Raw genomic sequence first — 52147 nt, 5'->3', positions numbered from 1 at the left:
GCGATACCCGATTTTTGGCGGACGGAGGAGAATGGCGTACCTTTGCAATATGGAAATTTTCAATTTACCAACCATTGTCATGCTGAACTAACACTGTAGGGGCAGGGTTTGCCTGCCCGGATGCGCCCACAGATGCATACGCGGATGTATTCAGGGCGGGCAGACCCCGCCCCTACAGATTAACAATGAAACTTTACTGAACTATGAACAACAAAAAGAAAACAATTGTTCCGACATATTCTTTATTGACCCATTGGTTGTTGTCTATTTGTCATTTATTTCGTATCTTTGCGCCAAAATACGTACCGATTATGATTAAGCCAGACTATCCTTCCGTACTCCTTATCTATACCGGCGGAACAATCGGCATGATTGAGAATCCGGCAACGGGAGCGTTGGAAGCCTTCAATTTCGACCAACTTCAAGAGAACGTACCGGAACTGAAACGCTTCAATTACCGCATCTCTTCGTACCAGTTTACGCCGCCTATCGACTCTTCGGACATGGAGCCGGCATTATGGGCTAAGCTAGTGAAGATTATCCAATATAACTACGAAAACTTCGACGGATTCGTCATCCTGCACGGAACGGACACCATGGCTTATACGGCTTCTGCACTGAGTTTCATGCTGGAAAACCTGAGCAAGCCGGTCATCCTGACGGGAAGCCAGTTGCCTATCGGCGTATTGCGCACCGACGGGAAAGAAAACCTCATCACTTCCATCGAAATCGCCGCGGCAAAATACCCTGACGGACGTGCAGTGGTGCCCGAAGTATGCATCTTCTTCGAGAACCTGCTCCTGCGAGGGAACCGGACCACGAAAATCAACGCAGAGAACTTCAATGCCTTCCGTTCGTTCAACTATCCTCCACTCGCCACGGCAGGCATACACATCAAATACGAGTACGACCGCATCCGAAAAGCAAATCCCGACATCCCGATGCACCCGCACTTCGTGTTCGACACCAATGTAATTATCCTCACCATTTTCCCCGGCATTCAGGAAAATATCGTGAGCAACGTATTAAACACGCCGGGGCTGAAGGCGGTGGTGCTGAAGACCTACGGGTCGGGAAACGCGCCCCAGAAACCATGGTTCATCCGCTTGCTGAAGGAAGCTACAGAGCGGGGTATCGTCATCGTCAATATCTCGCAATGCCCTACGGGAATGGTGGAAATGGCACGCTACGAAACGGGACTTCACCTGCTGGACGCCGGTGTCATCAGCGGATACGACTCGACCGTAGAAAGCGTGCTGACCAAGCTGATGTTTCTGTTAGGGCACGGCCTTACCCCGCAACAGATACGCAACGAAATGCACCGTCCGATAGCAGGAGAATTTACAAGGGCTGAATTGTAATAATATTGTAACACCTATTTCACACTAAAGAAACACGAAAGGCGCATCTTTGCGTGCAGAAATATTCACCACAGATTACACAGATTAAAAACAATTATTAATTCATGAATCTGTGTAATCTGTGGTAAAAATAAACAGAAAAGCCATGAACGAATACCGAATCCTTGTAGTAGACGATGAAGACGACTTGTGCGAAATCCTGAAGTTCAACCTCGAAATGGAAGGATACAAAGTAGACACGGCAAACTCAGCCGAAGAAGCGTTGAAGCTAGACCTTACGCAATACAACCTGCTTTTGCTGGACGTGATGATGGGGGAAATCTCCGGATTCAAAATGGCGCGGATGCTGAAAGCCGATAAAGACACCATGAATATCCCCATTATCTTCATCACGGCAAAAGACACGGAAAACGATACCATTACGGGCTTCAACTTAGGAGCGGACGACTATATTTCGAAACCGTTTTCGCTACGCGAAGTCATTATGCGCGTGAAAGCCGTATTGCGCCGGACTGCCAATCTCCAGCGAAAAGAAAGCGACGAATTGCAATACAAGGGATTGACTATCAACATTTCCCAAAAGAAAGTATCTATCGACGGGGAAGAAATCCCGCTTACGAAAAAGGAATTTGAAATCCTCTTACTCTTGCTCCAAAATGCCGGACGGGTGTTCTCTCGCGAAGACATCCTTTCGAAGGTATGGAACGACGAGGTGTACGTGCTGGACCGCACGATAGACGTCAACATTACCCGCCTGCGCAAGAAAATAGGCGAATACGGGAAAAACATCGTCACCCGCCTGGGATACGGATATTGTTTCGAATGCGAATGAATCTTTTTTCACCTTTCACCACAGATTATGACCAAACTGATGTACCGTCTGCTTCCGTTCAGCAAGCGATTGTTCTTCTCTGTTGTCTTGTTGTTCATCTCTTTTGCAGTTTGCTTCCTGCTATTTCAGTATAAAAGAGAAAAAGAATACAAGAGCGACCTGCTCAACATGCAGCTACAAAACTATAACAACCGCATGTACGACTTCATTGCAGACGAAGGCGAACTTGATACCGACTCTTTGCACCATTATGTGACCACCCACATGATTCCAGACTTGCGCGTGACCCTCATCACTCCGCAAGGCAAGGTGGTGTATGACAATATCCAGCCCGACACGAACCGGTTTGAGAACCACCGCACACGCAAGGAAGTGCAAGACGCCCTGATGTACGGAAGCGGATACGACATCAGCCGCCATTCGGCAAGCATCAAAGGAGAAGCATACTTTTACTCCGCACGCTATTACCCTTCGCAACAACTCATCATCCGCTCGGCACTCCCGTATAACGTGAGCCTGAGCAAACACCTGAAAGCCGATTCGGAATATGTATGGTTCACGCTGGCTATCAGCCTGTTGCTAATCATTATGTTTTACCGGTACACCCAAAAATTAGGCACATCAATAACCCAACTTCAACAATTCGCGCTAAAAGCCGACCGGAACGAGGCAATAGACATCTCGGAAACATTCCCTAAAAACGAATTAGGGGAAATCTCCGAACACATCATCAAGATATACCAACGGCTTCACCGCACAAAGGAAGCGTTGTACATTGAGCGAGAAAAATTAATTTCACACCTACAGACCTCTCACGAAGGGCTGGGCGTATTCACACGCGAAAGGAAAGAGATATTGGTGAACAACCTGTTTACCCAATACGCCAACACCATTTCCGACCACAACCTGACTTCGACCGAAGAAGTGTTCGGAATCGCCGAGCTTCAGCCCATTACGGAATTCCTGAACAAGAACGAAGGAAATTTCAGCAAAGAAGAGAAAAGGCTCGCCCTGCATGTGGACAAGAACGGACGCTCGTTCTCAGTGGAATGCATCATCTTCCAAGACCTGTCGTTCGAGGTATCTATCATCGACATCACTCAAGAAGAACAACAAGCCCGCTTGAAACGCCAACTCACGCAAAACATCGCACACGAACTGAAAACACCGGTGAGCAGCATTCAGGGATATTTGGAGACTATCATCAATACACCTAATCTTCCGGCTGAGACCATGCATACCTTCTTAGAACGAAGTTATGCGCAAAGCAACCGCCTGACCGTATTGCTACGCGACATCTCGGTACTGACCCGCATGGACGAAGCGCCTAACCTGGTAGAGAGGGAAACCATCAACTTGAGCCTGATGATAAAAAACATGCTGAACGAAGTGGCATTGGCATTGGAAGAAAAGCATATTACGGTCATCAACCGTATGCCTCACGAACTGACCATAAACGGAAACAGCTCATTGCTCTACTCCATTTTCCGAAACCTGATGGACAATGCCATTGCATACGCAGGCACAGGGATAACCGTGAAAATCAATTGCTTCCGCGAAGACGAAAAGTTTTATTACTTCAGCTTCTCCGATACGGGCGTAGGCGTACCCGAAGAGCACCTGAACCGCATTTTCGAACGTTTTTACCGGATAGATAAAGGACGCTCGCGCAAATTAGGAGGCACCGGACTGGGGCTTGCTATCGTAAAGAACGCCGTACTCTTCCACGGAGGAACTATCTTTGCCAAGAACAACCCCAGCGGAGGACTGGAGTTCGTATTCACCTTAAGAAAGGAGAAAGAAGCGTAAACGCGCTATATAACACTCCACGTGCAGACAAAATCGGGATGAAGCATGTAATGAACCGGATAGCTTGCCGCTTGCGAAGTACGGCACTCGCATCCGGTAAAGCATCCTTCCGAACAAAGCCGGAAAGGCAAGATGCGAAGGTGGTTCCTGAAATCGACTTCCGCTTGATTCATGAGCTTAAACATCGTCTCTTTCGCCGACCAATGCAGGAGCATATAATATAAGGTGGAGCGTTCCGCACCTCCGGAATAAGTTTCCAACGCCTCTTTTTCCCCGTGCAACTCTTCCTTAGACATAAAGCGGTCGGCTACTTTTAATACCCTGCCCGAAACCTGCTCGATATCAATGCCCACTTCCCGCGTAAGATGAAGAGCAATAGCCACATATCCTTTAGTATGGGAAATGGACAAATGAAAACTCCCGTCCGCCAAGAAAGGCTTCCCCGAAGGCTCATGGCAAATCTCTTTTTCTTCACCACACACCTCAGCCAGCAATACCCTTACCGCCAGGTATTCGCTACGCCGGGATTCGGCTTTCATCCGGGAAATATCAGCATCATAAGGGAATGCCCCTTTCAATAAAGCCCTCAATTGCCCGTTCGATTCTTCCACTTTCCAAATAGCGAACACACCTTCCCCGCTCGTCCAAGATTTAAACAGAGGCATTTTTCTTTGTCACTTTTACTTTCACAATACGGTGTGCATCCATTTCGAGCACTTCAAACACAAAATCCTTATAACGGATAATCTCATGCAAGGCGGGAAACTCTCCCTTTAACTCCAATACGAGCCCTGCAAGCGTATCCGAATCTCCGGCAGCCTCCTCAAACTCGTCTGAATCGACATCTACAATCTTATAAAAATCGGCAAGCAAGGTTTTCCCCTCAAAGACATATACATTATCGGAAAGCTTCACATAATTATGCTCTTCTTCATCATATTCGTCATTGATTTCACCCACAATTTCCTCGATAATATCTTCCATCGTAACCAATCCCGATGTACCTCCAAACTCATCCACCACGATAGCGATATGAATCTTATTAGCCTGAAAATCACGAAGCAAATCATCAATCATCTTCGTTTCCGGAACGAAATAAGCCGGACGTATCAGGTTTTGCCATTTAAAATCCTCCCCTTTATCAATAAAAGGCAACAAGTCTTTTATATAGAGAATGCCCTTGATATTATCACGGGATTCCTCGTAAACCGGAATACGGGAATACGCATTGTCTACCACACACTTGATAACATCCGGGAACGGAGTATCAATCTCCAAATCCACCATATCCAGCCGGGAAGTCATGACCTCCTTTGCCGTCTCTTCCCCAAACCGGATAATGCCTTCCAACATATTACTCTCCTCTGATATTTCATCTTTATCAGTCAACTCAAGCGCTTGAGACAATTCATCTACAGACAAGTTCGCTTTTTTATTGTATTTCTGAGCTATCCGCCCCACCCCCAAAGCCGAGCGGACCAATACATTGGAAACAGGCTTAAATAGCCAATGCAAAAAACAAACAGGAGCAACAACAATCCGACAGAATTTTAAAGAGTTTTGTGCAGAATAAATGCGAGGCATTATTTCTCCAAATAGCAATAACAAGAAAGTCAAAAGAAGTGTAAGCAAAATAAATTCTACCACATAAGCCCCTTCCCATTGCACCACATCAGAAAAGAAATAGGCACACAAAAGAACGATAGCAACATTGACAACTTTATTAGAAACCCAAATAGCCGCAAGCAAATGTTCGGAATCATCCAATAACTTCCGAATCTTCCGGTCCGCAACCGATTTTTCTTCATTCACTTCATCCAAATCATCTTCGGTCAATGAAAAGAAAGCAATTTCTGAAGCCGAAATCAAACCGGACACCCACAATAACAATATAGCTAAAACTATGGCTACAACCGCCCCTACCGAAGGAGACACAAAGCAAAGTCCGTTAAACCAATCTTTTAAAAAAGATAAATACGAGTCAGAGTCCAAAATAATAGATTTTAGTTAAACATCAGATTCATATTACCCAGCGGTTATATACCTTTAAAAAGGCAAATCATCCGCGGCATTCGTTTGCTGGGCAGGTTGTGCCGAAACGGCAGGTTGCTGATTGGGAACCATCGGCTGGGGCTGCCCGCTCTGAACGGAGCGTGGAGTCAACATTTCCATATTGTCCCCAAAAATCTCCACCACATAGCGTTTGATTCCGTTCTGGTCGTCATACGAACGCGAACGGATTTTCCCTTCTATATACAGTTTGTCGCCTTTGTGCACATACTTTTCGGCTATTTCCGCCAGTCTATTCCACAACACAATGTTGTGCCATTCCGTGCGTTCGGGCACCTGCGTGCCGTTCGCCAAGGTATATCCTCTGTCAGTAGTGGCAAGCGTAAATGCCGCCACCGCCACTCCATTATCCAGATAGCGCACATCCGGGTCTTTTCCCACATTGCCTATCAACTGAACTTTATTTAATGACATAATCCTCCTTATTTACTTATTTTGGTCTCAAAAGTAACGAAAAAAAACGAGATATCAAGCGCGGAACCGCAAATTTGTGTAAATCATCCCTCAAAACCTTCTGAAATGCTCCCTTAGGCATTTCTTTTTCCGCTATCACCACTTCATAACAATCGGCATAAATCACCCGATGCGAAAGTACATGCTTCACTTGCTTAGCTACCATCCGGGTAGCCTGAATCTCACATCCCTCGAATAATTTCTTATACTCAGGAAGCCTGCAAACCTCTTCTTCCGCCATTTCCCTATCAGCCTCAACCAATGGGAACTCATACAAATTATGCCAAATATCACCCGACTCCCGCTTATGAAGAAATGTATATTCCCCCGCGCGTACATAGAAATAAATAAAGTATCGGTTTGTCACCTTAGTCTTATGTTGCTTCATCGGAAGCGCATCTACCAACCCTTTTTGTAAAGCTACGCAACTATCCGATAAAGGACAAAACAAACAAGAAGGAGAAGAAGGCACACACTGGATGGCACCGAAATCCATAATCGCCTGATTGTACAGAGCCGGCGCAGACCGTTCCAGCAGCTCGTCCGCCAGCGCCGCAAACAGCTTCTTGCCCCGCACCGTATCAATCGGTTCTTCAACCCCCATCCAGCGGGATAAAACCCGGTACACATTCCCATCTACCACCGCATAAGGCATATCGTAAGCAAAAGAGCAGATAGCCGCCGCCGTATAATCGCCCACCCCTTTCAGCTTCCGCACCTCCTCGTACGTATTTGGGAAAATTCCCCGACCGGCTATCGAACGGGCTGCCTCATGCAAATTCCGCGCACGGGAATAATACCCCAATCCCTGCCAGTATTTCATCACCTCATCTTCATCCGCCTCAGCCAAAGCAAACACATCGGGGAACCGCTTGATAAAGCGGCAATAGTAATCATATCCCTGCACGACACGGGTCTGCTGAAGGATAATTTCCGATATCCATATTTTGTAAGGGTCTTTCGTATTTCTCCAAGGCAAATCCCGCTTGTTTTCCTGATACCAACGTATTAATATTTCGCCAAACCGACTCATCTTTTCACTATCTTCAGATTAAAAAACACTTAAAGTCCTGCAAAAATACAGGTTTTGAAGATGCTAAAAACACTTTTTCTAAAATTTGTTCAAAAGAAATTTCGCCATGAGCGAGAAAAGCTATATATTTGCAATCCAAAAAATTAAGATAACGTATAACAATAATTATTAGGCGAAATGACTAAAGCAGATATTGTAAACGAAATTGCCAAAAACACTGGTATTGACAGACAAACCGTATTGACTACGTTGGAAGCATTTATGGAATCTGTAAAGGTTTCATTATCAAACGACGAGAATGTATACCTTCGGGGTTTCGGTAGTTTCATTGTGAAGAAAAGAGCGCAGAAGACTGCCCGTAACATTTCAAAAAATACGACGATTATTATCCCGGAACACAATATTCCGGCATTTAAACCGGCAAAAACGTTTACTCTTTCAGTAAAAAAATAAATTAACATTAGTATTAACCCTATAAAATTTTGAAGCTATGCCAAGCGGAAAGAAAAGAAAAAGACATAAAATGTCTACTCACAAGCGTAAAAAAAGACTAAGAAAGAACAGACATAAAAGCAAAAAATAATTGTTAGTCTGTCCGACTTCAATAAAGAACAAACTTGCAAAGCTCCTCAATAGTCTTTCAGGTTTGTTCTTTGTGTATGAAGAGTCTTTATAATTGGAATCATTAGTTATTAACCTCTAAACCAAGTAATCAAGTGACAAGCGAATTAGTAGTAGATGTACAGCCGAAAGAAATTTCAATCGCTCTGCTGGAAGACAAAAACCTGGTAGAGTTCCAGAAAGAAGAAAGAAACCTTTCTTTTTCGGTCGGCAACATGTACGTGGGCAAAGTAAGAAAACTGATGCCCGGACTGAACGCCTGCTTTATAGATGTCGGTTTCGAAAAAGACGCTTTCCTTCATTACTTAGACCTAGGTCCTCAATTTCTTTCTTTTCAGAAGTATCTGAAGCAAGTTATCAGCGACCGGAAGAAACTTTATCCCATGACGAAGGCTTCCATGCTGCCCGATATAGAGAAAGAGGGAAGCATCTCGAACGTCCTCCAACAAGGACAGGAAGTCATCGTGCAAATCGTAAAAGAGCCTATATCGACCAAGGGACCGCGCTTGACATGCGAGCTCTCGTTTGCCGGACGGTATTTGGTACTTATCCCTTTTAACGATAAAGTTTCGGTTTCGCAAAAAATCAAGTCAAGTGAAGAACGGGCACGCCTCAAACAGCTATTACAAAGCATCAAACCGAAAAACTTCGGGATTATCGTACGCACAGTAGCTGAAGGGAAGCGCGTAGCAGAATTGGATGCCGAACTGAAAGTCTTGCTGAAACATTGGGAAGAGACCATCACCAAAGTACAAAAGGCAACCAAATTGCCCACCTTAGTGTATGAAGAGACAAGCCGCACCGTAGCCATGTTGCGCGACTTGTTCAATCCTTCATACGAAAACATCTATGTAAACGATGAAACGGTTTACAATGAAGTAAAAAATTACGTAGCTTTGATTGCGCCCGACCGAACAGGCATTGTCAAGCTATACACAGGTCAACTTCCTATTTTTGATAACTTTGCTATCACCAAACAAATTAAGTCATCGTTCGGCAAAACCGTCTCTTATAAAAGTGGAGCCTATCTGATTATCGAACATACCGAAGCGCTCCACGTAGTAGACGTGAATAGCGGAAACCGCTCGAAAGCCGCTAACGGACAAGAAGCCAATGCCCTCGATGTCAATTTGGGCGCAGCCGATGAGTTGGCTCGCCAACTTCGGTTAAGGGATATGGGAGGCATCATCGTTGTCGACTTCATCGACATGAACCTTGCCGAGAACAGGCAGAAGCTCTATGAACGTATGTGCCAGAATATGCAGAAAGACCGTGCGAAACATAATATTCTGCCCCTTAGCAAATTCGGACTGATGCAAATCACACGCCAGCGGGTACGTCCGGCTATGGATGTCACGACAGACGAAGATTGCCCTACCTGTTTCGGAAAAGGGAAAATCAAGCCTTCTATCCTGTTTACGGATACATTGGAAAGTAAAATCGACTATCTGGTCAATAAGTTGAAGGTAAAAAAATTTACATTGCATATCCACCCTTACGTGGCGGCATACATCAATCAAGGGATTGTATCGCTGAAACGAAAATGGCAAATGAAATACGGGTTTGGAATCAAAATCATTCCCAACCAAAGCCTTGCCTTCCTGCAATATAAATTCTACGATGCTCACAATGAAGAGATTGACATGAAAGAAGAGTTCGAAATCAAATAAAAGAAAGGATGCGTGACTTGCGCATCCTTTCTTTTTTCAATCAACAAACAATAAATAATCTCATCCACATTTGTATATCTCACCCTATTCTATTATTTTTGGGATAATATTCATCAAAATGGAAACACATTATCGGCTTCAAAAAGAAAAAAATGAAACATATACTGAAACTAATTCTATTCTTGCTTGCAAGTATTTCATTCTGCCAATGCAACCAAGACATCTTTGTGGAAGAGCCATATGGCCAAGACACCCCTACGGAAGAGTTTGCCCCCGAAATAACCGAATATACATTAAACGGCGAAGGAGATTCAATCACTATACAATTCCTTTCGGAAAAATGGGAAATCTCAGGCTTTCATTTCAACGCTGATGAAAACATGTTCCGTGAAAAATGGGAATATATCCCTTACGATGAACAAGATACCATATATACCTGGGAACCTATTCTATGGACAGGCAGAGGCAAAGGAGTCTACAAAGACCCGTTTACCCAAGTGACCGTAGAAAGAGAACGGTACGATGAACTGAAAGTAAAGGTAGAAGGAAATAGCTATGCCGTTCCTTATCAGTTTTGCATAACGACATCAAACGCATCCGATTTAAAAACCATTTATATCAATATACTTCCGGGTACTCCCTATCAAATAGACCGGGTTGAATACAGTCTGGACGCTTTCTATACCAGCCAATCAGAAGAAAAAAGAGGCGGAGACTATATAACCAATCACACTTCCCAACCTACAAGCTGGCAGGTAGACGTATTCAAAAATGCATATAGCCTCATCGAGTTCGAACCAGATACCGATTATCCCTATCCACTTACGGAGCCTGAAACCAAACTCCCTATCCCTTATTTCAATCCGGAAACAAATAAGCTGGAAATAGGCAATGAAGAAGCCAACTACCCTCCGGGTACACAAATAATACCGGTTAAACTTCCAGATACCATTTACAACATAACCATCCCGGCTAATTCTAAAATGACTATACAAGTTTATTGGATATGGAACGAAATCATCACGCCCTACAAGATTTATTTTGTCCAACCCAAGACCGGAAAACGTTATGAAGCCGAAGGGATGTTCCGCAGACTTATGCCCATCGACCATCGTATAACCACTTCAATTATAGAATAACAAATCATGAATTTCAGATATATTTTTTTACTTTGCCTCTTGATAATATCCCTAAAAGGATATGCTACAAGCGATACGATTATCCGTAAACCGATACACCACCAAATAGGATTCGATATCCGTCCGGGGTACGTCATGCCTACCCATGGTTTCTTCGAAGGCACAAATGCACAAGGAAAACCCATACGTAATGTACTCTCCGCACACTTAAAATATGCTTTCCGGTTCAATCCGAATTCATCAATCGGACAACTTTACCCACATGCCTATCAAGGCATAGGTGTTTCGTACACTTCTTTTTTCAATGCTTCCGAACTAGGAAACCCTATCAGCGTCTATGTATTTCAAGGCTCACAAATAGCCCGTCTTTCTTCCCGACTGACTTTAGATTATGAATGGAACTTCGGCGCATCATTTGGCTGGAAGAAATACAATGAAATAACAAACCCCTATAATGATGTGATAGGCTCAAAAATCAACGCTTACCTGAACATAGGATTTCTCTTAAATTGGCAATTGGCTCCCGAATGGAAATTGACCGCAGGTATAGAAGCTACTCATTATTCGAATGGGAATAGCAATTATCCCAATGCGGGAGTAAACACAATAGGAGGACGTATCGGAGTAATACGGACATTCGATAGTGGAGAAAAAAGGTCTCAATCATTCAAACAAGAAAACGTTACACCCAAAGGTTCTCCATTTAGTTACGACCTTATTATATACGGAGCGACTCGGCGCAAAGGAATTATTTGGCCCAATGAAAAATATTTAATTCCGGGTTCGTTTGGCGTAGTAGGACTAAATTTCAACCCGCTCTACCGAATAAACAAATATTTCCGTGCCGGGCTTTCATTGGATGCCCAATACGATGAAAGTGCCAACTTAAAAGAACACGTTGCCGGAACTACTGACTATACACTGCAAAATGGAGATAAGAAATTTTATCGTCCTCCATTCCGCGAACAGTTCGCCGTAGGACTTTCCCTCCGTGCCGAACTGACCATGCCTATCTTCTGCATCAACTTCGGCATCGGGCGTAATCTTATTTATAAAGGAGAAGACACAAAAGGCTTTTATCAGATATTGGCACTGAAAACCTTTGTTACCCCGCGCCTTTTCTTGCATACAGGTTATCAGCTGAGCAAGTTTAGCGACCCGAATAACTTAATGTTAGGGTTGGGATACCGATTTTAATTTATCTTCATCCATTTTCCCCGCTCCAGCCGAATCAGAAAAATGATGCCGCGGAAACAGAGTTCGATGCACATCGCAAGCCATACGCCGTTCAATCCCATTGTCGGAGCTAGCCAGGCAGCCAACGTCAGGCGTACAGCCCAAATGCTGAAGAAATTCATCAGGCAAGGGATTATCGTATTTCCCGCACCTACGAAAACACCGTATGCCACAATCGCAGCCGCAAACATCGGCTCGGCAAAGGCTTCGATGCGCAACGCCTGGACGCCCAATTCCAATACCTCGGCATCAGGGGTCATCGTGCCGATAATCAACGGAGCGGCTACATACATAATGACACCCATAATGCCCATCACCGCCATGCCCATGCCTACCGTGATGCGGGCAAAACGCCGGGTCAACTCCTTCCTGCCTGCCCCCATGCTCTGACCAACCAACGTCGTAGCGGCATCGGCGATACCGTATCCGGGCATATAGCAAAGGCTCTCGGCTGTAATGGCAAACGAATTAGCTGCAATAGCGAATACCCCTAATGGAGCCACAATGACCGTAGTCAGAATCTGCGCCCCGCAAATCACGGCATGTTCTATCCCCATCGGTCCTCCGATATGAACGGCTTTCCGCAAAACAACCGAAGTAGGGCGGAAACGTCCTTTCTCGTGCACCAAACCCAATTCCTTGGAACGGGTAGCCAAATACCAAAGCATCAGTCCCGCTACCACTAATTCGGCTAATCCGGTACCTACGGCAGCTCCGGCAACACCCCATCCGGCACCGGGCATAAACACGTCCAACCCGAACAACGAGATCTGACGGGAAGGAAAAATAAGGAAATAATTGAAAACCACATCCAGCAGACACATCAAGACATTCAGCAGACTGGGCACACGCATATTCCCGCTACAGCGAAGCATGCCACCAGCCAAGAAACACAACTGCATCATCGGCAGGAACGCCGCATAAATCAGGAAATAAACCGAAGCCTCGTGATTGATGACCTCTGCCCCACCCAACCAGCGAGGCAACGCACCACTGATGCCCATGCCGACACCCGCCAACAGCAGGCTGAACAACAAAACCAACACAAGCGACTGGCGCAACACGGCACGGGCTTCATGAAACTTTCCTCCGCCGATGCAATGTGCCACCTGAACGGCAAACCCCGTGGAAGCTGCGCTACACAAACCGCTGAACAACCACGTGGTAGTGGATACCAAGCCAATGGACGCTGAAGCATTGGCACCCAAACTACCCACCATAGCCGCATCAATGTATTGCATCACAATAGAAGACAACTGTGCCACCATTGCCGGTATACTCAACTGAACGGTAAGCAAAAGCTGCTGACGGAAGGTCATCGCACGCCCTTCACGTATCAATACAAGCAAGTCATTTTTTCCAAAATTCATAGGATACAATTTATTCCAGATGCAAAGATACTGCAAAATAGTATACCACAGTTACCCGAATTACGGATAAAAGTAACCCCTCCTAATGAATTCATCTAAAAATGCGGACAAAACCAACCGGTATTTCGAAGATTAGCCTTCATTTTGAGACAGACTTGAAACCCATGCACTACTTACGGAAAGGAGGCTTCACGACTTGCGCCTTCAGCTTCCGTCCCCGATTGTCCAAATAGATTTCAGTACCCGGTTTCGAAAAGGCAGTCTGCACATAGCCTAACCCGATACCTATCTTACGGATAGGCGACATGGTGCCCGAAGTGACATGACCGATTTCTGTGCCTTCGGCATCAACCAACTTATAGCCGTGACGCGGGATGCCCCGGTCTTTCATCTCGAAGCCTACCAATTTGCGGCTGACTCCTTCGGCTTTCTGCTTCTCCAAAGCAGCACGATTGGTGAACTCCTTTCCTTCGACAAACTTCGTAATCCAGCCCAATCCAGCTTCGATAGGCGAAGTCGTATCGTCAATATCATTACCATACAAGCAGAAGCCCATTTCCAGCCTTAACGTATCGCGTGCGCCCAAACCAACCGGCTTAATACCAAACTCAGCGCCTGCTTCGAAAATTGCATTCCAAATACGGTCGGCATCTTCAGGATAAAAATAGAGTTCAAAACCTCCTGCACCGGTATAGCCAGTATTGGAAATAATGACTTGCGGCACTCCTGCAAAGTCACCTACACGAAAATGGTAATAAGGTATCTCCGACAAGTCCAGCGAAGTCAGTTTCTGAAGCGTGGGCAATGCTTTCGGACCTTGCACGGCAAGCTGCCCCATGCGGTCGGAAGCATTTTCCAGTTCAGCCCCTACCGTATTATGAGAGACACACCAGTTCCAATCTTTCTCTATATTGGCAGCATTGACCACCAACAAATATTTTTCCTGACCGTAATCATATACCAGCAAATCATCGACAATGCCTCCCGTCTCATTCGGGAAACAAGTATATTGCACCTTACCCGGCGTAAGCACAGCCGCATTGTTCGAAGTAACCCGTTGGATAAAATCGAGGGCATGAGGACCTTTCACCCAAAACTCGCCCATGTGAGAAACATCGAAGACACCGACACCCTGACATACAGTCAGATGTTCATCGATAATACCAGAATACTCAATCGGCATGTTATAGCCCGCAAATTCATGCATCTTGGCACCGAGAGCGATATGCTTCCCGGTAAATGGAGTTGTTTTCATTAGTTCTGTGTTTTAAGGTTTATAAATAATATCACCACAGATTACACAGATTAAATAAATAATTTAGCGGACATACATCATACATATTAATTTATTTAATCTGTGTAATCTGTGGTGAAAGAAAATCAGTATCGCTTCGCGGTGAGTTCGGCTATCTTTGCCACTACTTTCATCGCTTTCTCAATAGACTGTATGGGCACAAACTCATAACGACCGTGGAAATTCAAGCCTCCGGCAAAAATGTTCGGACACGGAAGTCCTTTAAAGGATAATTGCGCACCGTCTGTTCCTCCACGGATGGCTTTTACTTTCGGTTCTACGCCGGCTTCTTTCATTGCCGCAAAAGCAAGGTCGATGATGTGCATCAACGGTTCTACCTGCTGGCGCATATTGTAGTATTGGTCTTTAACCTGGACCTCTACCCTGCCCTGTCCGTACTTTTCATTCAATTTTACGGCACATTCTTGCATAAGAGCTTTACGGGCTTCAAACTTTTCACGGTCATGGTCACGGATGATATACGAAAGCGTAGTATGTTCTACATCCCCTTCCATTCCTATCAGGTGGAAAAAGCCTTCATATCCTTCGGTCATAGCCGGAACTTCATTGACAGGAAGCATACTTACAAATTCGTTTGCCACCAACAATGAATTTACCATCTTATCCTTCGCATACCCCGGATGCACGTTCAGTCCTTTCACCTCAACCTTAGCGGCAGCGGCATTGAAGTTCTCGAATTCCAGTTCGCCTACCTCACCTCCGTCCATGGTATACGCCCATTTGCATCCAAACTTCTCCACATCGAACTTGTGTGCTCCCAGACCGATTTCCTCATCCGGATTGAAGCCGATGCGGATTTTACCGTGTTCGATTTCGGGATGCTCTTTCAAGTAAGCCATTGCTCCTACTATTTCGGCAATACCCGCCTTATCATCCGCGCCCAAAAGCGTATGCCCGTCGGTCACAATCAAATCTTCGCCGATATGGTCGAGCAGCTCCGGAAATTGGTTGGGAGAAAGGATAATGCCTTCTTCTTCACACAACGGGATGTCCTGTCCCTGATAATCTGCCACTATACGCGGCTTCACGTCCTTGCCCGACATATCGGGGCTGGTATCTATATGGGCTATAAAACCGATTGTCGGAATATCCCGGTCAACATTTGCAGGAAGCGTTGCAAACAAATATCCGTTCTCGTCTAACGAAATATCTTCCAAACCTAAATCTTCCAATTCCGATTGCAAATATTTGGCAAATACCATCTGCTTGGACGTACTGGGGGTTATCTCCGTTGTCTCATCAGACTGGGTATCAAAAGAAACATACTTCAAAAAACGTTCTATTACTGTCATAATCGTTTTAAGTTAAAAATTAAACCAAGTAAAGGTAAGAAATAACCTGCATATCACCAAACATCGTTTAAGTTTTTTAGTTTTTAAACATGTAAGTTCTTGGTGGTTTGAATTGTTATATGCTTGAGTTTTTATACATTTGCAACTAATTACGACTTTGATATGAAAAAACTGATAACATGTTGCATTTTGTGCATCCTTACATGCACCGCATTTGCTCAAGAAGCAGATACCACAAGTCTTGCGGTTGACACGCTTTCATCGAAAACCTTGACCAAAAAAGAACTCCGAAGGCAGAAAGTAGCTAAACGGAACTTCCATTATAATATATTAGGAGGTCCGAGCTTCAGCCCCGACTTTGGTTTTTTGGTAGGAGGAAGCGCGTTAATGACGTTCCGGATGAATCCGAAAGATACTACCATGCGGCGTTCGGTACTTCCCTTTGCCATGGCATTTATCTTCAAGGGCGGGCTGAATATCATGGTCAAGCCTCAGTTGTTCTTCAAGAACGACAAGTTCCGCATCTTCGGACAATTCTCTTACAAGAATACACAAGAAAACTTTTATGGCGTGGGCTACTCCACCAACAAAAATTATGTGCGAAGCGATACGACCAGCCAATACCGGTATAGCGGCATCCAAATCAATCCATGGTTCTTGTTCCGTATCAAGGAAACTGATTGGTTCGTTGGTCCGCAAATCGACCTGAATTACGACAAAATAACCAGCCCCGCCAAGCACTTGGTGGAACAAGAAGACTATAAGAAAGCAGGAGGAACTGAAAACGGGTATAAAAACTTCAGTTCGGGACTTGGCTTCTTAGTGACATACGACACGCGCGACATCCCTGCCAATCCGTATAAAGGGCTTTATTTTGACATCCGCGGCTTACTATACCAAAAATGGTTAGGAAGTGATGATAATTTCTACCGTTTCGAATTGGATTACCGCCAATATAAATCGCTGGGAGAACGGAAAGTCATAGCCTGGACGGTGCAAACCAAAAATGTATTCGGCAAACATATTCCGTTGAACAAATATGCCCTAAGCGGCACGCCATTCGACTTGCGCGGGTATTATATGGGACAATACCGCGACAAGAGTTCGCATTTAGCACTGGCAGAATACCGGCAAATGTTCAATACAGACCGAAGCAACTGGCTGAAACGGGTCATCCACCATTTAGGATTCGTGGCATGGGGAGGCGTAGGATTCATGGGACCAAATCCGGGTAAGATAGAAGGCGTGCTTCCCAATGCAGGCCTAGGTTTGCGCATCGAAGTGCAACCCCGCATGAATGTCCGCCTGGATTTCGGACGGAATTTCATCAACAAGCAGAACCTGTTTTATTTCAATATGACGGAAGCGTTTTAATAGTTAATAGTGAATAGTGAATAATGAATAATGAATAGCTAATAGTCAGTTAAGTATCAAACTATTAACTATTCATTATTCACTATTAACTATCAGAAGTGGCTCGACCCGTCGAAACAATGTGTACAAATCTTACACTTCGGCAAACCGATTGCTTTTACCAATGTTTCCAACGGATTAAACTTCAACGAAGTCAGTCCGAAACGCGCGCGGATGCGGTCTACCAATGCATTATATTCGGGTGAACCTGTAGTAGCGTATTTCTCCAGTTTCGCATTTTCATCACCTTCTATTTCCTTAATAATACGGCGGGTTATCAACTCCATATCACTCTTGGACGCGGTGAAACCGATAAACGGACATCCGTAAATCAGCGGCGGACAAGCGATACGCATGTGAACTTCCTTTGCACCATAATCATAAAGAATCTTCACATTATCACGCAATTGAGTTCCACGCACAATGGAGTCATCACAAAACAAAATGCGCTTTCCTTGCAGCATTGCCCGATTGGGAATCAATTTCATCTTAGCCACCAACGAACGCATTTCCTGAGTGCTGGGCGTAAAACTGCGCGGCCATGTCGGAGTGTATTTCGCTATCCCTCGGTGATAAGGGATGCCCTTCCCTTCGGCATACCCCAATGCCATGCCTACACCCGAATCGGGAATACCGCACGCACAATCCACTTTCGAATCATCAGTCTTACCCATTTCATATCCGCAGATGAAACGCACCTCTTCTACATTCCGCCCTTCGTAACACGATACGGGAAAACCGTAATACACCCACAAGAACGAACAGATTTGCATTTCCTCATTCGGCTTCCGGAGTTGTTCCCAACCATCGGCATGCAAACGGATAATTTCGCCCGGACCTACATAATGGTCTATTTCATAATCCAAGTTCGGCAAACTGTTCGATTCGCTGGTTACGGCATACGCTCCTTCTTTTTTCCCGACAATAATCGGAGTACGTCCCCATTTGTCGCGTGCCGCAATGATGCCGTTTTCGGTCAGAATCAGCATCGAACATGAACCTTTAATCTTATTATACACGTTTTCGATTCCCTCTACGAAAGTCTTCCCTTGCACGATGAGCAAAGCCACCAGTTCTGTTTGGTTGGTCTTGCCCATGCTCATCTCGGCAAAATGCATGTTCGCGTCCAGAAGTTCTTTTTCCAATTCGGCTAGATTATTGATTTTCGCTACGGTCATAATGGCAAACCGTCCCAAATGCGAATTAATCATAATCGGCTGAGGGTCGGTATCACTTATCACACCAATGCCTGATTTTCCTTTGAACTTCGACAATTCATCTTCAAACTTCGTGCGGAAATACGAATTTTCTATGCTATGGATAGAACGCGCGAAACCGGAATTCTCGTCATACGTAGCCATTCCTGCCCGCTTGGTTCCCAAATGCGAATTATAATCTGTCCCGTAAAATAAATCGGTTACACATTCAGCCTTAGAGACTGTCCCGAAAAAACCACCCATTTTATTCGATTTTAATTTAGTTGTAAATAAATATCCAATTTCGTTGCAAAAATACGGAAAAAACGGGAAGCACGGAAACATAACCCCGGCTTTTTCGATTATTTTTCTTGTTGACAATAGACCGTCAACTCATGTAACCAGATTGCTCCATTTAAATTATTTAACATCTTCACATGCAGGATTCGCGTTATTCATACATTTAACAAACGAAATAACAATAGAAACAAACCTATATGAATAAAATGAGCAAATGGACTAAAACACTGCTGCTTACCGTTACGCTGAGCGGCACATTCGCCCTCTCATCCTGCTTGGACGATGATGATAATTATTATTACAACATGGGGGCTTATAACGGTATCGTAACGGCTAAGACCGATACAGACGGCACTTTCTTCTTGCAACTGGATGACAGCACAACCCTGCTTCCAGCCAATATCGCATCATCTCCCTTCGGCGACAAAGAAGTGAGAGCTTTATTAAACTTCGATTATGCCGAAGAGTCTCCCGGCAAGTATGACAAAGCCGCACATGTATTTTGGATAGACAGCATCCTGACCAAACCTATGGCAACTGACTTAGGAGAAAAAAATGATTCGGTATACGGCACGGATCCGATTGACATTGTGTCAGACTGGGTAAATATAGCCGAAGACGGATATCTGAGCTTACATTTCAGATTTGTCACCAACCACACGGGGAACAAACATTTCGTCAATCTTTTACCAACCAACAATCCGGATAATCCATACGAAGTGGAATTCCGCCACAATGCGTATGGCGACAATTATGGCAAACCTGGAGACGGTATGGTAGCATTTAAACTGGATGCCTTACCCGATACAGAAGGCAAGACCGTCAAGTTGAAATTAAAGTGGAAATCGTATAGCGGAGAAAAAACTGCAGAGTTCAACTATCGTTCACCTCAACAATAAACAACCGTTTTACCACAAGAACCCAAACCGTAAAAGGTTCCCTTTAAAAAGTATGTTGGTTTCATCAGGCATTTAAGTTAACTTCGTTGACCAACTTAGTTAACTTCGTTTGCCAATGAAGCCAACATACTTTTTTTCACATCCATAGGTTCGAAAATCGCAGATTTTTATCTAAGTTTGCCGAGAATATAGAAGAAACAAATTATGGCTAAGGAAAAGACGGTATATGTATGCACTAATTGCGGGTACGAATCACCCAAATGGGCAGGAAAATGCCCCTCGTGCGGACAATGGAACACGTTTACAGAAGAAGTGGTGCGCAAGGAAACTCCCGTGGCAAAACACGTGGCACACGGTATCGAAGCGGTACGGACCAAACCTCAACGATTGCACGAAATCACCTCAAGCGAGGAATTGCGCATTGACATGAAGGATGATGAACTGAACCGGGTATTGGGAGGCGGACTGGTAGAAGGCTCGCTCACGCTTATCGGAGGCGAACCGGGCATCGGGAAATCAACCCTCATCCTGCAAACCGTGCTCCGCCTGCCCGACTTGAAAGTGCTTTATGTATCGGGCGAAGAAAGCGCACGCCAACTGAAACTCCGTGCCGACCGCATCCCGCATCCGGAAGAAACGCAACTACTGATAGCTTGCGAAACATCGTTGGAGCAAATCTTCACCCACATCAAGAACACGGCTCCCGACCTGGTCATCATCGACTCCATCCAGACCATATCGACCGAAACCATCGACTCCTCGCCCGGAAGCATCGTACAAGTGCGCGAATGTTCGTCTGCCATCCTGAAGTTTGCCAAAGAGACCGGCACCCCCGTCATCCTTATCGGACATATTAATAAGGAGGGAAGCATAGCCGGACCGAAAGTACTGGAGCACATCGTGGACACGGTGTTGCAATTCGAGGGCGACCAGCACTATATGTACCGCATCTTGCGGAGCATCAAGAACCGTTTCGGGAGTACCGCCGAATTAGGCATCTACGAGATGCGCCAAGACGGGCTGCGCCAGGTGAGCAACCCTTCGGAACTGCTTCTGACGCAAGACCACGAAGGAATGAGCGGCGTGGCCATCGCTTGCGCCGTGGAAGGCATCCGCCCGTTCCTCATCGAAGTGCAGGCATTGGTGAGCACCGCTGCCTACGGTATGCCCCAACGCTCCGCCACGGGTTTCGACCTGCGCCGTATGAATATGCTGCTTGCCGTGCTGGAAAAGCGCGTGGGATTCAAGTTGGCGCAGAAAGACGTGTTCCTCAACATCGCCGGCGGTCTGAAGGTGAACGACCCTGCCATCGACTTAGCGGTCATCAACGCCATCCTTTCGAGCAACATGGACACAGAGATAGAAACAGGTGTCTGCATGGCGGGCGAAGTAGGGCTAAGCGGTGAAATCCGCCCCGTGAACCGCATCGAACAACGCATCGGCGAGGCAGAAAAGCTAGGTTTCAAGCGTATGCTCATCCCGAAACATAATCTGCAAGGTCTGAACCGGAGCAAAATCCATATCGAGTTAGTGCCGGTGCGGAAAGTAGAAGAAGCCTTCCGGGAACTCTTCGGATGATTTTTTTCTCATCACAGAGGACATTTTTTGAAACGCAGATTTTCGCAGATTAACGCAGATTTAAAATCTTTCTTATGGTATATATTGATAAAGAAACAAACGAATTGGCATATCAAATTATCGGATGTGCTTACAAAGTCCATAAAGAGTTAGGTCCCGGACTATTAGAAAGCACATACGAGGCTTGCTTATGTTATGAGCTAAATAAATTAGGCATCGGATATGAAAGGCAAAAAGAACTTCCGGTTATCTATGACAATACACATATCGATTGCGGATACCGCATAGACATTATGGTAGAAAGAAAAATCATTGTAGAGCTAAAGACGGTAGAGCGACTTTTGCCTATCCATACAGCCCAAATTATGACTTACCTAAGATTAAGCGGCATCCATTTAGGACTATTAATAAATTTCTTCAATGCCAATTTACAAAACGGAATAAGAAGATATGTACGATAGAATTAAAAATCTGCGTTAATCTGCGAAAATCTGCGTTTAACCCTAAAAACAAATAGAACTTATGATACAGGAATATCAATTACGGCTTCTGCCGGAGCAAGCGGCAAGCAATGACAGCATCAAGCAATACATCAGCCGGGAAAAAGGGCTGGACGTACGGACCATCAAGGCAATACGCATTCTGAAACGAAGCATCGACGCACGCCAACGCACCATTTTCGTCAATCTGAAAGTAAGGGTGTTCATCAACGAACTGCCCGAAGAAGAGGCTTTCACCTTCACCGAATACCGCGATGTATCGGACAAACCTGCGGTCATTGTGGTAGGTGCAGGACCGGGCGGACTCTTCGCCTCGCTGAAACTCATCGAATTAGGATTGCGCCCCATCGTAGTGGAACGAGGGAAAAATGTGCGCGAGCGGAAAGAGGATTTGGCACGCATCAGCCGCGAACACAAAGTAGACGCCGAATCGAATTACAGTTTCGGCGAAGGAGGAGCAGGCGCATACTCGGACGGAAAGCTCTACACCCGAAGCAAGAAACGGGGCAATGTGGAGAAAATCTTAAACGTGTTTTGCCAACACGGAGCAGACACCTCCATCCTGATAGACGCACATCCGCATATCGGAACAGACAAACTTCCCCGCGTCATCGAAAACATGCGGAACACCATCCTTGCCTGTGGCGGAGAAGTACATTTCCAGACACGGATGGATGCGCTTATCATCGAACACGGGCAAGTAACCGGCATCGATACGAACACGGGCAAGACATTCTGCGGACCGGTCATCCTTGCCACGGGACACTCGGCACGCGATGTCTACCGCTGGCTGTATGCCAACGGGGTATATATCGAACCGAAAGGCATTGCTGTAGGTGTACGGCTGGAACATCCTTCGATGCTAATAGACCAAATCCAATACCACAATAAAGCGGGACGGGGCAAATACCTGCCTGCAGCGGAATATAGCTTCGTGCAGCAAGTGGACGGACGCGGCGTGTACAGCTTCTGTATGTGCCCCGGAGGTTTTGTGGTTCCGGCTGCAAGCGGTCCGCATCAGATTGTGGTAAACGGAATGAGCCCCAGCAACCGCGGAACGAAATGGAGCAACTCGGGCATGGTGGTGGAACTCCGCACTGAAGACCTCGCACATCCCGACCTGCAACTTCAAGCCTGCGAAGCCTATCCTGACTCTGCCGAAGCCCAAACCGAAGCCTTGATAGCGCAAGCAAAGACAGAGGAAGGAAACGTTCATCCGTTAGCGATGATGCGATTCCAAGAGAAATTAGAACAAATCTGCTGGCAACAAGGGAATATGCGCCAAACGGCTCCTGCGCAACGGATGGCGGACTTCACCCGCAAGAAGCTGAGCTACGACCTGCCTCCCTCCTCATACAGTCCCGGACTAATCTCCTCTCCGCTCCATTTCTGGATGCCGAAGTTCATCGGCGACCGCCTGAGCCAAGGTTTTCAGGCGTTCGGCAAAAGTTCACGCGGCTTCCTTACCAACGATGCTGTAATGATAGCTGTAGAGACCCGCACTTCAGCTCCCGTCCGCATCACCCGCAATGCCGAAACACTCCAACACGTAGAAGTGAAAGGACTCTTCCCCTGCGGCGAAGGAGCCGGATATGCCGGAGGAATCGTCTCGGCAGGCATCGACGGAGAGCGGTGTGCCGAAGCGGTCGCGGAATACTTACAGAACACTATTTGAAACGCAGATTAACGCGGATTTTCGCAGATTATAATTCAATTATTAATTTAATCTGCGTAAATCTGCGAAAATCCGCGTTTCAATAAAATAATAATTATGCCACACACACCAGAAATTGCCATCATCGAACAGAATACGCTGGCTGCGCTCGGACTGCGAACGATTATCGAAGAACTGATTCCTGATGCGGTCATCCGCACGTTCGCTTCTTTCGGACAACTGACGGACGACACGCCCGATATGTATGCCCATTACTTCGTGTCGGCGCAAATCTATTTCGCACATACGGCTTTTTTCTTAGAACGAAAGCCGAAAACTATCGTGCTTTCCTCCGGCGAACAGCCTCAACTGAACGGTGTGCCTACACTGGATTGCACCTTGCCCCAAGACCGGTTGGTGAAAACCATTGTCAGCCTGCGCCGTTACGGACACAGACCGAACGCACATCCCGCTGTATCCAACACAGAGCACGACCTCTCGCCCCGCGAAATCGAAGTATTGGTATTGGTAACCAAAGGATATATTAATAAGGAGATAGCCGAACGGCTAAACATCAGCCTGACTACAGTCATCTCGCACCGTAAGAACATCACCGAGAAGTTGGGCATCAAGTCGGTGTCTGCCCTCGCTATCTACGCTGTCATGCACGGATATGTCAATCCCGACAGCGTATAGCTTTGTTGTTATCTTAAAACGCAGATTAGCGCAGATTTTCGCGGATTACTTTTATTATTATTTTTAATCTGCGTAAATCTGCGCTAATCTGCGTTTCAACAAAAAACTCACTTAAACAGTTCCGGCAAGAAATGATTCAAGTACTTGCGCCAGTTGCTCCAGATATGACCGCCGTCGGTCTCCATATACTCATACTGATAGCCGTATTGGTCTAAGAGCTTCCGATAATTTACATTGTCTTGATACAGAAAATCGGCTGTACCGATACCGATGAAATACAACTTCGGAGATTCGGAAAACTGGCTGGCGAGCTTTGTCTCCAAATCGGCGTAAATGAAACTATTTTCGCCCTTTGCCTCGCGGTTAATAGCTGCAGAGAACAAGCCCACGTAATCGAACCAACCCGGATTGTTTGCCGAAATATACAACGAATGGAAACCTCCCATCGATAAGCCCGCTATGGCACGGTGTGCCTTATCGTCTATGGTGCGATAATGCGACTTCACATACTCCATAATATCGGAGAACGCCACTTCAAACGAACCTTCCATCGTCTTCGGATTCATAAACGAAGGCTTATACATGCTGTTAGGATATTCGCCCGGAGCCGCTTCTTGCGCCCCATTACCGTTTGGCATCACCACAATCATCGGTTTCGCCTTGCCTTGCGCAATCAGGTTGTCCAATATCTGTACCGCACGCCCTAATTCGCTCCATGCGTTCTCGTCACCTCCCGCTCCGTGAAGCAAATACAATACAGGATAACGCTCCGTACCGTCTTCATAACCCGCAGGAGTATAGACCGTCATCCGACGGCGTTCCATTCCGAGATTCGGACTGGGATACCACACCTTCGACACCGTTCCGTGAGGCACTTCACGCACGAAATAATTTGCCGACAATTCGCCGTCTACCAAGAAATAGTTCGTATAGGTCGCGATATCACGAATCATATACACATTGTTTGGATCCACCATCCGCATCCCGTCCACGTAAAAGCAATACGTATGCAGTTCGGGATTGGGCATCTCCACGGTCAAGCTCCACACGCCCGTAGTATCGCGCGTCATCGCCTTGCGTTCAGGCACTTCCACCGTTCCCAACGGAGTCTGCATCTTCGTCCGTCCGAAGAAATCCGCCTCTACCGTCACTTCCTCTGCCTTTGGAGCAAACATACGAAAAGTAACCGTCCGTTCTGTTTCATTCAGTTCGGGAGAAACAATGTTCCCCGTATTCACCGCTACAGTCTCTTGCGACCAAGCAGAAAGCGTCATCAGACATCCCATTACAAACATCAATAATCTCTGTTTCATAGTTCTATTTGTTTAGTTATTTGCCTACAAAGGTAACACAAATCTAGATAAAGTGATTCATTCTTCCACCGCAGATTACACAGATTTGGTAAAATGAAGGCAGAACCGGTGTTACAATATGTCATAGAACGCTTGACTTTGATTGACAATGCAAAAATAAACCAGAAGACAAGAAAAAGGAAGCATGTTCGGAGCCGTTTCAAATCTGTTCGGAATCTGTTTGGTTATGAAATAAAATGACTGTATCCGACAATTAAAAAACGTATGCATATTTGCCTTGTATAAACCTTTTTCGTACTTTTGAGGCAAGAAATACAAAAAACAGAAGTTTATGAAATTGAACTATTTTACACTGGCTGCCCTTTTCTTCATTCCGCTGAGCGGAACAGCCCAATCTGAAAACGGATACCAATTCACCACCGTAGTACAACAAAAAGCCACACCGGTGAAAGACCAGGCGGTGAGCGGAACGTGCTGGTGCTTTGCCACCACTTCATTCATCGAATCGGAACTATTGCGCCAAGGAAAAGGCGAATACGACCTCTCGGAAATGTTCATCGTACGCCAGAAATACCTGAACCAAATGGCGGACAACCTCTTGCGCCACGGCAAGGGAAACGTAACCCAAGGAAGCATCACCGCCAGCTGGATAACGGCATTCAACCAAGTGGGCATCGTTCCCGAAGAAGCCTATACCGGCATCAATTACGACTCGCCCGTACACAATCATTCGGAGCTTGCCGGATACGTGGAAGCCATCTCCGCCGAAGCCGTAAAGCAGAAAAAGAACAGCAAGCAATACCAAGAGCTTGCCAACAGCCTCTTCGATATCTACATGGGCAAGGTGCCCGAAACCTTCACCTATAAAGGCAAGGAATACACGCCCAAGAGCTTTGCCGAAAGCCTCGGTATCGATACAGATGACTACATTCCCCTGACCAGCTTCACGCACAAGCCGTATTACAAGCCGTTCGAAGTAGAAATCCCCGACAACTGGGAGCATAGCCAGATGTACAACCTTCCGCTCGACGAACTGATCAGCGTAATGGACGGAGCCTTGAAAAGCGGATATACCTTGTGCTGGGACGGCGATGTAAGCGAAAAAGGCTTTGCGTATCTGAATGGGGTGGCAATCAACCCCGATGTGAAAAGCGATGACCTCTATAAGGATAGCGACCGTGCCCATTGGGGACAACTGAACGACACCGAACGCCTTGCCGAAGTATTCCGCTTCGAGCATCCCTATCCCGAAGTGAAGGTGACTCCCGAAATCCGCCAGCAAGGATATGAATCGGGAAAGACTACCGATGACCACCTGATGCACATCACCGGCATAGCCACCGACCAAAACGGCACGAAATATTACATCACCAAAAACTCGTGGGCTGCCGATAGCAATGACTTCGGAGGCTACCTGAACATGTCGGAAAGCTACGTCCGTGCCAAAACCATCTACATTTTAGTGCACAAGGATGCGCTTCCGAAAACGCTGAAGGAGAAATTAGGGATATAAATTGAACACAGAGACACAGAGGCACGGAGAATATTTTTTTCCGTCACGACGAACACATTATTTATTAGCAAATTGAAAAACTCTGTGCCTTTGCGTCTCTGTGTTCAATCAAAACACGACTGCTTATGATAAAACTTTTATTAGTGGAAGACGACCCCAACCTGTGCTACATCGTGCAGAGCGGGCTGCAAGACCTGATAGGCGGATACGAAGTAAGCACCGCTTCCAACGGCAAAGAAGGATTAGCGGCATGGGAACGGTGCCGCCCCGACATCATCATCAGCGATATCGACATGCCCGAAATGGACGGCTTCGAAATGGTGAAACGCATCCGCGAAACCGATGGAGACACGCCTATCCTGTTTGCTTCGGCACTGACTTCGCCCAAAGACGTGCGGAAAGGATACGAGTTCGGCGTAAACAATTATGTCAAGAAGCCCTACGTGCCCGACGAACTGGACGCCCACATCCATGCTATCCTCAAAATGAAGAACGGAGAGAAAAGCCGCACGGAAACCGGACATCTTAAAATAGGGCATTACACCCTCGATGCTGCCCATGCTACCTTGCGCGACGACACAAGCGGAAAGACGCAAGTGCTGACCCAACGGGAAGCGCAGATACTGCAATTGCTTGCCGAAAACAAGAACGAAGTGGTGCGCCGCGAAGCCATCCTAAGCCGCTTTTGGGACACCGAAGACGATTTCTTCGCCTCGCGCAGCTTAGACGTATTCATCAACAAGCTCCGCAAACACTTCGACTCCGATGCGGACATCGAAATAAAAACCGTGCGGGGCATCGGGCTGATGTTAGTCGCCAGCTGATTTGTTTTCACCACAGATTACACAGATTAAATGAATTATTTAATGTGTTTGTTTAAAACGCAGATTCACGCAGATTTTCGCAGATTAACTTTTTAATTATAAATTAAATCTGCGTGAATCTGCGAAAATCTGCGTTTCTTCATCATCTTACTTTTTAATCTGTGTAATCTGTGGTGAAAAAAACATCACCGTTCGTAGTTGGTAAAGCGAATGCCTTCGGGTGCGTAATCGTAGCCGCGGGAGAGCTTCCAGCTTTGGCTCGATTCGTTCCAGCGGTAAATGTCCTTGCTCTGCAGTTCGCCCTTATCCGAATAGGTCATTTCGCTACGCACCGATTTCACGTAACCCATATCAGTCTTGGCGCATACCTCGCGCACCGTCACGCGCTTGCCCGCCAACTCGTCGTTGAACAACTTCTCCGGAGTCTGTGCGCTCATCACCGTTGCTACACTTGCCAATACCATTACACTCGCTGCTTTTTTCAAATTCATTGTTTTCATACTGCTTTCTATTTTTTTTATGTGATACATTTGTTTTATTTTGATGTGACAAAGGTAAGCCTTCCATCCCTCCCTTTAGGTTATCGTTATGTTATCTTTAGGTTAACGAAGGATTTTGTTTCCCGCTTCCGAAGATAATCGTATCTTTGCCCGCAAGAAACATTACAGAACTATGGACAAGAAAAAGATAAAAGAGTTTTTCGCCGATAAAAAGAACCGGCGATTCGCAGGATTAAGCGCATTGACTTTCTTAGGACTTATCGGGGCATTGGCTTTGCAGGCGGTATGGCTATATAATACCTATTCCCTCATCAAAAACAATGTATTTACTGAATGTAACAAAATTTTAGAAGTATCTTTAAATAAAGAAACAAGCATCATAGCCAAACAGCTTCCTGAAGGAACAAGAATTATTGGCGGTGCAAATACAGATACTATTCCTCAAGCTACATATTTATACGAAGGAATCTCTCAATTAGGTTATCAGCTTTCTTTACATAGAATAGATTCTATTGCAGGACGCTTATTGGCACAAAAAGATATTGACTGCAAATATTCAATCAAGATAGTCAATACGAAAGATACAGAAACTTCTATCAAAATCTTCCCCAAAGCATTCATCACGATATATTCAGCCATTATTCCAATAAAAACAGACTTGTCACAAGGTATCCAGTTAGTCCTTTATAACCCTTTGGCTTCCATATTGAACCGTATGAACATATTGCTGGTTTCTACATTGATTATCTTATCTTTTATCATCTCCTGCATCATCTACCAAATCCGCATCATCGCGCGTATGAACAAGATTTTCCAAATACGCGAAGACTTTACCTATGCCATGATACACGACATGAAGACCCCTCTCAGCTCCATTTTCACCGCACTCTACTTCCTGCATAGCGGAAGGCTGGACAACAAGCCCAAGACAAAAGAGAAATATTACACCATAGCCGAGAACGAGGTGGACCACCTGCTGACCCTTACCAACAAGGTACTCACCCTGTCGAAGCTGGAAAGCCACAAGCTGGAAATGAACCGTGAAGACATACCGCTGGAGCCGATGGTAGAGAACCTGACCGTGAAGTTTACTGCCAAGGCGCAAAAGCCCGTCCGCTTCACCGCCGAACTGAAGACTCCGGCGGTATATGCCGACAAGGAATATTTGGAAGAAATATTGAGCAACCTGATAGACAATGCTATCAAGTATTCGAAACCCGAAGGGGTAGACATCCGCATCCGTTCGGAACTGAACGAGAAATACACCGTCGTCAAGGTACATGATAACGGCTTGGGTATTTCGGAAGCCGACCAGCGCACTATCTTCAACAAATACGAACGTGCCGCAGCCGGACGAAAGAAGAACAAGAACAGGCCTTCCGGCTTCGGCTTAGGGTTGAACTTCGTACAACAAGTGATGCATGCCCACGAAGGAAAGGTATTCGTCACCAGCATCGAAGGAGAGTTCACCGAATTTGCATTATTATTTCCAAGGTAATTATTCAGGTGACTAGGTACTAGGTGACTAGGTGACTAGATATTAAATACATTAGTAAACATCAGCAAGACTATATACTTGATAAAGTATTGTTTTTTAAAACCTAGTCACCTAGTACCTGGTCAACTAGTTAACTAAAATCACATCGGCATCACCACAAATACACGGTAGTTCTGCTGGGCTTCCAATTCTTTCATGAAGCTACAGATATCCGTTGCGCCAATCGCTTCAATTACCGCTTTGGTATCGGCAGGCAATTCGGAAGGCAGCAGCTCGTTGCCGGCTATCTCGCCACACCAATAACTGTTGGTGCGCTCCATTTCGGCAAAGTGTTTTACCATAAACTCTTTTACCTTGGCAAGTTCGGCTTCGTCTACCTGTTGCGCCAGTTTCGCAAATTCGTTGCGGATAATCTCCAGCGCACGGTCTTTCTTCTCCGGTTTCATCGGGAACACAGTCTGATACACCAAAGGCACATCCGACGTACGTTCCAGCACACCACTGGTAGCAATAGAATAAGTAGCCCCTTCTTTTTCTCTTACCTCGCTGAGCAGGCGGGCACTCATCAGCTGGGCACACATCGATGCCAATATCCGGTTCTTGAAGTTATAAGGAACGGTTCCGCTTACGAAGATGCCGCCATACGCCTGCGGTACTTCCATTTTCAGTTTTACCTCTCCGGTCTTTTCGCCTGCAGTCACCCCAATTCCGCTGATACGCTTGATTTCTGCTTTCTGTGCCGGGTCGGACGGCAACGAAGCCAGATATTGTTCCGCCAAGCTTTTCAACTCTGCTTCATCAAAGTTTCCACTGAACACGAAAGTAAACTGGGAAGCATTGGCAAGTTGTTCGCGGATCATCTTCAGAATATGTTCACGGTTTGCCCCGTCGACATCCGCTGCATCCAATATCTGCATACGCGGCGACTGATACATAAACTGATTCAATTTCTGCTGGAAAATCAGTTGGGGATTGGATTCCTGGTTCTGAAGCACACCTTTCAACAGGTTCTGCAATGCCGTAAACTCATCGGCGGTGACATTCAACTGCGTAAAGTTCAGGTAAATCAGTTCCATAAGAGTCTTCAGGTCTTTAGGAGTGGCATTGCCGCTGACATTGCGCACGTAATGGTCCAGTTCGATATTGACAATCGCTTGCTTTCCTGCCATTTGCTTTGCCAAATCGGCAAAGGTGAACTCGCCTAAACCATGCTGGGCAGCCACGACAGGCATGAATAGCAAATCGTTAACCAGTTCGTCGCCATAAACCGACGTACCACCCTTAGCCGTAGCACGGAATACGATTTCATCGTTTTTGAAGTCAGTCTTCTTCACAATCACCTTCACTCCGTTTGATAGCATCCATTCCTTGGCGCCGAACTGGGGAAGCGCTTTTTCCGATACAACCTTTCCGGCTGCCGGAAGCTGGCTTATCAGCGGCTCATTCTTTACATTATCCACATACGGAGCAATCTCTTCGGCATCTATCTGTGCCAATGAAGCCTTCAGGGCTGCGGCATCCGGACAAACGACACCTTCTTTTTCGGGAAGCGCAATCAGAACAGCCATGTTCCGTTCGTTAAGCAACTGGGCATACATCTGATTGACCGCCTCAACCGGAATCTGATTGGCAAGCATATTCATCAGCTGATATTCGTTCTCGATACCCGGAATCGGTGTCTTGTCGAGGAAGTTACGGACATAAGATTCTGCCAGCTTCCGGTTCTCCTGATGATTGCGGTTATTGTATGCCTGCTCCAGTTGCGACAGGTATTCAGAACGGCAACGGGCATATTCGGTAGCGGTAAAGCCTCCGCGTTTGGCACGCAACACTTCCCGATAGACCGCATCCATAGCCGGTTCGGTGTCGCTCCCTTTCGGTACGGCAATATATGCCATCGCCTTCTTGGTCTTACACAACTCCATGTCGCCATGCTGTCCCTGCGCCAAAGCATACGGAGCATCCGGCCGGGTGGAGATGTCGTGCAGGCGATACATCATCATCATGTCCGCCATGTCCAGCATGTATTCGGTGGTAAGCGCCAGCATCGTGTTGCGGAGCGAATCGGGCAATACATCATACTTGAAGTAGAACTTCACCAGCGAGTTGCCCTGCTCCTTGTCCTGTCCGATGGCTATCACCGGTTCGGTAAAATCATCTACCGGATAATAAACACGTTCGGCAGGCTGGGCAGGAAGCTCAATAGGCGCAAACAGCTCCTTGATTTTCGCTTCGATGCGGTCTACATCCACATCACCTACCACCACGACTCCCTGCAAGTCGGGGCGATACCATTTCTCGTAATAATCGCGCAAAGCCTGATAAGGGAAATGGTCGACAACAGACATCAGTCCGATAGGAGAACGGCTGCCATACCGGCTATCCGGGAAAATAACCGGTGATGTCTTTTCAAAGATACGCTGCATGGGAGGCATCTGGCTGCGCCATTCTTCATGAATCACGGCACGTTCCTCATCAATGGCTTTGTCTTCGAGCAACAGACCGTTTGCCCAGTCGCTCAAAATCAGCAGGCAGGAGTCTTGCACACCGATGCGTTCCGAAGGCACTCCGCAGATGCGGTACACGGTCTCGTCGACAGCTGTATAGGCATTGAGGTTCATGCCGAACTTCACGCCTACCGATTCCAGCCAGGGAATCAACGTGTTGCCGGGGAAATGCTTGGTGCCGTTGAAACACATGTGCTCTAAGAAGTGAGCCAATCCGCGCTGGTTTTCTTCTTCCTGAATGGACCCTACCTTTTGGGCGATATAGAAGTCCACCTGGTTTTCCGGATAGTCGTTGTGACGGATGTAGTAGGTCAGTCCGTTGTCCAGTTTTCCTATACGGACGTTCTTGTCCACTGGTACAGGAGGCATCTGCTGTGCCCGTAAGCCCAAGGGAAGCATGCTGCATCCCGCCAAGGCCAAACAAATAAATTTCGTAAATCTTTTCATAAACTTTTTCTTATTACTTTTTATCAGATTATTTTCCTTTTAACGATGCAAAAGTAAGCTTTTGCCTCCGCACGCTATGTTATCGAAATGTTATCTTTAGGTTAACGGGGATTCACGATAGAAAACCACACCCCTGGCTGACATCAAACAAAAAACAATCTTTTGCGCAATCTGTGGTGAAAAAAATGTATCTTTGTCGTATGATAAACCCATAAAACAATTCTGGTATGGAAAAGGAAAAAGTGAAAGGCATCCCTTACGGAGTGGCAAATTTTGAACAGCTAAGGCAAGAAAATTCCTATTACGTAGACAAGACGATGTATCTTCCCCTGCTGGAGGATATGGGCAACTACCTTTTCCTAATCCGTCCCAGAAGATTCGGCAAGAGCGTATTCGTCAGCATGATGCAGGCGTATTACGACATTGCCAAAGCAGACCGGTTCGATATGCTGTTTGACGGATTGTGGATAAAGGAACATCCCACACCGCTGAAGAATGCTTTTCAGATTATCTATTTTGATTTTTCCATTGTGGGAACAGGATTCAATGAACAGGAATTGGAAGAAAACTTCAACAAATATTGTGGACAAGTACTGGACGTTTTTGCCGAAATCTATGCCAGTTTCTACGACAACGGATTTGAGCAAGAAGTCAAAAAAGAAAGCAGTGCCCGTTCCAAACTGAACTACATCAATCTACATGCACACAAAAAAGGATATCCACTTTACCTGATAATTGACGAATATGATAATTTCACCAATGTTATCCTAAGCAATGGTGGCAAAGAACTGTTTCGGCGCCTGCCCCATGCGAGTGGTTTCTATCGTGCATACTTCAAATTATTCAAAGCCATGTTCACCCGCGTATTTCTTATCGGTGTATCACCGGTTACATTAGACGACTTGTCAAGCGGATACAACATCGACTGGAACATCTCGCAAGCACCGGAATTCAACCACATGCTCGGATTCTCGGAAACAGACGTAAGGAAGATGTTCCGTTATTATCAGGAAAACGGCAAACTACGTGCCGATGCTGACATCGAAACCATGATGACGGAAATGAATCCATGGTATAATAACTATTGTTTCGCCGAAGAATGCCTGAATGATGACCGATTGTACAATTGTGATATGGTTTATTACTACCTGAGACATCAGGTTCAGTACGCACGTGCTCCTAAAGAAATGGTAGACAAGAATATCCGTACCGACTACAAAAAGCTGAAAATGCTTGCAGACATTGACCGGGGAAACCAGCGGGAAAACCGTATGAGTGTCATCGAAGAGATAGCTGCCAAAGGTTCGATACTGATGACACTGAAGACTTCGTTCCCTGCCGAATACATAACAGAAGATGAGAATTTCAGAAGCCTCCTCTATTATTACGGACTGCTCACCATGAAAAGAAGTGTGGGAAGACGTATCGAAATGACCATACCCAACAACTGCATCCGTGAACAATACTGGAGTTTTATGCGAGACTATTTCAACCGTAATGCGCATATGGACATCATTGCCTTACAGGATGAAATGGACCTGATGTCTTTTGACGGAGAATGGAATCCACTACTAAACCGTATCGCTACTGCATACCGGGAGAACTCATCCGTAAGAGACAGCATCTTGGGAGAACACAACCTGCAGGGATTCTTTAAAGCATTCCTGGCACTGAACAGCCTCTATTTGGTAGAGCCAGAAACCGAACTGAACTACGGATACAGCGATTTCTTTCTGCTACCCGACAAAGCTCGTTTCCCTGAAATTGCCCACAGCTACATCATGGAACTGAAATACGTGAAGCCTTCCGCTACCGATGCGGAAATAGAAGAGAAGAGCAGGGAAGCCAACGAACAACTGAGAAAATACAGTGGGGACAAAATAGTGAGACGGCTCTGCACCCATACCCAGCTACATCTGCTGAAAATTGTGTTCCAAGGAGCAGAGATGAAGATTTGCGAAGAAACAGGAAGTATCGTCCTATAACAAACAGTACCACTACAGTATGAACTGGCTTTTTAATGGATTCCATAATGAATTCTAACGATGCACCAAATGAAGATATATTATTCACTGGTTCAACTTTTATTTTCTCATCTTGTTCTAAATACAATAAATTTGTTCGGCCGAGAATGAATTAATGCAGGATTGAATGGGAGATAACCTGTTTGAAGCAGCCTTACTTTTACGTTCTCCGTCTCAAAACCGTACGGTTTCCGATGCAAAAACATATGGTTTCCGTCCCAAAACCGTATGTTCTTGGGACGGAAACCATAAAAAGGTATCGTTTGCATCGATATACAACCTAAGCGGAAACTGAAATGTAGTGAAGGTATTGAGGAATTAATTATAAATGTACGCAACGTCCTTCTCCGATTCATTCAAAACTGTTTCTGTTCTTTTCCAGTCCGTGCAATCTGTGGTGAAAAGCACTCACGCTCCTTCTTCCTCGTTCAGGATAAACCGCTCGATTTCCTCTACCGACCCGCAAGTGAGCCCTTTCACCAGTTTGCCTTCACGCAGGTAATGAATGCTGTCGCACACCTCATGCAAGACATCCAACCGATGCGAAGACAGGATGACGGTTTTCCATTTCCCTTTCAGGTAATCTATCAAGTGTTTCATCTGGATGCACCCTTTCAGGTCAACGCCGTTGAAGGGTTCGTCCAAGATATAGAGGTCAGGGTCTTGCATATAAACCGCCATAAGGGCCAGCTTCTTCTGCATCCCCGTAGAATATTCGGAAGCATAGCGGTCGAGGGGCAGACGGAACATTCTCTCATTCAGGCAATCAATTAGTTTCCGATTGACCTTTTTCCCGTATGCCCGCAAACAAAATGCGATGTATTCGTATCCCGTCACCAGCGGATAGAAGAAATTGTCGGCAGGCAGATAGCCCACCGTCACCCAATCACCTTTCCGAATCATGCCTTCGTACGAAGTCATCCCAGTCAGGCAACGGAACAATGTGGTTTTTCCCGCCCCGTTATCGCCTACCAATCCGTACACCTTTCCAAAGTCGCAAACCAGCGAAACATCATCGAGCACTTTCAAACTCCCGAACGATTTCGACACATGTTCCATACGTATCATTTCCATAGAACTTTCCATTTTATCCATATCACATACGAAAGTATTCCTACAATCATCAGTTCCGCCAAACAGCCCACCCAAACAAAACAAGTCCATACAAACAAGGGAATACATACGGCAAGCTGTATCACCACAATTCCGGCAGACACCGGACAAACCCAACGGAACAACGCCATGACTTGCAGATAGAAGACACCCGCCATCAGGCAAGAAAAGAAAAACAGAACATCTTCTGTCCGGAATCCGACGGCAAAACACATCACCCCGAAAGGCAAGGAAAAAACCGATGCGTTCCACACATTCGCTTTCCATAATTCCCTTTGCAGGATACGGTAACTCTTGAACTTTTGCAACAAATGCGCATCAGGCACGTAACTGTAAGCACCCGACTGGATAATGCCCCAAAGCACCATACCAGCTTTTGCCACCCTTACATTGCCGTGCAGACATCCCAATGCCGATACACCTATTGTAATAAGGTATAACCAGCCCATACGACGGAACATCCGGATGTATTCCATATTTCCGACATACAGGAAACCGAGCCTTACGGGAATTGTCCGGAAACGGACTGGACGCAGAAAAGGAATCCAACCAATCACCAACGGTATGCACAAAGCAATCACCCAGTCGCCCCTTATCCCTGCTATTACAACAAAAGGCAAGCTCAACAAAAGGTATTCACAGAGAAAAAAAAGCGACACATCATCGGTAAAGCGACGCAAGAAATCCCTGTCTTTCCTCGTCTGATGATAACCGCCTATCACCAGCAAGCAGACTAACGGAAGAATCCAGCTTGCCTCCACCTTGCACAATATTGCCACGGCAAAAGCAAGTAATCCCACCAACAACATGCTCCTCACGATACCCAGTTCCTTCAACAACCTGCCTCCGCTCCGCAAGCGCAACCTGACGTAATATCCAAACATTAGCTCCACACTAATGAAATCATCCTTTTACATCCTCAGATGCTTTACCCAACATCCGTTTCAACCATGGATATCCCCACATGATAGCGGCATACGCAACACCTAAAACCGCAAGCGTGCAAAAAGCCGACCCGAACGTATATCCGAAAGAATAAGCATTCCAATCTACATAACCGTCTATCAACCATTGTTTCATCGGACGATAACCGCACTTGACAAACAAATACACCACTCCAAAAAGGATAAACATTTGCACACGATTCAAATTCTTCGATTTCATATTTCTTTTTTCTTTAAGTTTTACTGACGCAAAGATAAGCATCCGTCCTCACACGTTATGTTATCGCTATGTTATCTTTAGGTTAACGAGAAATTTTGTTTCCCGCTTCCGAAGATAATCGTATCTTTGCCCGCAAGAAACATTACAGACTATGGACAAGAAAAAGATAACAGAGTTTTTCGCCGATAAAAAGAGCCGGCGGTTCATCGGATTAAGCGCATTGACCTTCTTAGGGCTTATCGGGGCATTGGCTTTGCAGACGGTATGGCTGTATAATGTATATACTCTAATTAAAAATGACATCCAAAAAGAATGTACCTCCATTTTGGATGCAGCGTTATATGAAGAAGCTAATTTAATATCTAAAAAAGTTCCAGAAGGCACTATAATCGGAGGAGGAGCCCCAAATGATTCTTTACCTATAAACACCTATATCTATGAAGGAATTACTAAATTAGGTATTCGGTATTCTTTAAATGAAATTGATTCATTAGTTAATTTACATTTATGCAAAAGAAATCTCAAAAGCCAATATGTAGTTTGTGTTGTCAATCCCTATAACGAAAACGAAATATTTCAGAAAAGTCAACAAAAAACAATACCCACGATAGGTAGTCTCAAGACCTCAATTATACCAATCAGAATAAACAAATCTTTAGGCATACAGCTTATTTTAACAAATCCACATAAAGTTTTTTTTGAGCGTATGGGGTTCTTGATTTTTTCCACACTGATTATCCTGTCTTTTGTCATCGCCTGCATCATCTACCAAATCCGCATCATCGCGCAGATGAACAAGATTTTCCAGATACGAGAAGACTTCACCTACGCCATGATACACGACATGAAGACACCGCTCAGCACCATCTTCACCACGCTCAGCTTCCTGCATAGCGGAAGGCTGGACGGCAAACCCGACCTGAAAGAACGCTACTTCTCCATAGCCGAAAGCGAAGTGGACCACCTGCTCACCCTCACCAACAAAGTGCTGACCCTCTCGAAATTAGAAAGCCATAAGTTAGAAATGTTCCGCGAAGACGTGCCCTTGGCACCGGTGATAGAGAAACTCACCGCAAAGTTTACCGCCAAGGCGCAAAAGCCCGTCCGCTTCACCCTCAGCCTGCAAGCCCCGTCGGTCTATGCCGACAAGGAATACTTAGAAGAAGTACTGAGCAACCTCATCGACAATGCCATCAAGTATTCCAAAGAAAGCGGCGTAGACATCCGCATCGCTTCGGAACTGAACGAGAGATACACCCTCGTCAAGATACACGACAACGGCTTAGGCATCTCGGAAGCCGACCAGCGCACCATCTTCAACAAATACGAGCGTGCCGCAGCCGGACGAAAGAAAGACCGGAAGAAAGCCTCAGGCTTCGGCTTAGGGCTGAACTTCGTGCAGCAAGTGATGAATGCCCACGAAGGAAAAGTGTTCGTCACCAGCATCGAAGGCGATTTCACCGAGTTCACCTTGTACTTCCCAGTGAAATAAACTATAAACGCAGAGACGCAAAAGCGCAGAGCATTATTTTAGAGAAAGCAAAGCACACGGAGAACCAAAAAAAACGTCAAAGATACTTCGCTTTCAAATCTAATTAGTATCTTTGTAAAGAATAATATTTTATTCATTATCCGCAAAACACAAGCCTTATGAATAATATAATAGCACTTAACATCTCTACGCCCAACGAGATTGCCAAACAAATTGCGGCAAAAGTAAAAGCACGAAGGTTGGAGCTGAATTTAACCCAAGAAGGAATCGCCGCAAGAGCCGGAATAAAGTTTGCTACGTACCGCAGGTTTGAGCAAACAGGAGAAATATCCCTAGAGGGATTGCTTCAGATAGGATTTGCCTTGAATGCACTATCCGACTTCGACGCTCTCTTCGCGCAAAAGCAATACCAATCGCTGGACGATGTATTAAATGAACAAAACGTTACCCGCAAACGAGGAAAGAAGAATGAATAATATCAAGCAAATAAAAGTAATATACGACAATCAGCCTGTCGGGCGTTTAGCTCTGACTAAAGAACGATTGTGTGCCTTCGAGTATTCGCCTGAATGGCTTCGCACAGGCTTTTCCATCTCTCCGTTTGAATTGCCATTGCAAAGCGGTGTCTTTATAGCCAAGCCACGCCCGTTTGAAGGAGGATTCGGCGTTTTCGACGATTGCTTGCCCGATGGATGGGGCTTGCTCATATTAGACCGCTATTTGCAACAAAAAGGTGTCAGCCTTCCGGCATTAACTTTATTAGACCGCCTTGCACTGGTTGGTTCAACAGGACGTGGCGCATTGGAATTCCGTCCGGACTATAGTGTAGTGACACGGCAGGATTATGCCGATTTCGAGAAGCTTGCTTTAGAAGCTGAACAGATATTGGACAGCGATGATTATACGGGTGAAGGCATCGAGGAATTTCAATACCGGGGCGGTTCGCCTGGAGGAGCACGACCTAAAATTTTTGTCCGGTACAATGACAAGGAATGGCTGGTAAAGTTTCGCGCAAAAAGAGATCCGCAACATATCGGTATAGACGAATACCGTTACTCGCTTCTTGCCAAAGAGTGTGGAATCGAAATGCCGGATACACGGCTCTTTGAGGACAAGTATTTCGGAGTAGAACGATTCGACCGAACATCAAACGGCAAATTGCACGTAGTCAGTGTAGCCGGTCTTATCGGTGCCGATTATCGCTTGCCCAGCATAGACTATACGCACATTTTCCAGATTTGCGCCATGTTAAGTTATAATGTAGCCGAGATGTGGAAAGTTTACCGCTTGATGGTGTTCAATTATCTGATAGACAACAAAGACGACCATGCCAAGAACTTTGCTTTCATTTACCGTGACGGTGACTGGCATTTCGCCCCAGCATACGACCTACTGCCCAGCGACGGCATTAACGGTTTTCGCACGACTTCAATTAATGACAAGATAGAACCCACAGAGGAAGACCTTTTTGCCGTAGCGGCAAAAGCGGGATTGAAAGAGCAAGAATGTAAAAACATCTATGATGAACTGCAGACAAAAGTTCAGAATTATAAATAAACTTTCTCCCTATAAAGTAATATATACTGCATCCGCCATCTAAGATATATAAAACCGTCATAGCAGTTATCTTGCTTGGCGAATGCAGTATACATTACTTTTTGAGGGCAATTATTAAAATTATTGTTAGGCGAAATAGATGAAAGAATTACTTTCCAAACACCCGTTTCAACCACGGATATCCCCACATGAGAGCGGCATACACACTATCAAAAAACAACCTTATTCTGAATTCAATCCCCTCGATAATAATAAAGCAAGGCATGGCGGGCAATGAAATCCATGTTCTTTTGCACAAAAGCATTATCCGCTTCTTCTGGGATAGAAGCATCGGGAAGCAAGCTGTTTTCGATACAATAGGTAAGCAAGTCGGGCGGGCAAAGGGTTTCTTCGGTCAGAAGTCGGAAGGCATTTGCCTGCGCTTTTTCACGGTCGTACATCGGGTTCTCTTTATCCGCTATGTATTCACAGATGTCTTTTGCCAACAAAATCCCTTTCTTCGGATTGCTCATCAGAATGAAATTGCGATGCGCCTTCATCTGAGGCAGAGTATGGCTTTCATCGTCTTGCCATTTGAGGACGTTAACCAAAAAACTTTTAAGCTCTTCATATCCATTCAAGTAGACAATGCACTTCCCTCCCGTGCCTTCCGTAAAGTTCCGGTAAATCGTTTGGTTTGTCTCAATGAGCTGTTGAGGGAGTTCGGGTTCTTCCAGATACAATCCTTTAATCTTTTTCCAGCAAGGCTTTCCGGACAATCGGTCTATCCATTCGTAAAGGAAAAGAGCCAACGGACCGGTGGGCATGATAAACCGGTCGGAAGAAGTGACACGGGCGATATAAGGGTACATCGAAGGTTCGGTCAGATAAGTATGCCCGAAAAGCCATGCTAACTTATGTTCCGCATCTTTCTCATCTTTGAACGCGTCAAAATATCCGGTCAGAATTTCATTTTCGGGAGCTTCCTCGTATGCCTTATCCAATAACGCGTAAAACGCAGATGCCAATTCAGATACTTGAGTCGCATACGGAGACAGATAATGAGGCACAAGCCCCGACTTCTGCCAAGCATTCCAAATCAGGAAACGGAGGTCTGCTTCGTTCACTTCGTCCGGATAATAACCGGAACCAGCCGGATAGAACGGAAGGCGGAAACCATAAAGACGTTGATGTTCAGCCGTGAAAGCTTGCCAAAGTCCTAATCCGGATAGCTGGTCTTCTAAATAAGCAGAAGCATAGAGTGCTAATTTCTTGCGGAACGCTTCCGGAAGTTCAGGCAACGCACATGTCTTAAAAAGCCGGTTGGAAAGCTCGATGAAATAAGTGTCCGAGGGCTGGATAGCGGTATAAGGATGAATCTGCAACCAGTCTTTTGCGTATATCGGTTTTGTTTTCATGGCGGATATAATAAAGGTGTTAATGTTTAGCGAAAAGCGTAATAAGCAAAGAAGTGCCTGCAAGAGCAATGCCGGCTAAAGCCACTCCTCCCCATCCGGCATGGTGCCAAGCAGTCCCTGCAAGGAATGTCCCGAAAGCTCCTCCGATGAAGTAGGTAGTCATAAAAATGGTGTTCACCCGGTTCGAGGCATGAGGTTCTAAAGACAAGGCACAGGTTTGATTGCTTATTTGGATGCATTGCATGCCGATGTCTATCAAAATGATTCCGGCAACGATGCCTGCATAACTGTTTTGAAAGAAATAGAGGGCACACCATGCCAGTATCATGATGCCGCATCCGATGAAGTTGAAACTCCTTACTCCGAAGCGGTGGACGTATTTCCCTACAAAAGAAGCGGTCAAGGCTCCGGCTATCCCGCATAAACCCAACATCCCGATGATGTTGTTTCCCGCATAGAAAGGCGCACCGCTCATCTTGAAGGCAAGGCAAGCCCACAAGGTAAGGAAGCATCCGAAGCAAAGTCCGGCACGGAAAGACACTAACCGAAGAGTCGCGTTCCGGCGCACAAGGGTAAAGACGGATTTCATCAGTCCGAAATACGAGCCTTTAAAATTAAGCGGCATATCCGGAAGCAAACGAAGTATCACGAAAATACACACTAACATCAAGGCGGAAGCGATATAGAAAATGGTGCGCCAGCCCCAGTATTCACCGACAATGCCGCTTACGACACGCGAGCCTAAAATCCCCGTCAATAGTCCGCTGATGAGCAAACCCACGTTTTGCGCCTTCCGTTCGGGACGGGAAAACTGGGCAGCTATCGGGATAAAGATTTGAGGCATGACGGAGCAGATGCCGGTAATGAGCGAAGCAAGCAGGACGAAATGAATGTTTCGGGCAACGGCGATACCGAAAAGCGATACCGAAAGCAGCAAGAAGCAAATGACAATGATGTTTCTCCGCTTATACAAATCGCCCAAGGGGATAATAAATAACAATCCCGCGGCATAGCCTATCTGGGTCACCATTGGGATAAGGTTTGCGGTAAACTCTGATACGTGCAGGTCTTCGCTAATGCGGTTCAGCAGAGGCTGGTTATAATAGAGGTTTGCCACCGATACGCCCGCAATGATAGCGAGCGTCCAAAGCAACGAGGCAGGCACGCCCTTGTTTTCTTCCAATTGTTTTCTCATTACTGAAAAGATAAATTCCGGTTTCTGGGAGCAAAGTTAATAAAAAGCCACTTGCAAGACACTATCCCTACACAGATTTTTGTATTTGAAAACGGAGCGCCTAACCACATTTAGATTTCACCACAAAGTGTTACAAAGTATTTACCCTGCAAATAACTTATCTCTTTTCATGGGACTTTGTACACTCTGCGGTAAATCAAATCATAATGCTGTTATATTCTAAATCTTTACCGGATAATGGAAACCACTTTTCCATCTTCAAAAATGATAGTGGCATTACCTTCCATCATCCATCTTGTTTTTACTCCACTTTGGCGTACATATTTAGGAGCACCAGCACAAAGCAAGCATTCAGTTTCGTTCATTCCTTGTACGACTTTACCTGCCTCAATTTCATCCCAATGCGTTACCGATTGTGGCTTTTCCTGAGCGACATACTCAATCATTCCTTCTGCAAATCCTTGATATACAGAAGTAAATTCCTGCATTTGCTGCAACGACTTTTCTTTTTGCATATTAAGATTTTCAAATGCAGTGCTCTTCATTTCTCCAAATAACGTAGGTGCTACAACACTTATACTATCTACACAAACAATCAACTTATTACTTCTAATTAAGAACTTTAACTGACATGTATAGCTGGAAGCTTTTTCATCTTCAAGAGCAAGACTACTCTGCATTATTACTTGAAAACTTTTATTTGATACATTTAATGCTTCAATGTTGCTTTTCCCTTTTTCGCCTTGTTTAATGGTATAAGACAATGCATTTATGAAAATAGTCTCTTCGGCAATAGCATTAAAATCAAGTGTATCTGCCAATGTAATCTTATTATCTATATTAACATACGGACTTGGAAGAACGCTTGCATTAAGTGCCAATTCACTTTTGTCTTTACCCAATAATTTTTTTACACGGTTCTTTAAACTTTGTGCCGAAACTCCAGATACAGTTGTACAAACAACAAGAATGAACATCCATAAATTTCTCTTCATATTCTTTCGTCGCAAATTTTATTATTAAAAAAGAAGGATTGGCTACGTCTGAACAACCAATCCTTCTCAATATAAATTCTATATTACTTAGAATCTTACTCCTAAACGTAAGCCTGCCAAGCTGAGGTTTGCATCCCAATCGCTTAATTTTTGGCTATCATACACAAAACCTACATTAAATTTCGGTGTGATGTTCAAACCAACTTGTATTTCATAACAGAAGCCACCGTCTTCTATATCGATTTCACGTCCATAACCCAAACTAAAACTAGCAAAAGCTGTCATATTAGCGAACAGTTCAGGTGATGTACCACGGATTCCAGTCATCACTTGCGGTGTAATACTTTCACTAAAGTTACTTAATTCAGCCATAGCTTTTACTTTAAGGATATCCCATGCTAGATATTGTGAAAAGCCATAACGATATCCTAAACCTAAATCCATAGCAACACCGTCTCCTTCCCAATCGGCTCCTAATTTACCAACTCCGACTTCCAGGAACATGCCTGAATTACTTGGTGCTTTCTTTTGTTTGGTAACAGTAGTACTAGTTACTAACTGAGCATTTGCCGCAACACATGTAAATGCTACAAGCAACAATAGAAATAACTTTTTCATCTTTGTCTGTTTTTTAATGTTTACTATAACTTTATATTATTGATTCTCTAAAGCTTTGGTTTTGCCTGTTGTATTAATACGGTCAGCATAAGGATAAACTGTAGTAATCCACTCATAATCACCGTCTTCTTTTCTAGCAGTACGGAAATTTACATATTTCCCTGGAAATCCTGAAATCTCAACAATCACATGTTTTCCTTTTTCATCAGAATAAGCTCTGAATGTAGCAGCCACAATAATGTCTCCTTTTGCTTCTACTGTTGCTTGATGAAGAGCAAGCTTTTTAATATTTTCCAATTCATCAAAAGTTAACGTTTCTACAGATTTAATAGGGTATTCATAAGGACCATAATTCTGACGTTGTTGCTTTTCCATAATTTCAATTTCTGCAACCAAAGGTTTAATAAATACATCTTGCTTCGGCTCAATGATACGGGCTTGAGCTTGATCAAATTGAGTTTGTCCCATAGCACTGCCCACAAATGTCAATGCAAACACAACAAAAGAAAGTGCGCTTTTTACTATTTTCTGCATACTCGTTTAAGTTTTTTCATACGCCAACTCCACAAAGCGAATGAGGTTATACAAATTAGGCTAGGAGTTCTCACAATTATGTGAAGCCTTTCATCTTTTATCTATAATAAAAAAACATCAAATATGACAACAAAAGAGCAATTCCAATCGTGTGAAAATAACGTTCTGCTTAATCATATTTTCTGCAATATTAAAATAATTTTCACTAATAAGAAAACGGGTTATCAGAACACATGTACCAAAAGTACTATACATGATACTAAACGAACAAAAAACGCGACTATTCAGATAAAAACAAAAAATTGTTTTCCGTGAATTTCCTAAAAAATCTAAATAGCTAGTCCCCAAAACATGGAGAAAAGAGGAATGACATCTAAAATTCTGATTCCACAAGAACAAGAAAAGGCTTCTAGGACATAAAGCCAAACTCCCAAACGCACTTAGCTCCGAATGCCAACGAAGCAGGCTTCATCAACGGATGCATACGGCTTCGTTGACCGATAAAGCCGTATGCATTTTTGGCAGAAGAAAACAGTCATTATGGCAGATAAAGCAAAGTGTGAAGAGCTTGAAGAGCCGTGATGCATTCGAAGAAAATACTCGGCTAATATTGCGAATCCTGCAATTATGTATTACCTTTGTATGGTCAACTTATAAAAAATAAGATAAACTACAACATAACTATCACGACAATGAAAAAACTTATCGCTTTAAGCTGCATGCTCTTGGCGTTTGTGTGCGCTTTTGCACAACAAAACGTGACGCTTCAAGATGTGGCAAACGGAACATACCGCCCGCAAAACATTTATGGCATTAAACCGATGCTGGACGGAGAACATTACACGCAAATCAGTGCCGACCGGAAACGGATTGTGAAATATTCGTTCAAGACCGGAAAGGAGATAGAAGCTATCTTCGATGTAGAAACCGCACGCGATTGCCCTATCAAGACATTCGATGATTACATCATGTCGCCCGACGAGAAATTGATTCTCATCCAAACCGAGACGAAACCCATTTACCGGCGTTCGTTCACGGCGGAATATTATATTTATAATGTGAGAAACAACACCTTGGAACCGCTCTCGAAGAACGGACCGCAACAAGTGCCCCTCTTCTCGCCCGACGGATTCCAAATCGCTTTTGTGCGCGACAATAACATCTTCCTTGTAAAATTGCTCTTTGGCAATAGCGAATCGCAAGTCACTAAGGACGGAGAATACAACAAGGTGTTGAACGGCATTCCCGATTGGGTATATGAAGAAGAATTCGGCTTCAACCGTGCCTTTGATTTCAGTGCCGATAGCAAAATGATTGCCTACATCCGTTTCGACGAAAGCGAAGTGCCGATGTTCAGCTTCCCTTGGTATAAAGGAATGGCACCCGAGCGCACGGATTACGCCACTTATCCAGGTGTCTATACTTATAAATATCCGAAGTCGGGCGAAGTCAATTCGAAAGTAACCGTACATACGTTTGATATCAAAAGCCGCGTGACCCGTCAAATGGACCTTCCGCTTGATAAAGACGGCTATATCCCCCGCATCAAGTTTACCTCTAATCCCGACCAGCTTGCCATTATGACCTTGAACCGTCATCAGAACCGGTTTAACGTGTATATGGCAAATCCGCGGAGTGCGGTTTGCAAAAGCATCATCCGTGACGAATCGGAACAATACGTCAAGGAACAAACCTATAGCAACATCCGCTTTTATCCCGAAAACATCGTGCTGATGAGCGAACGGGACGGATATAATCACCTTTATTTATATACTATCGGCGGAAATTTGGTGCGCCAAGTGACCAAAGGCGAATTTGAAGTAAAAGACTTCTTGGGCTGGGACCAAAAGAGCAACGTGTTCTATTATACCAGCAACGAAGAAAGCCCGCTCCGGAGCGCTGTTTACAAGATAGACCGCAAGGGAAAGAAAACGAAACTTTCCACCCGTACGGGAACCAATACCGCTATCTTCAATACCGACCTGACTTACTACATCAATAAATACTCCAGCAAAGACACCCCGACCCTTATCACGATTAACGATAACCGGGGACGGGAACTGACCACCTTATTGGATAATAGCAAACTGAAAGGGCAACTCGCGACATTGAATATGCCCACGAAAGAGTTCTTCACCTTCCGCACTACCGAAGGAGTAGAATTGAACGGCTGGATGATGAAACCTGCCAATTTCGACCCGAACAAGAAGTATCCGGTCATCATGCACCAATACAGTGGTCCCGGTTCGCAACAAGTATTAGACCAATGGGGTATCGGAAGCTTTAGCGACGGAGGTATGTTCGAGGCTTATATGGCAGAGAAAGGATATATCAGCGTATGCGTGGACGGACGTGGTACGGGCGGACGCGGAGCCGCATTCGAGAAATGTACGTATCTTTTCCTCGGCGTAAAAGAATCGCACGACCAAGTGGAAACGGCTCGTTATCTTGGCACTTTGCCTTATGTAGACGCCAACCGCATCGGTATCTGGGGCTGGAGCTACGGAGGATATACCACATTGATGTCGATGAGCGAAGGTACTCCGGCATTTAAAGCCGGTGTAGCCATAGCCGCTCCCAGTGATTGGCATTTCTACGATACGGTATATACCGAACGCTTCATGCGCACCCCGAAAGAAAACGGTGACGGATACCGGGCTGGTTCAGCCATTCTCCGTGCGCCGAAACTCCACGGAAACCTGCTTTTGATACACGGCACTGCAGATGATAACGTACACTATCAGAATTGCGCCGAATATAGCGAAGCATTGGTTCAAGCGGGCATCCAGTTTGATATGCAAATCTATACCAACCGCAATCATGGCATTTCGGGAGGAAACACCCGCACACACCTGATGAACCGCGTGGCAAATTTCTTTATCGAAAACCTGTAATATACAAAAACGCAGATTAACGCAGATTTGCGCAGATTATTTTTTTATTAATTTTATCCGCGGAAATCTGCGAAAATCTGCGTTTCAAAATAAAATCATATACCATGGAACACATCAGAAAACCGGAATGGCTCAAAATACAAATCGGTGCAAATGCCCGCTATGCTGATACCAAACGCATTGTAGACACGCACAAACTCCATACCATCTGCTCCAGCGGGCGATGCCCGAACTTGGGTGAATGCTGGGGAAAAGGGACAGCTACTTTTATGATTGGCGGAGCTATCTGTACCCGTTCATGCAAGTTCTGCAATACACAAAGCGGAAAACCGCTTCCGCTTGATCCGGAAGAGCCTCGGCACGTAGCTGAATCTATCCGCTTGATGAAATTAGACCATGCCGTTATTACTTCAGTCGACAGAGATGACTTGCCCGACTTAGGAGCCTCACATTGGGCTGAAACAATCCGGTGCATCAAGAAGATGAATCCTAATACCACCCTTGAAACGCTTATTCCTGATTTCCAAGAACGTACCGAACTTATCCGGCTCATTACCGAAACTCGTCCCGACATTATTTCACATAATATGGAAACCGTGAGACGCATCACGCCTTTGGTGCGAAGTGCAGCCACATACGAACGAAGCCTGCAAGTGATACAAGTGATAGCCGAAAGCGGAATCACGCCCAAATCGGGCATTATGGTCGGCTTAGGGGAAACACCGGAAGAAGTGGAACAAGTGATGGACGATTTACTTGCTCACGGATGTAAGATTTTGACCATCGGACAATACCTCCAACCCAGCCGGAAACATTATCCCGTAGCGGCATACATCACCCCTGAACAATTCCAAAAGTATAAAGAAACAGGAGAGAAAAAAGGATTCTCCACCGTAGAAAGCGGTCCGCTGGTACGTTCTTCGTATCATGCGGAAAAACACCTTATTTATAAATAAGGAAGATACAAGGAATTTTCGATAAATCGGGCAGATGCCCTTTCCATTCCCGGACGGTTTTGGTCTTGATGTATTCGCCTTCACATGTAATGTTAGCGGCTATGCAAAGCTTGGTTTGCGGACGGCAGGTTTTCAAGATATCTTCTGCCATTTTATTGTTCCGATAGGGAGTTTCGATAAACAATTGGGTTTGGGATTCGTTATAAATGCGTTGCTCCAGTTCTTTTAAACGTTTCACACGTTCGGAGGGTTCAATCGGAAGATAACCATGAAAAGCAAAACTTTGCCCATTGAACCCCGAACCCATTACGGATAAAATAATAGAAGAAGGACCTACCAACGGAACGACTTTCAAGTTCTTGCGTTGGGCTATAGCCACTACATCAGCTCCGGGGTCTGCCACAGCCGGACATCCTGCTTCCGAGATAACTCCCATTGAATGCCCTTCGGTCAAAGGTTTTAAATAGTCGGATACAACATCAGGTAAAGTATGCTTGTTCAATGGATAAAAAGTCAACCCATCGATATCGATATTTTTATCAACCTTTTTCAAGAAACGCCGTGCCGAACGTACATCCTCTACAATGAAATGCTTGATTTGCAGAATAATTTCTTTATTATAAGAAGGAAGAACACGCTCGATAGCGGTATCACCCAATGTAACCGGCAATAAATATAATGCAGTATCCATACATCAATCCGTTTAAACAAAACTTTATTCGAGAGTCAAATGTCTGAAATCCTCACACTCCAGCAAAGCTTCAACACTTATATCGGGATGTTGCTTCATGAACTTTTCCGTAAGTTGCATGCCTATCCATATCCCGACAACAGGAGGAATCAATTCACCTTTCAGAATAATATTGGGATCGGGATGCGTATAAGCCCTGATAATCATCGGATCGGTACTGTCCAAATGCTTTTTGCTTATCATCCAGTTCCACAGTGCTTTTTCATTCTTTTTGCACCATTCTGTTTCTTCTTTTGTATAGCCCAGCATCTCTGCATTTGACTTCATGCCCAATATCTTCCGCACAACCCAATTAATCTTACCTTGATGCATAATGACATCGAACAAAGTACGGTGTCCTTTTTCCCATCCGAACGGATATTGGCTCATCAAGTAAAATGTAAAACAATCGGGAAGAATGCGTTCTGGTTTCATCGAACGGCGTTGATAAGCATAATAATACTTTTTATAAAGCGGATAATCTTCACCCATATATTTATCTATGCTAAATCCCAAAAGGCTATCCCCTACCACTATTGACTGATTTAATGCCGAAATCTGCGAATAGATAGAAGGAATCGGAATGGAAGGCACTTCTTCCTTCAATTTCTTGAAACCTTCTGTCAACGCTTCTTCCAACGGACGCATATCATCGAATTTCTCTTCTGCATCCAGCATCAGACGGAACAAGACCGAATCGGTGTAATAAGCACACATACGTTCGTTGATATTCGGGTCATCCACCTTTCCCAACATCAACACGTCTTCTATCAAAATACGGGTTGCCTGCGGACAATCCAAACTCATTCGTTGAACCGCCGCAATGCTGTTCATAGCAGTCGCTTCGTATTGTAAACGGTCGTAACGGAACACCTTTATACCCCTATCAAGCAAAGCGTCATCGCCTTGCATATCTGAACGACAGGATGCAAGGGCAATGACACTTATTAATATGAATATAATGCGTTTCATCATTAGGAGTTATCCGTAGATAATATTTCCGTTTGCGTCTTTGTATTCATCCAATCCTTTCTCATACGTAGCCATTGCACGCAAACTCATACCTACGCTTGAGAAACCACCATCGTGATACAAATTCTGCATTGTCACTTTTCGAGTCAAGTCAGAGAACATCACAATGCAATAATCTGCACATTCATCTGCAGAAGCATTGCCCAACGGAGACATACGGTTGGCAAAGTCGAACAATTTATCCATTCCTTTCACACCCGAACCTGCAGTTGTCATGGTAGGCGATTGGGAAATGGTGTTGATACGTACATTGTGTTCACGTCCATAAATGTAACCGAAGCTACGTGCGATAGATTCCAACAACGCTTTTGCATCTGCCATATCATTATAACCATAGAATGTGCGTTGTGCAGCTACATAACTCAACGCTACGATTGAACCGTAATCATTGATAGCGTTCAGTTTTTTGGCACTCTGAATCATTTTATGGAACGAAACAGCTGAAATATCCAGCGTCTTGCTCAACATATCATAATCCAAATCATCGTATGTACGTTTCTTACGGACATTGGGAGACATCCCAATAGAATGCAATACGAAATCAATCTTTCCGCCCAATATTTCCATTGAACGCTTAAAGACATTTTCCAAGTCTTCTACACTGGTTGCATCTGCCGGGACAATCTCACAATTCAGCTTTTCTGCCAATGCTGAGACTTCTCCCATTCGTACTGCTACCGGCGTATTAGACAATGTTATGGTTGCGCCTTCTGCTACAGCCTTTTCTGCTACCTTCCATGCGATGGACTGTTCGTTCAGCGCACCGAAAACAATACCTTTTTTTCCTTTTAATAAATTATAACTCATACGTCTTTAACTATAAATTCACTGCAAAGATACAAACATTTCTGTTAATCAAGGCATTTTCATAGAGGAAATATTAAAAGAGGACAATTTTACCTTATAATTAATAAGATATTACATACCCAGCCCATTTTTTCTACAAAAAGAGATGAAATAGCACATTTTTTTCACCTATTCAGCCAAAATCTTCACATCATTCTAAATGAAACCAATTACTTTTGTGAAGTAAGAAAAGGGGGTTCCTCCTATTTTTATTAAGGTTAGAAATTAGGTTAACAAAGTCTTTATTATCCGGCTTGCCGACTCTTTGTGAAAAGCATCGGCAAGCCATGGATAATAAGAACTTAAGGAAACACTCTTTTTTATTGTTCCATAATATGACAACTATATTTTTAAAACCATAAAAGCATGAGCAAATTTAACCCACTAAAGAAATGGATTCTTTCATTAGGAATCGCAGCCCTCGCATGGAGCGGAATAACAAATGCCAACGCCAATTCACCCATTATTTCCAATGAGGTGTACAGCAATCTGCCATTTCAAATGGCTAAAGTAGAACAACCTGTTTTCCCCGACTATACCCGGTCGATTACCGAATTTGGC

General features: G+C 44.9%; 45 protein-coding genes (1 of these 45 running past the window's edge). 23 read left to right on the top strand and 22 right to left on the bottom strand.

Annotated features, from left to right (window positions below; all coding sequences use genetic code 11):
- The first annotated feature begins 311 nt into the window (after nt 1–311).
- From B5F91_RS07540 to B5F91_RS07530, 3 genes are all read left to right on the top strand, one after another.
- On the top strand, nt 312–1361 hold the full coding sequence (locus tag B5F91_RS07540; RefSeq protein ID WP_087428478.1) for a type I asparaginase: 1050 nt from the start codon (nt 312–314) through the stop codon (nt 1359–1361).
- A 145-nt stretch (nt 1362–1506) separates the two neighbouring features.
- Entirely contained in the window at nt 1507–2193 is a 687-nt protein-coding gene (locus B5F91_RS07535; RefSeq protein WP_087428477.1) for a response regulator transcription factor, read from the top strand.
- A 27-nt stretch (nt 2194–2220) separates the two neighbouring features.
- Nucleotides 2221–4002, top strand: a complete 1782-nt coding sequence (locus B5F91_RS07530) for an ATP-binding protein (RefSeq protein WP_087428476.1) — start codon at nt 2221–2223, stop codon at nt 4000–4002.
- Nucleotides 4003–4007: 5 nt separating this feature from the next.
- Here the strand turns inward: B5F91_RS07530 and B5F91_RS07525 are convergent, their stop codons facing one another.
- Genes B5F91_RS07525 through mutY form a run of 4 tightly spaced genes read right to left on the bottom strand, consistent with a single transcriptional unit; the run spans nt 4008 to nt 7558 of the window.
- Nucleotides 4008–4667: a 4'-phosphopantetheinyl transferase superfamily protein gene (locus B5F91_RS07525; RefSeq protein WP_087428475.1), complete on the bottom strand. Its 660-nt coding sequence runs from the start codon at nt 4665–4667 to the stop codon at nt 4008–4010.
- The gene (gldE, locus tag B5F91_RS07520) at nt 4654–5994 is read right to left on the bottom strand and encodes a gliding motility-associated protein GldE (protein ID WP_087428474.1); all 1341 of its coding nucleotides are present in this window, start codon (nt 5992–5994) and stop codon (nt 4654–4656) included. Before gldE ends, B5F91_RS07525 begins: the two co-directional genes overlap by 14 nt.
- A 54-nt stretch (nt 5995–6048) precedes the next feature.
- Entirely contained in the window at nt 6049–6486 is a 438-nt protein-coding gene (gene ssb / locus B5F91_RS07515) for a single-stranded DNA-binding protein (protein ID WP_087428473.1), read from the bottom strand.
- A gap of 16 nt (nt 6487–6502) precedes the next feature.
- Complete coding sequence (mutY, locus tag B5F91_RS07510) at nt 6503–7558, bottom strand: A/G-specific adenine glycosylase (RefSeq protein WP_087428472.1); 1056 nt, start codon at nt 7556–7558, stop codon at nt 6503–6505.
- A gap of 177 nt (nt 7559–7735) precedes the next feature.
- Here mutY and B5F91_RS07505 point away from each other — a divergent pair, with 177 nt between their 5' ends.
- The 4 genes from B5F91_RS07505 (at nt 7736) to B5F91_RS07490 (ending at nt 12185) form a co-directional block, all read left to right on the top strand.
- Nucleotides 7736–8011: an HU family DNA-binding protein gene (locus B5F91_RS07505; protein WP_087428471.1), complete on the top strand. Its 276-nt coding sequence runs from the start codon at nt 7736–7738 to the stop codon at nt 8009–8011.
- Nucleotides 8012–8274: 263 nt separating this feature from the next.
- Nucleotides 8275–9849 (top strand): Rne/Rng family ribonuclease, encoded by a 1575-nt coding sequence (locus B5F91_RS07500; RefSeq protein WP_087428470.1) that lies wholly within the window; start codon nt 8275–8277, stop codon nt 9847–9849.
- 152 nt (nt 9850–10001) lie between these two features.
- Nucleotides 10002–10988, top strand: a complete 987-nt coding sequence (locus B5F91_RS07495; protein ID WP_087428469.1) for a hypothetical protein — start codon at nt 10002–10004, stop codon at nt 10986–10988.
- A gap of 6 nt (nt 10989–10994) precedes the next feature.
- Nucleotides 10995–12185, top strand: a complete 1191-nt coding sequence (locus B5F91_RS07490; protein WP_087428468.1) for an acyloxyacyl hydrolase — start codon at nt 10995–10997, stop codon at nt 12183–12185.
- On the opposite strand, the gene B5F91_RS07485 is transcribed toward B5F91_RS07490, so the two are convergent.
- From B5F91_RS07485 to pepT, 3 genes are all read right to left on the bottom strand, one after another.
- Nucleotides 12182–13594: an MATE family efflux transporter gene (locus B5F91_RS07485; RefSeq protein WP_087428467.1), complete on the bottom strand. Its 1413-nt coding sequence runs from the start codon at nt 13592–13594 to the stop codon at nt 12182–12184. The genes B5F91_RS07490 and B5F91_RS07485 overlap by 4 nt on opposite strands.
- A gap of 169 nt (nt 13595–13763) precedes the next feature.
- Nucleotides 13764–14849, bottom strand: coding sequence for a glycine cleavage system aminomethyltransferase GcvT (gene gcvT, locus B5F91_RS07480; protein ID WP_087428466.1), 1086 nt, complete (start codon nt 14847–14849; stop codon nt 13764–13766).
- A 125-nt stretch (nt 14850–14974) separates the two neighbouring features.
- Complete coding sequence (pepT, locus tag B5F91_RS07475; protein WP_087428465.1) at nt 14975–16201, bottom strand: peptidase T; 1227 nt, start codon at nt 16199–16201, stop codon at nt 14975–14977.
- Nucleotides 16202–16363: 162 nt separating this feature from the next.
- On the opposite strand from pepT, the gene B5F91_RS07470 reads away from it, so the two are divergent.
- Entirely contained in the window at nt 16364–17575 is a 1212-nt protein-coding gene (locus B5F91_RS07470) for a BamA/TamA family outer membrane protein (protein ID WP_087428464.1), read from the top strand.
- Between the two features lie 92 nt (nt 17576–17667).
- Here the strand turns inward: B5F91_RS07470 and B5F91_RS07465 are convergent, their stop codons facing one another.
- Nucleotides 17668–19074, bottom strand: a complete 1407-nt coding sequence (locus B5F91_RS07465) for an amidophosphoribosyltransferase (RefSeq protein ID WP_087428463.1) — start codon at nt 19072–19074, stop codon at nt 17668–17670.
- A 233-nt stretch (nt 19075–19307) separates the two neighbouring features.
- Between B5F91_RS07465 and B5F91_RS07460 the strand changes: the two genes are divergently transcribed.
- The 5 genes from B5F91_RS07460 (at nt 19308) to B5F91_RS07440 (ending at nt 24437) form a co-directional block, all read left to right on the top strand.
- Nucleotides 19308–20009, top strand: coding sequence for a NigD-like protein (locus B5F91_RS07460; RefSeq protein WP_087428462.1), 702 nt, complete (start codon nt 19308–19310; stop codon nt 20007–20009).
- A gap of 204 nt (nt 20010–20213) precedes the next feature.
- Entirely contained in the window at nt 20214–21587 is a 1374-nt protein-coding gene (radA, locus tag B5F91_RS07455) for a DNA repair protein RadA (RefSeq protein ID WP_087428461.1), read from the top strand.
- A gap of 74 nt (nt 21588–21661) precedes the next feature.
- A complete protein-coding gene (locus tag B5F91_RS07450; protein ID WP_087428460.1) occupies nt 21662–22048 on the top strand; it encodes a GxxExxY protein in 387 nt (128 codons plus the stop codon).
- 61 nt (nt 22049–22109) lie between these two features.
- Nucleotides 22110–23762 (top strand): FAD-dependent protein, encoded by a 1653-nt coding sequence (locus tag B5F91_RS07445; RefSeq protein ID WP_087428459.1) that lies wholly within the window; start codon nt 22110–22112, stop codon nt 23760–23762.
- 96 nt (nt 23763–23858) lie between these two features.
- Nucleotides 23859–24437: a LuxR C-terminal-related transcriptional regulator gene (locus B5F91_RS07440; protein ID WP_087428458.1), complete on the top strand. Its 579-nt coding sequence runs from the start codon at nt 23859–23861 to the stop codon at nt 24435–24437.
- Nucleotides 24438–24544: 107 nt separating this feature from the next.
- Here B5F91_RS07440 and B5F91_RS07435 read toward each other — a convergent pair whose 3' ends face one another.
- Nucleotides 24545–25750 (bottom strand): esterase, encoded by a 1206-nt coding sequence (locus tag B5F91_RS07435; protein WP_087428457.1) that lies wholly within the window; start codon nt 25748–25750, stop codon nt 24545–24547.
- A gap of 331 nt (nt 25751–26081) precedes the next feature.
- Between B5F91_RS07435 and B5F91_RS07430 the strand changes: the two genes are divergently transcribed.
- Complete coding sequence (locus tag B5F91_RS07430) at nt 26082–27263, top strand: C1 family peptidase (RefSeq protein WP_087428456.1); 1182 nt, start codon at nt 26082–26084, stop codon at nt 27261–27263.
- Between the two features lie 125 nt (nt 27264–27388).
- Nucleotides 27389–28087, top strand: coding sequence for a response regulator transcription factor (locus B5F91_RS07425; protein WP_087428455.1), 699 nt, complete (start codon nt 27389–27391; stop codon nt 28085–28087).
- A gap of 185 nt (nt 28088–28272) precedes the next feature.
- Here B5F91_RS07425 and B5F91_RS07420 read toward each other — a convergent pair whose 3' ends face one another.
- Nucleotides 28273–28587, bottom strand: coding sequence for a DUF3836 domain-containing protein (locus B5F91_RS07420; protein WP_158099900.1), 315 nt, complete (start codon nt 28585–28587; stop codon nt 28273–28275).
- A 172-nt stretch (nt 28588–28759) separates the two neighbouring features.
- Between B5F91_RS07420 and B5F91_RS07415 the strand changes: the two genes are divergently transcribed.
- Nucleotides 28760–30085 carry a HAMP domain-containing sensor histidine kinase gene (locus B5F91_RS07415; RefSeq protein WP_087428453.1) on the top strand — a complete coding sequence of 442 codons (1326 nt, stop codon included), beginning with the start codon at nt 28760–28762 and terminating at the stop codon, nt 30083–30085.
- Nucleotides 30086–30225: 140 nt separating this feature from the next.
- On the opposite strand, the gene B5F91_RS07410 is transcribed toward B5F91_RS07415, so the two are convergent.
- Complete coding sequence (locus B5F91_RS07410; protein WP_087428452.1) at nt 30226–33039, bottom strand: M16 family metallopeptidase; 2814 nt, start codon at nt 33037–33039, stop codon at nt 30226–30228.
- A gap of 227 nt (nt 33040–33266) precedes the next feature.
- Between B5F91_RS07410 and B5F91_RS07405 the strand changes: the two genes are divergently transcribed.
- Nucleotides 33267–35024 (top strand): ATP-binding protein, encoded by a 1758-nt coding sequence (locus B5F91_RS07405; RefSeq protein ID WP_087428451.1) that lies wholly within the window; start codon nt 33267–33269, stop codon nt 35022–35024.
- Between the two features lie 447 nt (nt 35025–35471).
- Here B5F91_RS07405 and B5F91_RS07400 read toward each other — a convergent pair whose 3' ends face one another.
- From B5F91_RS07400 to B5F91_RS07390, 3 genes are read right to left on the bottom strand one after another with little or no spacing between them, the layout of a single operon-like run.
- Nucleotides 35472–36137, bottom strand: coding sequence for an ABC transporter ATP-binding protein (locus B5F91_RS07400; RefSeq protein WP_239416352.1), 666 nt, complete (start codon nt 36135–36137; stop codon nt 35472–35474).
- On the bottom strand, nt 36128–37069 hold the full coding sequence (locus B5F91_RS07395) for a hypothetical protein (protein WP_144025085.1): 942 nt from the start codon (nt 37067–37069) through the stop codon (nt 36128–36130). The genes B5F91_RS07400 and B5F91_RS07395 overlap by 10 nt, the downstream gene beginning before the upstream one ends.
- 10 nt (nt 37070–37079) lie before the next feature.
- A complete protein-coding gene (locus B5F91_RS07390; RefSeq protein ID WP_087428449.1) occupies nt 37080–37340 on the bottom strand; it encodes a hypothetical protein in 261 nt (86 codons plus the stop codon).
- A 706-nt stretch (nt 37341–38046) separates the two neighbouring features.
- Between B5F91_RS07390 and B5F91_RS15385 the strand changes: the two genes are divergently transcribed.
- From B5F91_RS15385 to B5F91_RS07375, 3 genes are all read left to right on the top strand, one after another.
- Complete coding sequence (locus tag B5F91_RS15385; protein WP_239416341.1) at nt 38047–38832, top strand: HAMP domain-containing sensor histidine kinase; 786 nt, start codon at nt 38047–38049, stop codon at nt 38830–38832.
- A gap of 158 nt (nt 38833–38990) precedes the next feature.
- A complete protein-coding gene (locus tag B5F91_RS07380) occupies nt 38991–39308 on the top strand; it encodes a helix-turn-helix transcriptional regulator (protein ID WP_087428447.1) in 318 nt (105 codons plus the stop codon).
- The gene (locus tag B5F91_RS07375; RefSeq protein WP_087428446.1) at nt 39301–40389 is read left to right on the top strand and encodes a type II toxin-antitoxin system HipA family toxin; all 1089 of its coding nucleotides are present in this window, start codon (nt 39301–39303) and stop codon (nt 40387–40389) included. Before B5F91_RS07380 ends, B5F91_RS07375 begins: the two co-directional genes overlap by 8 nt.
- 233 nt (nt 40390–40622) lie before the next feature.
- On the opposite strand, the gene B5F91_RS07370 is transcribed toward B5F91_RS07375, so the two are convergent.
- The 5 genes from B5F91_RS07370 to B5F91_RS07350 form a co-directional block, all read right to left on the bottom strand.
- Nucleotides 40623–41786, bottom strand: a complete 1164-nt coding sequence (locus B5F91_RS07370; RefSeq protein WP_087428445.1) for a DUF3843 family protein — start codon at nt 41784–41786, stop codon at nt 40623–40625.
- Between the two features lie 19 nt (nt 41787–41805).
- On the bottom strand, nt 41806–42981 hold the full coding sequence (locus B5F91_RS07365; RefSeq protein ID WP_087428444.1) for an MFS transporter: 1176 nt from the start codon (nt 42979–42981) through the stop codon (nt 41806–41808).
- A gap of 227 nt (nt 42982–43208) precedes the next feature.
- Entirely contained in the window at nt 43209–43976 is a 768-nt protein-coding gene (locus B5F91_RS07360) for a hypothetical protein (RefSeq protein ID WP_144025084.1), read from the bottom strand.
- Between the two features lie 87 nt (nt 43977–44063).
- Nucleotides 44064–44594, bottom strand: coding sequence for a hypothetical protein (locus tag B5F91_RS07355; RefSeq protein WP_087428442.1), 531 nt, complete (start codon nt 44592–44594; stop codon nt 44064–44066).
- Nucleotides 44595–44630: 36 nt separating this feature from the next.
- On the bottom strand, nt 44631–45128 hold the full coding sequence (locus B5F91_RS07350; RefSeq protein WP_087428441.1) for a hypothetical protein: 498 nt from the start codon (nt 45126–45128) through the stop codon (nt 44631–44633).
- Nucleotides 45129–45820: 692 nt separating this feature from the next.
- Between B5F91_RS07350 and B5F91_RS07340 the strand changes: the two genes are divergently transcribed.
- Both B5F91_RS07340 and lipA read left to right on the top strand, forming a co-directional pair.
- Nucleotides 45821–48022 carry a S9 family peptidase gene (locus B5F91_RS07340; protein WP_087428439.1) on the top strand — a complete coding sequence of 734 codons (2202 nt, stop codon included), beginning with the start codon at nt 45821–45823 and terminating at the stop codon, nt 48020–48022.
- Between the two features lie 89 nt (nt 48023–48111).
- Nucleotides 48112–48978, top strand: coding sequence for a lipoyl synthase (gene lipA, locus B5F91_RS07335; protein WP_255376660.1), 867 nt, complete (start codon nt 48112–48114; stop codon nt 48976–48978).
- Here the strand turns inward: lipA and B5F91_RS07330 are convergent.
- Genes B5F91_RS07330 through B5F91_RS07320 form a run of 3 tightly spaced genes read right to left on the bottom strand, consistent with a single transcriptional unit; the run spans nt 48965 to nt 51547 of the window.
- A complete protein-coding gene (locus B5F91_RS07330) occupies nt 48965–49669 on the bottom strand; it encodes an SAM-dependent methyltransferase (RefSeq protein ID WP_087428437.1) in 705 nt (234 codons plus the stop codon). The genes lipA and B5F91_RS07330 overlap by 14 nt on opposite strands.
- Nucleotides 49670–49693: 24 nt before the next feature.
- Nucleotides 49694–50683: a gliding motility lipoprotein GldB gene (locus B5F91_RS07325; protein WP_087428436.1), complete on the bottom strand. Its 990-nt coding sequence runs from the start codon at nt 50681–50683 to the stop codon at nt 49694–49696.
- A 6-nt stretch (nt 50684–50689) separates the two neighbouring features.
- On the bottom strand, nt 50690–51547 hold the full coding sequence (locus B5F91_RS07320) for an enoyl-ACP reductase (RefSeq protein WP_087428435.1): 858 nt from the start codon (nt 51545–51547) through the stop codon (nt 50690–50692).
- 405 nt (nt 51548–51952) lie between these two features.
- On the opposite strand from B5F91_RS07320, the gene B5F91_RS07315 reads away from it, so the two are divergent.
- On the top strand, nt 51953–52147 hold the 5' end (the start) of the coding sequence (locus B5F91_RS07315; protein ID WP_087428434.1) for a glycoside hydrolase family 28 protein. It continues 1413 nt past the right edge of the window; the window shows 195 of its 1608 coding nt (coding positions 1–195); the start codon lies at nt 51953–51955; the stop codon falls past the right edge of the window.

The organism is Bacteroides sp. An322 (genome assembly GCF_002161765.1).
Classification (GTDB): domain Bacteria; phylum Bacteroidota; class Bacteroidia; order Bacteroidales; family Bacteroidaceae; genus Phocaeicola; species Phocaeicola merdavium.
The sequence above is the reverse complement of the archived record's forward strand: the minus strand, read 5'-3'. Positions and strand labels throughout refer to the sequence as shown.

Coding starts and splice junctions, on each gene's coding strand:
- B5F91_RS07540 (WP_087428478.1), top strand. CDS start 312: ATGATTAAGCCAGACTATCCTTCCGTACTCCTTATCTATACCGGCGGA.
- B5F91_RS07535 (WP_087428477.1), top strand. CDS start 1,507: ATGAACGAATACCGAATCCTTGTAGTAGACGATGAAGACGACTTGTGC.
- B5F91_RS07530 (WP_087428476.1), top strand. CDS start 2,221: ATGACCAAACTGATGTACCGTCTGCTTCCGTTCAGCAAGCGATTGTTC.
- B5F91_RS07525 (WP_087428475.1), bottom strand. CDS start 4,667: ATGCCTCTGTTTAAATCTTGGACGAGCGGGGAAGGTGTGTTCGCTATT.
- ssb (WP_087428473.1), bottom strand. CDS start 6,486: ATGTCATTAAATAAAGTTCAGTTGATAGGCAATGTGGGAAAAGACCCG.
- mutY (WP_087428472.1), bottom strand. CDS start 7,558: ATGAGTCGGTTTGGCGAAATATTAATACGTTGGTATCAGGAAAACAAG.
- B5F91_RS07505 (WP_087428471.1), top strand. CDS start 7,736: ATGACTAAAGCAGATATTGTAAACGAAATTGCCAAAAACACTGGTATT.
- B5F91_RS07495 (WP_087428469.1), top strand. CDS start 10,002: ATGAAACATATACTGAAACTAATTCTATTCTTGCTTGCAAGTATTTCA.
- B5F91_RS07490 (WP_087428468.1), top strand. CDS start 10,995: ATGAATTTCAGATATATTTTTTTACTTTGCCTCTTGATAATATCCCTA.
- B5F91_RS07485 (WP_087428467.1), bottom strand. CDS start 13,594: ATGAATTTTGGAAAAAATGACTTGCTTGTATTGATACGTGAAGGGCGT.
- gcvT (WP_087428466.1), bottom strand. CDS start 14,849: ATGAAAACAACTCCATTTACCGGGAAGCATATCGCTCTCGGTGCCAAG.
- pepT (WP_087428465.1), bottom strand. CDS start 16,201: ATGACAGTAATAGAACGTTTTTTGAAGTATGTTTCTTTTGATACCCAG.
- B5F91_RS07470 (WP_087428464.1), top strand. CDS start 16,364: ATGAAAAAACTGATAACATGTTGCATTTTGTGCATCCTTACATGCACC.
- B5F91_RS07465 (WP_087428463.1), bottom strand. CDS start 19,074: ATGGGTGGTTTTTTCGGGACAGTCTCTAAGGCTGAATGTGTAACCGAT.
- B5F91_RS07460 (WP_087428462.1), top strand. CDS start 19,308: ATGAATAAAATGAGCAAATGGACTAAAACACTGCTGCTTACCGTTACG.
- radA (WP_087428461.1), top strand. CDS start 20,214: ATGGCTAAGGAAAAGACGGTATATGTATGCACTAATTGCGGGTACGAA.
- B5F91_RS07450 (WP_087428460.1), top strand. CDS start 21,662: ATGGTATATATTGATAAAGAAACAAACGAATTGGCATATCAAATTATC.
- B5F91_RS07445 (WP_087428459.1), top strand. CDS start 22,110: ATGATACAGGAATATCAATTACGGCTTCTGCCGGAGCAAGCGGCAAGC.
- B5F91_RS07440 (WP_087428458.1), top strand. CDS start 23,859: ATGCCACACACACCAGAAATTGCCATCATCGAACAGAATACGCTGGCT.
- B5F91_RS07435 (WP_087428457.1), bottom strand. CDS start 25,750: ATGAAACAGAGATTATTGATGTTTGTAATGGGATGTCTGATGACGCTT.
- B5F91_RS07430 (WP_087428456.1), top strand. CDS start 26,082: ATGAAATTGAACTATTTTACACTGGCTGCCCTTTTCTTCATTCCGCTG.
- B5F91_RS07425 (WP_087428455.1), top strand. CDS start 27,389: ATGATAAAACTTTTATTAGTGGAAGACGACCCCAACCTGTGCTACATC.
- B5F91_RS07420 (WP_158099900.1), bottom strand. CDS start 28,587: ATGAAAACAATGAATTTGAAAAAAGCAGCGAGTGTAATGGTATTGGCA.
- B5F91_RS07415 (WP_087428453.1), top strand. CDS start 28,760: ATGGACAAGAAAAAGATAAAAGAGTTTTTCGCCGATAAAAAGAACCGG.
- B5F91_RS07410 (WP_087428452.1), bottom strand. CDS start 33,039: ATGAAAAGATTTACGAAATTTATTTGTTTGGCCTTGGCGGGATGCAGC.
- B5F91_RS07405 (WP_087428451.1), top strand. CDS start 33,267: ATGGAAAAGGAAAAAGTGAAAGGCATCCCTTACGGAGTGGCAAATTTT.
- B5F91_RS07400 (WP_239416352.1), bottom strand. CDS start 36,137: ATGGAAATGATACGTATGGAACATGTGTCGAAATCGTTCGGGAGTTTG.
- B5F91_RS07390 (WP_087428449.1), bottom strand. CDS start 37,340: ATGAAATCGAAGAATTTGAATCGTGTGCAAATGTTTATCCTTTTTGGA.
- B5F91_RS15385 (WP_239416341.1), top strand. CDS start 38,047: ATGGGGTTCTTGATTTTTTCCACACTGATTATCCTGTCTTTTGTCATC.
- B5F91_RS07380 (WP_087428447.1), top strand. CDS start 38,991: ATGAATAATATAATAGCACTTAACATCTCTACGCCCAACGAGATTGCC.
- B5F91_RS07375 (WP_087428446.1), top strand. CDS start 39,301: ATGAATAATATCAAGCAAATAAAAGTAATATACGACAATCAGCCTGTC.
- B5F91_RS07370 (WP_087428445.1), bottom strand. CDS start 41,786: ATGAAAACAAAACCGATATACGCAAAAGACTGGTTGCAGATTCATCCT.
- B5F91_RS07365 (WP_087428444.1), bottom strand. CDS start 42,981: ATGAGAAAACAATTGGAAGAAAACAAGGGCGTGCCTGCCTCGTTGCTT.
- B5F91_RS07360 (WP_144025084.1), bottom strand. CDS start 43,976: ATGAAGAGAAATTTATGGATGTTCATTCTTGTTGTTTGTACAACTGTA.
- B5F91_RS07355 (WP_087428442.1), bottom strand. CDS start 44,594: ATGAAAAAGTTATTTCTATTGTTGCTTGTAGCATTTACATGTGTTGCG.
- B5F91_RS07350 (WP_087428441.1), bottom strand. CDS start 45,128: ATGCAGAAAATAGTAAAAAGCGCACTTTCTTTTGTTGTGTTTGCATTG.
- B5F91_RS07340 (WP_087428439.1), top strand. CDS start 45,821: ATGAAAAAACTTATCGCTTTAAGCTGCATGCTCTTGGCGTTTGTGTGC.
- B5F91_RS07330 (WP_087428437.1), bottom strand. CDS start 49,669: ATGGATACTGCATTATATTTATTGCCGGTTACATTGGGTGATACCGCT.
- B5F91_RS07325 (WP_087428436.1), bottom strand. CDS start 50,683: ATGATGAAACGCATTATATTCATATTAATAAGTGTCATTGCCCTTGCA.
- B5F91_RS07320 (WP_087428435.1), bottom strand. CDS start 51,547: ATGAGTTATAATTTATTAAAAGGAAAAAAAGGTATTGTTTTCGGTGCG.